This window comes from Microbacterium sp. 2FI (assembly GCF_005502885.1).
Classification (GTDB): domain Bacteria; phylum Actinomycetota; class Actinomycetes; order Actinomycetales; family Microbacteriaceae; genus Microbacterium.
Map to the genome: position 1 here is coordinate 56760 of NZ_SCMR01000007.1, position 55925 is coordinate 112684.

Consider the following 55925-nt stretch of genomic DNA (forward strand, 5'->3'; position numbering starts at 1 on the left):
GAAGGATCGGACGGGTGACCCATGACCTCCGAGCCCTGTGGGACGCGGAAGCGGCGGCCTTCGACGACGCGGCCGACCATGGTCTCCGGGATCCCGAGACCCGTCGTGCATGGGCGGATCTGCTGCTTCCCGTGTTCGGCGGTCGTGGGCGCAGGGTTGCCGACCTCGGGTGCGGCACAGGATCGCTCTCGGTGCTGCTGGCTGCCGAGGGCGGTCACTTCGTCAGCGGTGTCGACTTCTCACCGGAGATGGTGCGCCGGGCCCGGGCGAAGTCTGTCGACACCGTCCCGGAACCCGTCTTCGTGGATGGCGACGCCGCGAACCCGCCGCTTGAGGCGGGGGTCTTCGATGTCGTTCTGTCGCGCCACGTCTTGTGGGCGATGCCCGATCCGGCCGCAGCCCTGCAGAAGTGGATCGAGCTGCTCACCCCGAGCGGCATCCTGATACTCGTCGAGGGTCGATGGCACACCGGAGTCGGCCTCTCTGCCGACGCATGCACAAGACTCGTCCGCGCCCGTGGAAGGACCGTCGAGGTGCGGATGCTGGATGATCCGGCATACTGGGGCGGCCCGATCTCCGACGAGCGGTACCTGATCGTCAGCTCGAGCTGATGCCTCCCCGGCCCACACGCCAGACGACGCAGACTGCTGCGTGACGGCATCCTGAGTGCGATCTGCGTCGTCTCGGCGAGGGGATTCCAGCGCTACCGGTTCTTCACCCTCGAGACCGCGTCGGTGTTCTCGACCCGATTGCTCGCCGCCCGCTTGTCCGCCTTGGCGGTGCGCTTCTCTTTGAGGGTTTTGGCGGGCGCAGTCTTGCCGCCCTCTTTCCGTGTGGACTTCTCACCCATGGTCGTGCTCCTTCGAGAGCCACGGTGACCCCGTGTGCCTGACGGTACACGCAGTGTGCGCGGTCGTCGCACCGCTCCTCACGTGATCGGGTGCGTCCGGCCGGTGGCGCCGGGATCTGCGGCGTCGAGGTGGCTCGTGATCGCGCGGGTCACCGCCCGCATGTTCGGGTAGGGGAACGGGTGCCCGGCGCCCTCCAGCCACAGTCCCCTGGCCTGCGGGATCGCAGCCGCGAGCCGGCGCCCGTGATCGATCGGCACGAACGCGTCGTTCGTCCCGTGGATCACGAGGGTGGGCGCCGTGATCGTGCCGAGCAGCGGATAGCGGGATCGCGTCACGGTGACGGCGACCTGGTGCTGCCGCAGCGCACGGAGATCGAGCCCGCCTCGTTCGCGGAGGTCGTACAGAACGACCTTGGTCCACCCCTCCACGTCGACAGGTTCGTCTCCTCCCTGCGCGACCAGGCCGGCGAGGACCTCCTTCACGAGGTTGGCTTCACCGCCCATCACGCGGTACCGCAGCAGCGGAAGACCCGCCAGTGCGGACCTGAGCATCGGCCACAGCTGCGGGCCGGGCATGGATGCGTCCGTCGGATCGGCCGATGTCGACATCAAGGTGAGCGACTGAACCCGCTCGGGATGTGTGATCGCGATCTCCTGAGCGACGAACCCTCCCAGCGACAACCCGATCACATGAGCGCGGTCGATGTGGAGGGCATCGAGGACGGCGATCGCGTCTCCGGCCATGTCGAGGAGAGAGTATGGATGCTGCCGCCTCCAGTCCGGCATCCGACTCGACGCACCGGTGCCGCGCTGGTCGTACCTGACCAACCGGTATCCCGCCGCCGACAGCGCGCGCAGGAACGAGGGTGGCCAGTACAGCGAGCTGGCACCGAGCGCGATGTTGAGCAGCACGACGCCCTTCTCGACGCCGACGGCGGGGATCGACTCGTACCAGATCCGGACGCCTGCGGACTGCGCGTACCCCGACTCGCCGACGACGACTCCCGTCACGGTGCCGGCGCGGATGCGGGCGATCGTCGCGTCGGTGCCCGGCGGCAGACGCGGGGTCCGCAGCGCAAGCAATGCGATGAGTCCGGCCAGCCCCAGCGCTGCCGTTGACGCCGCCACCCACTTCCTCATCGGCCCACTCTCGCACGCACGAACAGCAGAAGGCCCGCAGATCGCGAGATCTGCGGGCCTTCTCTTTCCGTATCCCACCGCGGACACCGGATCCCCGGTGAGAGACGCTCTCGCCTCTCACCCGGGATCCGGCCTCCGTGGCGGCCGGTGCTACTTCGCCGCCTCGACGACCGCGTGCGAGGTCGCCCACTCGAGCGCGTAGTCGGCGATCTCCTCCCAGCCGTCCTGGCTGACCAGGCGGTGGGTGCGGCCCGGGTAGGTCTTGTAGTCGACGACGGCGGGGCTGCCGGTGGCGTGGTACTTCTTCACGATCGCCTCGCCGATCGCCGGCGGCACGACGTGGTCGATCTCGCCGGTGATGATGAGCAGCGGGGCGCGGTCGGCGCGGGAGTAGTCGACGTGGGTGACGCCGCCCTTCTCGTTGAGCACCGACAGCACGCCCTCGAAGAACACCCGGTTGTACGAGTTCACGGCGAACTCCTCCCACAGCTTGTCGGACTCCTCGCGGGGAAGGTCGTTGCCGAACGTGAAGTGGAAGTGGCGCTTCGACAGCGGCTTGGCGCCGTTGCGGCCGAAGGGATTCGCCAGGATCGGCGTGCCGGTCCACAGGGTCGACAGCGGCAGCGCGGTGACGCCCGCGGTCTGACCCGGCGCGACGCCCACGTAGGCGACGCCGAGGCCGCGGTCGGCGAGCATCTGGGTGAGGACGCCGCCGAACGAGTGGCCGATGATGATCGGCTTCTCGGGGAGCTCGCGGATGATCCGCTCGTAGTTGTCGGCGATCTGCTTGAGGCCGATCCCCTTGAGGGCAGCGGGGTTGTTGCGGATGTCTTCGACCGTGCGGTCGTCGATGCCGGGCCACCCCGGGACGATGACGTGGTGGCCGGCGGCGCGGAAGCGCTCTGCCCACGTGTCCCAGCTCTTCGGGGTCATCCAGAGTCCGTGGATCAGGACGATGGGGGTCTTGGTGGCGGTGTTCTCGTTCATTTCGATCTCCTTGAGGTGTCTTGCGGTGGGGTTCCGGTTCCTGGCGGTTCCGGCTGATGTGACCTACGATAGACCGAACGTTCTATCTACACAAGACTATTCCCAATAAATCTTTCCGACGCCGCAAAGTGGCACGATGGACACCCGAGGAGAACCCCATGAGCCCCACCCCTGCACGCACGACGACGCGCCCCTCCCCTGCCCGCCAGAGACTCCTGGATGCCGCCACCGCACTCTTCTATGCGGAGGGCATCCACGCGGTCGGCGTCGACCGGATCATCGACGAGGCCGGCGTCACACGGGCGACGATGTACAAGCAGTTCGAGGGCAAGGAAGGTCTCGTCCTCGCCTATCTCGAGGGTGAGGATGCCGGACTCCGTGGACTGTTCGCCCAAGCCGCCGACGCCTCGGACGACCCCGAGGTGCTCCTCGACCTCGTCGTGGCGGGGATCGAGCAGGACATCCGCGAGCACCACACCCGCGGCTGCCCCTTCATCAACGCCGCCGCCGAGTATCCGCGCGAGGGGCCGGTGCGCTCGCTGATCTCCGATCACCGCGACTGGTTCCGCGCGACGCTCGAGCAGCTTGCGACGGCGGCGGGGCTCGATCAGCCGGCCGACGTGGCGGCATCCCTCGTCCTCCTCCGCGACGCCGCCCTCGTCGGGGGCTACCTCGACGGCGAGGATCGGGTCGCTCCCGCGTTCGCCCGAACCGCCCGCGGAGTCATCGCCGCGCACCGTCCGTAGGCGGCGTTCGGGGCGCTGAGTGCCGTTCACACCGGCCACAGGAGTCACTTCTGACCCCGACACGCCGTGCGGAACGTCGAGAAAGCCCGGAAATCCGCGGTTCTGTCGGCGATGTCAGGTACATTCGAGGCGGTCGATCCGACCAGCCGGGGGGCGAATGCCATCCGGTCCGAGCAATGAAAAGGCGGCGGTTCCGCCGCCTTTGGAGGACAATCCCCATGGCCGACAAGTCCATCACCAAGACCGAACTCGTCGCGAGCATCGCGAGCGCGACCGGGCAGAGCCAGTCCGCCGTGTCGGGCGTGCTCGACTCCCTCTTCGCCACCGTCTCGGAGGCCGTCGCCAAGGGAAGCAAGGTCGCGATCCCCGGCTGGATCTCGTTCGAGCAGGTCGCCACGTCCGCTCGCACCGGCCGCAACCCGCAGACCGGCGAAGAGATCAAGATCCCCGCCGGCAAGCGCGTCAAGGTCACCGCGGGCTCGAAGCTGAAGGCCGCCGTCAAGTAGACGCGTGACGGATCAATGCCGCGCGAAGCCCGGCGTTGATGCGGCTCGGGTCTAGATCGAGTAGCGCGCCAGCGCGTATCGAGATCTCGAGCAGATTTCAGAGGGGGGTGCCGCCGCGCGGCATCCCCCTCTCTCTTTCCCCACCCCCAGTCGATTACGGACGGAACACGCCGCGCGCCTGACCACCGGCCGCGGCGTGTCTTGTCCGTAAACGGCTGGAGGTGGGGCGGGAACGGCGAGCACAGGGGGGAACGTAGGCTGGAGGGGTGAACCCCCGCGCCCTGCGGGCCGCAGGGCCCGTCATCCTCATCGTGTCCGCGCTCGCGGTGCTGGTGTGGGCGCTCGCGTACGGTGGCGGCGCCGCTCCTCTCGCCATCGGCGACCCGGGGCCGATCGCCCGCTGGGGGCTCCCCACGGCGAAGCTCTTCGTGAACCTGTCGGCCGCGGGCATGGCCGGAGTCCTCGTCACGGCGCTGTTCACACTGCGTGCCGGCGAGCACGAGTTCGATCTTGCACTGGATGCGGCATCCGTCTCCGCCGCGATCTTCACAGTGTCGGCCGCGGCGACGGGCTTCCTCACCTTCATCGACGCGTTCAACCCCGCGATCGACGCGGGACCCCAGTTCGGCGCGCAGCTGGGGCGCTTCCTCGTCGAGACCGAGGTCGGCCGCACGTGGCTCATCACGACCGTCGCCGGTGCCGCCCTCACGGTGCTCACCTTCGCGGTGCGGTCGTGGACGGCGACCCTCTTCGTCGCCGTCCTCGCACTCGCGTCCCTCGTGCCGATGGGAACGCAGGGTCATTCGGGCGAAGAGGCTTTCCACCACGAGGCCATGACGGCCCTGATCCTCCACATCATCGCCGCCGCAGTGTGGCTGGGCGGGCTCCTGCTCATGGTGGTGGTGCGGCCACTGCAGGATCGCGAACGCAACGCGAACACCCTCGCCCGCTACTCGAGCATCGCGCTCGCGGCCTTCGTCGTCGTCGCCGTTTCGGGAACGGTGCGCGCGGCGATCGGGCTGCAGTCGTGGGACGCGCTGCTGTCGCCGTACGGGCTCATCCTCATCGTCAAGATCGTCGCCCTCGTCGCGCTCGGCGCGCTCGGCGCCTGGTATCGCGCGCGGCTCATCGGCAATCTCAGATCGGATGCCGCCTCCCGCGTCTTCTGGACGCTCATCGCGTTCGAACTCGCGCTCATGGGCGCCGCGAGCGGTGCGGCAGCCGCGCTCGCGCGCACGCCCCCGCCCTCGCCCGCGACGCTTCCATCCGAGCTCACGCCGGCCGAGGTGCTCACCGGCGCGCCACTGCCCCCCGAGCTCACCCCGGAGCGCTGGCTCACGTCGTGGAACATCGATCTGCTGTGGGCGGTGATCGCCGGGTTCGCCGTGTTCTTCTACCTCGCGGGCGTCCTGCGCCTGCACCGGCGCGGCGACGCGTGGCCGATCTATCGCACGATCCTGTGGGTTGCCGGCATGGGGCTTCTCGTGTGGGTGACCGGCGGGGTGGTCAACGTCTACCAGGACTACCTGTTCAGCATCCACATGGTGGGGCACATGCTGCTGACCATGGCGATCCCCCTGCTGCTGGTCGCGGGCGCCCCCGTGACCCTCGCGGCGCGCGCGATCCGCAAGCGCGACGACGAGACCCGAGGCGGGCGCGAGTGGATCCTATGGGCCGTGCACTCGCCGGTCGCGCGCGTGCTCACGAACCCGTTCGTCGCGGCAGGCTTGTTCATCGGGTCGCTGTGGGTCTTCTACTACACCGATCTGTTCCGCTGGACGCTGTACGACCACCTCGGTCACGAGTGGATGATCGCGCACTTCCTCATCACCGGGTACCTGTTCGTGCTGACGCTCATCGGCATCGACCCGGTGCCGTACCGGCTGCCCTACGCGGGGCGACTGGTGCTCCTCATCGGCATCATGGCGATGCACGCGTTCTTCGGCATCGCCATCATGATGCAGTCGGGGCTCATGGTCGCCGAGTGGTTCGGGTCGATGGGGCGCACGTGGGGTGCGACCCCGCTCGAGGACCAGTACGCCGGCGGCGGCATCGCGTGGTCGATCGGCGAGATCCCGACGCTGATCCTCGCGATCACCGTCGCGATCCAGTGGAGCCGCACCGATGCCCGCGATCAGAAGCGCCGCGACCGGCACGCCGATCGCACGGGGGACGCCGAACTCGAGGAGTACAACGCGCGGCTCGCGGCGCTGGCCGAACGCGACGCACGGCAGCGCTGAGCATCGCCGCCGGCCTCAGGGACTCGCGCTGGTGTCGGGGCCGCCGACGGTGATCGACACGCTGCCGTCGGGGTTCACGGTGATTCCGCCGGTGAGGATGAACGGCACGTCTTCGCTCACCTCGGTCACGGTCCCGTCGAACAGCGAGAGGACGTCGACGTCGATGCGCGCCGTCGCCTCGGTGGGCGGGATGCGCCAGCCCGCGCCGTCGGGCTCGACGGCGATCACCGGCTGCTCGGCGATCGACCACTGCGGCAGCGAGTCGATGCGGTCCTGCACGACGTAGCCGAAGGGGCATGCGGTGGGCTGCAGCACCTCCTGCACGGCGCACTCGGTCAGGAAGTCCTCGACCCGCTCCTGCACGATCGCGACGAACGCCTCGGTCGGCTGCGCCTGGATCTCGACGGGGATCTCGTGCAGCGGAGCATCGGACAGCACCGCCGCCCCCGGCGTCGCCGAGATCGCGGTGTCGACCGAGACCGAGTACAGGCCGGGCGAGAACATCAGCAGCGGGATCGGGGCGAGGGGATCGGCATCCACCCCATCGGGCGAGACCTGGCGCTTGTCGATCTCGAAGCCGTTCACGATGAACTTCATCGAGCCGTTCACGACGAGATCCATCACGGCGAGGGGACTCGTCGCGAAGCGCCACGTGGGGGCGGGGCCGACCGACCCCTCGCGGGCGACGTCGAAGGTGGTGGTTCCGGGGATGCCGCCGGCCTTGTAGGTGACCGTCACGCGAGTGACGCCGCCGTCCGTCGTCTCGGAGATCACATCGATCTCGGTGAGTGTCGCCAGCGCGGTCGGGCGCAGGAGCGCCTCGGAGGCCTGCGGTGTGAGGCCCGCCGCCTCGAGGTCGACCGAGTCGACGGTCACGCCGGGAACGGCCAGCGCCTCGGCGGCGCGGCCGTCTGCCAGCATCCCGACATAGCGTTCGACGAAGGCGGTCGGGCTGTAGAACTCGCGGTAGATCGTCGCGACCGCCGCCCACACCGCGCCGGCGAGGAGCACCCCCACGATCGCGAGCAGCGTCAGATCGACGGCGAGACGGCGGGCGCGACGCGGGCGGGGTGCGCTCGGCTCCCCCGGGTCGTGCGCCCCTTGGTCCACCAGCCCAGTCTAGGAAGTCGCGGCGACTCTCCACGGATGCGGCGGGCGGGCACGGTGAGCGGGGTTCGCGTGACTACCATGTACCGGTGACCACGCCTCCCCTCTCGGCCGAGCAGGAGGCCCTGTTCCGCCTGATCGAGGACACGCGCGAGCACGTCTTCGTCACCGGACGCGCCGGCACCGGCAAGTCGACGCTCCTGCAGCACCTCGCGTGGCACACGAAGAAGCAGATCGCGGTGTGCGCACCGACGGGGGTCGCGGCGCTCAACGTCGAGGGGCAGACGATCCACTCGCTCTTCCGCCTTCCCATCGGCCTGATCGCGAACGGCGAGATCGATCAATCGGATGCTGCGCGCAAGATCCTGAACGCGATCGACACGCTCGTGATCGACGAGATCTCGATGGTCAACGCCGACCTCATGGACGCGATCGACCGGTCGCTGCGGCAGGCGCGCGGCCGCCGCGCCGAGCCGTTCGGCGGCACCCAGATCGTGATGTTCGGCGATCCGTACCAGTTGGCGCCGGTGCCACCGCGTGGCGACGAGCTGCGCTACATCCGCGACCACTACCGCTCGTTCTGGTTCTTCGACGCGAGGGTGTGGGTGGGCGAGGCCGCCGGCGACGGGATCATCGACATCGGCTCGTACGGCGCCGACCTGCATGTGCGCGAACTCGTCGACATCCACCGGCAGGCCGACCCCGCGTTCAAGGCGATGCTCAACGCGGTGCGGCACGGGCGCGTCACCGCCGACATCGCGAAGATCCTCAATGACACCGGGGCCCGGACGCCCCCCGACCCCGCCGACGGCGAGCACCCGATCATCACGCTCGCGACCCGCAACGACATCGTGAACAACATCAACCGGCGGCACCTCACCGAGCTCATCGGCCGTGAGCAGACCGCGACCGCCGAGATCACGGGCGACTTCGGGCGCGGCGAGGCGTCGTATCCGGCCGACGTCGATCTGAAGCTCAAGGTCGGCGCGCAGGTGATGTTCCTGCGCAACGACACGCAGTCGTTCGGCGAGCCGCCGCGGTGGGTGAACGGCACGATCGGCACCGTCACCCGGATCGCGGGCGGCACGGTGCGCGTCGACGTCGACGGCGACGAGTTCGACGTCGAGCCGGCGGTGTGGGAGAGGTTCCGCTACGCCTACGACGCCGGATCGAAGTCGCTCTCGCGCGAGATCGTGGCCGAGTTCACCCAGTTCCCGCTGCGGCTCGCGTGGGCCGTGACGATCCACAAGTCGCAGGGCAAGACCTATGACAGGGCGGTCATCGACCTGGGCTCGGGCGCCTTCGCGCCGGGGCAGACGTACGTGGCGCTGTCGAGGCTGACATCGCTGGACGGACTGTACCTGTCGCGTCCGCTGCGCCCGAGCGACATCCGCGTCGACCCGGACGTCGCGCGCTGGATGGCGGGCGCTTCGCGCCCGTCCCCCGCGTCCTGAACGCATGCCTCCTCGGCGAGACTGCAGTGGAGCGCCGAGACCGCAACCGCGGGCCGAAGTCTCGGCGCTCGGTTGAAGTCTCGCGAGGGAACGGAGGTCAGGCGACCGCCGACGCGTTCGCCTTCGCCGAAGCGAGGTCGTCGAAGAGCTCGGTGTTGAAGCGATACGCCAGCAGGACCTCGTCGATCACGCGGTCCTGCTCCTCGGCGTCCCACGGCGCCGCGTCGAGCTGCTCGCGGTAGACCTCCTTGAACGCCTTCGGGTCGGCGATGTCGTCGAAGAGGTAGAACCCGATGCCGTTCGTCTCGAAGCCGAAGCGGCGCGCCATCAGCCGACCGATGAACTGCCCGCCCGAGAGATCGCCGAGGTAGCGCGTGTAGTGGTGCGCGACGAAGCCGCCCGCCCATGTCGCGCCGACCTCGTTGATGCGGTCGACGTAGCGACGGGTGGTTTCGAGCGGGGTGACGGTCTCGCGCCAGTCCGGCCCCACGAGGAACTCGAGGTCGGCCTCGAGCGCCGGAAGGCGCGTGAGCTTGTCGGTGATGAAGACGGCGGCGACCGGGTCGTTGCGCATCTGATCGGCGGTGCGCTCGAGTGCCTCGTAGATGAACCAGTGCTGGACGACGAGGGCGACATAGTCCTCGCGCGTTCCCTCGCCCTTCATGAGATCGGCCATGAAGCCGGCGTGCTCACTCGAGGAGTGCGCGCGGCTGGAACGCTCGCGCAGCGCGGTGGAGAACGGGATCGGGTCGCTCATCCCGTCATTGTAGGGGACTTAGGGCGTCCTAACCTAGCGTGCGATCTCGCTGTGGCTCGCCGTCACGCGTGGGGACGGGGAGTGATGCCGAGGCGCCGGCACGCTTCGTCGTACAGCGCCACGATCTCGCGGCGAACCTCAGGACGCTCGGTGATGGCGCCGCCCGGCCACGGGGCGGTCACCTCGATGACGTCGCCGCCTGCGAGGTCTGCCCGCCAGGTGCCCCCCTCGCCGTCGAAGTCGGTCATCGAGGCCGCGGAGATGGCGGCGGAAGTGTCGGCGTCGGGCGCGAAGGCGCGAGCGATGAGCAGGTTGTCGCCGGCGTGGTCGCCGTTCATGTGCCCGAGCACGCCGGCCAGCGCGGCGTCGTCGAATCGATACGTCATGACCACATGCTACGGATGGGTGTGACGAGGACGCGACGCGGTGTGTTTGAATTCATTGCAGATCATCGGGGGGTGAGAATGCGGCACCGGACCAGCCGAAAGCGCGTAGGAGCGCTGCTCGCCGGTGCCCTCACGGCGGCGATCGTCGTGCTCGCCGGCTGCTCCGCTGACACGCACGTCGACATCGACGTTCCCCCGCAGACGGACGTCGCGCTCGCCGAAGAGACGGTGCAGCAGCTCCAGGATGCCGTGACCGCGGCTATGACGGCATCCGGTTCGTCCGGCGCGATCGTCGGCGTGTGGGCACCGTGGAGCGGCAGCTGGGTGGCTGCGCTCGGAACGCAGACGCCGGGCGGCGCGCCCGTCACGACCGACATGACCTTCCCCGCGACGAAGATGACGCGCGCGATGACCTGCGACGTCCTCTACGCCCTGGCAGAGCGCGGCACCGTCGCCCTCGACGACAGCGTCGACGAGTACGTCTCCGGCGTGCCGGCGCTCGCCGACGTGACCCTCGAGCAGCTGTGCGACAGCACGTCGGGACTCGGGTCGTACACTCCCCACCTGTTCGGGACGTGGGTTCAGAACCCCGAGCGGGCGTGGAAGCCGCGTGAGCTCGCGAGCTTCGGCATCGGCAAGGAGCGTGACAGCGAGGCCGGCGCCGCCTACCTCGATTCGGACGCCGGGTATGTGCTCCTGGGGCTCGCGCTCGAGCGCGCCGCCGGCATGACCGCGGCTGAGCTCATCGCCGAGCACGTCGTCGACCCGCTCGACCTCGACGCCACGGCGCTCGAGGCGACGCCCTCCGATGCCGTGCGGCTGACCGGCCTTCACTCGCGGACGCTCGAGGGCGGCGGACGCGACTGCGCCGAGCCGCTGGACGTCACCGAAACCTCGCTGAGCATCGGCTTCACCGATTCGGGGGTCCTCACCGACATCGACGACCTCGGCCGATACGCCCAGGCACTGGCTTCGGGCGCCCTGGTTCCTGATGATGCCGAGAGGTTCGCCGATCCCCTCGCCCCGTCGAGCGGCGCACTGTCGTGGAACATGCGCGCCGGCGGCGCGGTGCTGGCAGGATCGCTGATCGGCCAGGCCGGAGCGCTCCCCGGGTACATCACGGCGGCCTTCTCCGACCCCGACACCGGGCTGACGGTCGCGCTCGTGCTGAACAACTCCGCCGCGTCGGGAAGCGTCGGGACGTATCTGGCGTGGGAACTCGCGGCGATCGCCTCGAAGGCACCCGCGGTGGCCGGAGAGTCCGCGCCGGCTGCAGGCCTCCCGTGGACCGCTGAGCAGCAGCACGCGGCCATCGCAGAGCGGGCGATCTGCGCGGCCCCCGCCGAGTGAACCGGTGATCCGGTGACGCCCCGCACGGGCGTGAACCCTGCGATCCTGCTGGTCATCGCGGGCCTCGCGTGCCAGGAGATCGGGGCCGCGATCGCTGTCCTCCTGTTCCCCGCGGTCGGGCCGCTCGGAATGGTGATGCTGCGCCTGACGTTCTCGGCGCTCATCCTTCTCGCCATCGCGCGGCCGGCGCTGCGCGGACACGCACGCGCGGACTGGATGGCGGTGGTGTGGTTCGGCGTCGTGCTCGTCGCGATGAACAGCCTCTTCTATCTCGCACTCGAACGACTGACGCTCGGCGTCACGGTGACGATCGAGGTGCTGGGGCCTCTCGTGCTGTCGATCGTCGCGAGCAGGCGGGCATCGGCATGGCTCTGGGCAATTCTCGCGCTCGCCGGCGTCGTCGCCCTCGGCGGCGGCGGATGGGATCGCCTGGATCCCCTGGGCGTGGCGTTCGCCCTCGGAGCCGCGGCGAGCTGGGCGTTCTACATCCTCGCCTCGTCGCGGGTCGGGCGCGCGTTCCCCAAGCTCGACGGGCTCGCCCTCGCGATGGCGGTGGGCGCGGTGCTGTCGCTGCCCTTCGGGATCGCGGATGCCGGAGCCTCGCTCCTGCGGATCGAGATCATCGCGCTCGGTGCGGCGGTGGCGATCCTGTCGTCGACGATCCCCTACGCCCTCGAGCTCATCGCACTGCGGCGCCTGCCGGCCGCGGTCTTCGCGATCCTGATGAGCCTCGCACCTGCCACCGCGGCCATAGCGGGGTTCGTATTCCTGGGTCAACATATGTCATGGCTCGAGATCGTGGGCATCGCTCTCGTCATCGCCGCGAGCATCGGCGCGGTGCGCTCCTCGGCGCGTGCCGCGCGTGAGGCGGCTGAGCCGGTCGCCTGACCGCGCCGTCGTCCGGACGCTACGATCTCGAGCATGCTTCCCGATCCCCTCGCGTCCGCGACCGAGCTGGCGGAAGGGCTCCGCACCGGCGGGTATACGTCGACAGAGCTCACCGAGGCCGCCATCGCGCGCATCGAGGAGATGGATGCCGCCGTGAACGCGGTCGTCGTGCGCGACTTCATCCGCGCCCGCCAGGAAGCGGCTGCGGCTGACGCCGCGCTTGCGCGCGGCGAGCAGCGACGGCTTCTCGGCATCCCGATCACGGTGAAGGAGAGCTTCGACCTGCGAGGCCACGCCACGACGTGGGGCGTCGAGGAGTTCCGCGGGCATCGCGCCGACCGCGACGCGCTGCCGGTTCGACGGCTGACGGATGCCGGCGCCGTGTTGCTCGGCAAGACGAACGTTCCGGTGTGGCTCGATGACTGGCAGTCCGACAACCCGGTCTACGGCCGCACCCGCAATCCGTATGACCTCTCGCGCACACCGGGGGGATCGTCCGGCGGCTCCGCGGTCGCGGTCGCGCTCGGGTTCTCGGCGCTCGAACTCGGATCCGACATCGGCGGCTCGGTCAGAGTGCCGGCCGCCTTCTGCGGTGTATTCGGTCACAAACCCACGTGGGGGCTTCTCGCCTCAGACGGACATTCCCCCGCCGGCATGATCGGCGAGCCGCCCCCGCTCGCGGTGATCGGCCCGCTCGCGCGAACGGCTGAAGACCTCGATCTCGCGCTGCGCATCCTCGCCGGCCGCGACGATCTCGCACCCGGGGGTTGGGCGGAACTGCCCGCTCCTCGGCACGCCAGGCTTGCGGACTACCGGGTGCTGGTGCTCGACGCGCATCCGGCGGCGAGGACCCAGCAGATCGTGCGCGACGCGGTACAGGATGCCGCCGCGCGAGCCGCGGCGGCAGGGGCATCGGTGTCGCGCGCATCGGAGCTGCTCCCCGATCTCGCCCGCGCGTACGATGACTACCGCGCGATGCTCGCGGCCGTGGGATCGCGCCGATCGCCGGTGACCGAGGCCTCCATGCCGGTTCAGGAATGGTTCGCGCTCCTCGATCGGCAGCGGATCGTCCGCCGACAGTGGTCTGCGCTGTTCGAGGAGTTCGATGTGGTCTTGGCGCCCGTCTACGGCACCGTCGCCTTTCCGCTTTCGGACGAGCCCGACAATGAGCGCCGTCAGCTTGAGATCGACGGCAGTCTGGAGCCGTACGACACCCAGCTCGCGTGGCCGTCGATCGCGACCTTCGCGAACCTCCCCGCGACCGCGGCGCCGGTCGGTGTGACAGCTGGGGGCCTGCCGCTCTCGGTGCAGGTGATCGGGCCGCACCGGGGCGACCGCACGACGATCGCCTTCGCCGGGCTCATCGCCCGCGAGACCGCCCCGCCGCCCGGGGCGTGATGCCCATCACTGCGAGCGCACGGCTTGCCTGCGAGTGCACGGCTTCCCGACGCGCGCAAGCCGTGCACTCGACGCCAGGCCGTGCACTCGAGGCCGAGCCACGCCGGCGCGCCTGATTGACTGAAAGAGTGACCGAAACCTCGCGTGCTCACGTCGTCGTGTGCGGCCCCGCATCCTGGAATCACCTGATCGTGCTCGACCGACTCCCCGAGCCCGTGCCGCACATGCAGTTCGCGCTGGGCGACCTCGCCACGCTCGGTGGTACGTCCGCCGGAAAGGCGCTGCATCTCACCGCGCTCGGCGTCGACACGACCCTGCACGCCCTGATCGGCTCGGACGACGAGGGGCGCCGCGTCGATGCCGCGCTGGCGGCGGCCGGGGTGCGCGTCGAGAAGCTCGCGTCTGAGCGCACGGAGCGTCACGTCAACCTCATGACCGCGGCGGGGGAGAGGATCAGCCTCTACCTCGCGACGCCGTCGGCGCCGTCTGCCGAGCAGGTCACGGTTGTCGAGGATGCGATCGCGCGAGCGGCGGTCGCCATCGTCGACCTGTCGGAGATCGGCGCGGCGATCATCGAGCGGCGCGGCGGGATGCAGCCAGGAGCGCCGCCGATCTGGACCGATCTGCACGACTACGACGGCAGCGCGGCGTTCCATGACCCGTTCGTCCGCGCGGCCGAGGTCGTCTTCATGAACGACGACGGGACGGACGATCCGTGGGCGCTGATGAGCGGGTGCCTCGATCGGGGTCCGCGGCTCGCGGTGTGCACGCTGGGGGAGCGCGGCGCGATCGCGCTCGACGCCTCGGGCCGGCGATGGTCGGTGGATGCCGAGCAGGTCGCGGTCGTCGACGCGAACGGCGCGGGCGACGCGTTCTTCGCCGGCTTCCTCGCGGCTTCGCTGCGGGGTCAAGGCGTCGACGAGTGTCTCGCCGCCGCCGCCCGGCAGGCGGCTGTCGCGCTGTCGTCGGAGCACCTGCACCCCGCCGTCGCGGCGGCATAGTCTTTGTGTGATGACCTACGACCGCCGGTACCCCGCGGGCGCCGCCCCCCGCACACTGCTGGCCATCGGCGAGACGATGGCGATGGTCGCTCCGGTGACCGCCGAGCCGCTGGCGACGGCCGAGACGTTCCTCGTCGACGCGGGCGGCGCCGAGTCGAACGTCGCGGGGCATGTCGCGGCGCTCGGCCACCGAGGATTGTGGTTCAGCCGGCTCGGCGCCGATGCGCTGGGTCGACGCGTCGCGTCGCAGCTCGCAGGGCGCGGCATCGATGTGTCGCGGGTCGTGTTCGACGACGCGCATCCCACCGGGCTGTACGTGAAGGACCCCGGCACGGGTGTCATCTACTACCGGCGCGGGTCTGCGGCATCGCACCTGTCGGAGTCCGACGCCGAGGCGGTCGATCTCGGAGATGTCGCTGTGCTGCACGTTTCGGGCATCACGGCCGCGATCTCGGCATCCGCTTCGCTGTTCCTCGCCCGTGTGATCGCGCGGGCGAAAGCGCACGGGGTGTCCGTGTCGTTCGACGTGAACCACCGCGAGCCCTTGTGGGCGACAGACGAGGCAGCACCCGTGCTGCTGGACCTTGCTCGACAGGCCGATATCGTCTTCACCGGCCGGGACGAGGCTGAAGGCCTGTGGGCGACGTCGACGACGGCTGAGATCCGCGCGCTGCTGCCCGATGTTCCCGAACTCGTCGTCAAGGATGGCTCGGTCGGCGCCACGGTCTTCACCGGTGGCGACGAGGTGTTCGAGCCCGCGCTCGTCGTCGAGGTCGTGGAAGCGGTCGGGGCCGGCGACGCGTTCGCCGGCGGGTACCTCGCCGGCTTGCTCTCGGGCGCACCGGTCTCGGAGCGGCTGCGGGCGGGGCACGTCCGCGCCGCGAAAGCCCTGCAGACGACCAGAGACTCATGATCACGCGCTCGCGACGACGACCATCGCCGAGGCTAGGGGAAGGGACGAATCGATGCCGGAGGCACACGAGATGACGGATGCCGAGTGGTTCGATGCCGCGTTCGCCGGGGCGCCGCTCATGGCGATCCTCCGTGGCATGGGTGTCGAACGGACGATCCGCCTCGCCGAGACGGCCTGGGACCTCGGCATCGATTCGGTGGAGGTGCCGCTGCAGACCGCACAGGACGAGGATGCCCTCCGCGCCCTGGTCGCACGGGCGCAGGCGCGCGGCAAGAGCGTCGGCGCCGGCACGATCATCACTCCTGCGCAGGTTGCGGTGGCGGCCGGCGCGGGAGCGGCCTACCTCGTCTCGCCGGGGATCGATCCCGAGGTCGTGCGTGCTGCGCAGGATGCCGGCATCCCGATCCTTCCGGGCGTCGCGACGCCCAGCGAGGTTCAGCTGGCGGTCTCGCTCGGGCTCACGTGGCTGAAGGCGTTCCCCGCGACATGGCTGGGAGCGGGATGGTTCCGGCACATCCGCGGTCCGTTCCCGCAGGTGCGCTTCGTCGCGACCGGTGGCCTGGATGCCGCGAACGTCGAGGAGTTCCTCGACGCGGGGGTTCGCGTCGCCGCCGTCGGATCGGCGCTCGAAGACGCAGCGCAGCTCGAGCGTCTCGCCGCGGTGCTCCGCGCCCGCGCGTCTCGATGAGTGCGCCCTGAGGGCATTGGAGGGGATGACGGGAATCGGCCACTCCGCCCCTCCACGCGCCGCTTCGCGTCGCGCGGAGCCTCCGGCGGAGCGGGACCGCCCGCGAGCGGATCGGTTCCTACTGCATCCACGCGAATGCCCTGCCGCACCGACTTCGTCGGCACGTCAGGGCATTGGAGGGGATGACGGGAATCGAACCCGCGCTATCAGCTTGGGAAGCTGAAGTTCTGCCATTGAACTACATCCCCGAGGCCGGGTGACCGGCCTCGGCAAGAATAACAGAGCCGGTGCCGACACCCGTGTTCACAGCGACGCCTCGATGATCCGCGCCGACGCGGCGGCGCCGTCGGCGCCCGCGTATGCCGCGCGCACCTCGTCGGCCGCCGAGCGGATCACAGGGTCCGACAGCACGCGCTGGACCGCAGCCAGGAACTCCGGGGACCCGGCCCGCTTCGGCGAGATCGCGATGGCGTTGCCGCGCGCTTGGCACATGCGCACGTGCCAGGTCTGCTCAGGCTGAAGTCCCATGCCGACGAACGGGATGCCGGTGGCGCACGCGGTCTGGACGGTGCCCTGTCCGCCGTGGATGACCGCGGCATCCACGAGCCCGCCGAGGCGATGCGCAGGCAGCAGGTCGGTGACGTGCACGTTGGCGGGCACCTCGTCGCCGGGCTGCAGGTAGTGGCGGATCGGTGCGACGACGTTGACGGGCAGAGTTCCGAGCGACCGTGCGACGGTCAGCGCGAGCGCGCGGTTCGCCGACGAGCCGAGGCCCAGGTAGACCAGCGGCTCCGGCGCCGCGGCGAGCTCGGTGACGATGTCGGGCAGCGGCGCGTCGATGTGGGCGAACATCGGACCGACGATGCGGAACCCGTCGGGGAGTGTGAAGCCCTCCAGCTCCCACGGCATCTCGGTGACGAGGTTCTCGTCGGCGGTGATGAGCGAGGCGACTGTGCGCAGCGGCGGAGTCCCGTTGGCGACCGCGACCTTCGACAACGCGCGCGGGGCGAGCGGCGCCCGCGTGTAGATCCAGCGGAAAGCGGCCGTCGCCACGCGATCGGCGAACCGAGCCACTCGCCCGTCGCCCCCGACGAGGAACAGGCGCCGCGCCTGCCGCACCTGGGGCCCCGTGAGCGCGAACGGCACCGGATAGAACAGGGTCACGCCTTCGGCGCGCGCCGAGATGAACGATGTGAGGTTCGACCCGGTGACCACGGCGGCCGCGCCATGCTCGCGGATGAGCCGCCGCTCGAGATCGACGCGGGCGCCCACGAGCTGCTCGGTGAGGGGGCTCTTGAACGAGCGCCCCTGGTCGAACGCGATCAACTGCTCGCGCTCCTCGGTGGTGAACGCCGGCGTGCCCGCGATGTATTCGAAGCCGGCATCCCGGATCAGGTCGACGTAGTCGTCCTCGTAACCGAGGAAGAGAGCGCGGTGCGCCGGATCCAGTGCGCGCGCGACTTGGATCATGCGGGTCGTCTCGGCGAGGTTGAAGGTCACCGGGCAGAAGAGGATCGTCGCCACGCGTCGAGCGTACGGCCCGTCACACCCGCGGGCGCAGGATGCCGCGCCGCTAGGCTGAGCGCGTGCTTCTCAGTGACCGCGACATCCGATTCGAGATCGACGCCGGCCGCATCGGCCTCGAGCCGTGGGATGCCGCGATGGTGCAGCCTTCGAGCGTGGATGTGCGGCTCGACCGGTACTTCCGGCTGTTCGACAACCACAAGTACCCCTTCATCGATCCTGCGGAGGACCAGCCCGAGCTCACCCACCTGATCGAGACGGCTCCCGACGAGCCGTTCATCCTGCATCCGGGGGAGTTCGTGCTGGGGTCGACGTTCGAGTTGATCACACTGCCCGACGACGTCGCCGCGCGACTCGAGGGCAAGTCGTCGCTGGGCCGGCTGGGCCTTCTCACCCACTCGACGGCGGGCTTCATCGACCCGGGCTTCTCGGGCCACGTGACCCTCGAGCTCTCCAACGTCGCGACGCTGCCGATCAAGCTGTGGCCGGGCATGAAGATCGGCCAGCTGTGCTTCTTCCGCCTGTCGTCGCCGACCGAGAGCCCCTACGGATCCGGGCCGTACGGCAACCGGTACCAGGGTCAGCGCGGCCCGACCGCGTCGCGGTCGTTCCAGAACTTCCACCGCACGGACGTCGGCTCGAGCGATGCGGGGTCGCTCGGCGGCTGAGATCGGCTTCGAAGCCCCGCGCTGCTAGAGCTCGCTCACGGGCTCGTCCGCGCGCGGCGGACGCCGCCGCTGCCACGCGTCGAGGATGTGCGCGCGCATGGCGCGCTCGGCGGCATCGGGGTCGCCCGCCGCGATCGCGTCGAAGACGGCCTCATGCTCGCCGAGTGTGATCTCCAGCTGGCTGCGCAGTGAGTAGCGGGCGCTGGCGAGGGCCTGCGCGAACAGCGTCTTCACGATCGAGTCGGCCAGGCGGTTGCTCGCCATCTGGCCGACGATCGCGTGGAACACGACGTCGGCCTGACCGAACGCCGTCTGATCGTTGATCGTGTCGCGCATGAGCTCGAGCGCCTCACGCAGACGTTCGATGTCTTCCGGCGACGGGCTCGTGGCGGCATCCCGGGCGATCACGGCCTCCAACGCCGCGCGCACGACGCTCAGGTCGTCGAGGGTGCCGAGGCTGGCATCGTTGGCGACGAGGGCTGCGAGCACCGTCTCGTCGACCATCTTCCACGACGCCATCGGTGCGACCTGCGTTCCGCGACCCTGCGCGACGGTCACGAGCCCCTTCTCCTCGAGGCGCTTGACCGATTCGCGGATGACGGTGCGGCTGACGGCGAACTGCTCGCAGAGCACGGATTCCGGCGGCAGCGTCGTCCCCGACGGCAGTGCGCCGCGCACGATCGCGTCGACGAGCTCGGTGACGACGGTCACCCCGAGACGGGGCGCCTTCTCGCGCGAGGAGATGGTCGGCACGAAGGGCCGATCGGGGATCATGGCGACAGCCTATCCATCGGATTCTCCTTCGAACCGCTTGCTCAATCGATTGCTATTACATCATACGTGTGATGTAATCATTCCGCCCGACATCTGTCGTCAGTGACGCCGACCAGTAAGGATGCGATATGTCACAGCAACCGTCCCCTCTTCGCCCCACCGCCCGGGTGCTCTCGGTGGCGGCCATCGCCGCAACCGGGCTCCTCGTGTTCACCGCATGCGCGGGCGACGCCTCCGGTGAGGGCGGTGACACCAGCGAGTACGGCTTCGAGACCGCCGAGCAGGTCGCCGACAGCCCGATCACCGTGTGGGTCGACGCCGCCCGCGAGCCCGCCGTGACCGCCTTCCAGGAGGCGCACCCCGATGTGCCGATCGAGTTCGAGACCTACGACGGCAACGCCGGCGGAAGCGGCTCGTTCCAGAGCAAGATCACCCTCATGGACCAGGCCGGCGACGGCTGGCCCGACGTCGTCTTCTCGACGCAGCAGAACGACGCGATCTGGGCGTCCAAGGAGACCCCGAACGGCGAGGCCGGCTTCGCCGCTCCGCTGAACAAGGGCTTCCTCGACGACGGATTCCTCGACGGCTTCGCCGCGGGCTCCAACGACATCGCTACGATCGACGGCACGCTCTACGGCCTGCGAAACGACCTCGCCCAGACGGTGTTCTACTACAACCAGGGACTCCTCGACGAGTTCGGCTACGAGATCCCGACCACGTGGGAGGAGTACGGCGAACTCGGCGATAAGCTCGCGGCCGAGCACCCGGGCTACATCCTGGGCAGCATGGGCGACTCGTTCATGACCTACGTCTACTACGGAGGTTCCGAGTCGCCGGTGTTCCAGTCGCCGTCAGCCGGGGTGTTCCACTCCGACACCGAGGACGACAACTCGGTCGCGATCTCGGAGATCATCGACGGGATGCTGGCCAACGGCACCCTGGTTCAGGACAGCTTCTTCAGCGCCGAGTTCACCGCGAACTACGCCGACAAGCTCGTCGGCGTGCCGGGCCCCGTCTGGTACACCGGCGCGATCTTCCAGGGCGGACTCGCTGTGCCCGCCGGTGAGATCGGCGTGAGCGCCCCGCTCAAGTGGGACGGCGGAGAAGTCGCGGCCGGCAACGTCGGCGGCGGTGTCTGGTACGCGTCGCGCCACTCCGAGAACCTCGATGCGGTCGAGACCTTCCTCGAGTTCGTCACGAGCTCCGAGGAGTTCCAGGTCGAGCTCTCCAGCGGCTACCCCGCCTACACGTCGGCCGCCGAAGGCTGGCTCGCCAAGCAGGCCGAGACCGGGTACTTCGTCAACGACGACTTCGAGCAGGTCATGAGCGATGCCGCAGGCTCGGTCTGGAACGGCTGGAACGTCACGAGCTGGAGCCCCGAGACCGCGTGGGCCAAGGTCGTCATCCCGGGCATCGCCAGCGGTGAGAGCGTCGTGTCGCTGCTGCCGGCATGGCAGACCGAGCTCGAGAACGAAGCGACCGTGAACGGCTACACGGTCGAATAGTGTCCGACACGATCACGATCGTCACGGCCTCCGGTGCCGGCCCCCGTGGCCGGCGCCGGGGCGCCGCGGCGCCCCGCCGTGCAGCCGGGCGCCACCAGGCCCGCTACGGGTACATCTTCGTCGCGGGGTACACGCTGTTCCTCCTCGCGTTCGGGATCATCCCGACGCTGTACGCGGTCTATCTCGCGTTCACGAAGGGCGGCCAGTTCGCCGGCATCGACAACTTCGTGAAGATCTTCAACGACTACCGCTTCCTTCCGGCCGTCGGCCACGTCGCGCTGTACGTCGTCTTCTGGCTCATCAGCCTCCTCGTCCTCGTCACCCTCCTCGCCCTCGTCGTCCACGCGGTGCGCGTCCGGTGGCTGAGCTCGGCATCCCGCTTCCTCTTCTACATCCCGGGCGCCATCGCCGGGGCATCCAGTGTGCTTCTCTGGCTCTTCGTGCTCGACCCGACCGTCAGCCCCGTCTCGGGCCTGCTCCAGGCGATGGGCTTCGAGAAGCTCGTCAACGTCGTCGCTGTCGAGAACCTGCCCGTCATCTTCACCGTGATCGCGTTCTGGGCGGGTGCCGGCGGCTGGATCGTCATCATGTTCGGCGCCCTCAACAACGTGCCGGTGGAAGTCATGGAGGCGGCGCGGATCGACGGCGCCGGCGCCGTGAAGACCGCGTGGTACATCCAGCTGCCGATGCTCGCCAAGTGGATCAGCTACATGGGCATCATGTCGCTGGCCGCCGGCACCCAGCTGTTCGTCGAGCCCAAGGTGCTCGCCCAGGCGACGAAGAACGTCGTTCCCGAGGACTACTCGCTCAACCAGCTCGCGTACCTCTACGCGTTCCGACAGGGCGACTTCTCCGGGTCGGCGGCGATCTCGCTGCTGCTGCTCGTGGTCGCCCTCGGCCTGTCCACCGTGTTCATCTTCCGGGGAAGGCTGTTCGAAAGTGACTGACACCGCCACCGCCATCGACGCGGTCACAGACGCACGCACCGCCTCGCGAGGCCCACGCCGGGCCACTACGCCGGGTCAATGGCTCGCCCGCGCCTTCGTGGTCATCCTGCTCGTCGGGTTCGCCGCGTTCTTCATCCTGCCGATCATCTGGTTGCTGCTCGCGCCGACGAAGTCGAACCGCGAGCTGCTGCTGGACGGCCCGTTCTCGTTCGGCTCGTTCGACCAGCTCGCGGCGAACTGGAACGAGCTGTTCGCCTTCGGCAGCGGCGTGTTCCTCACGTGGCTCGGCAACTCGACGTTCTACTCGTTCTCGGCTCTCGCGCTGACGCTGATCATCAGCATCCCGGCGGGGTACGCGCTTGCCCTCACCGAGTTCCGCGGCCGTCGCGTGCTGCTGGTGACGACGCTGATCGTGATGCTGATCCCGAACACCGCGCTCGTGCTGCCGATCTTCCTCGAGCTGAGCGCCGTGCGGCTCATCGGCAACCCGCTCGCGGTGATCCTGCCGTTCTCGTTCTTCCCGTTCGGGGTGTACCTCACCTACATCTACTTCTCGACCGCGGTCTCGCGCGATCTCCTGAACGCCGCGCGCATCGACGGCGCGGGTGAGCTGCGCGTGTTCTGGAACATCGCGATGCCCTTGGCGACGCCGGTGATCGCCCTCGTCGGCTTCTTCAGCTTCGTGAGCAACTGGAACAACTACTTCCTGCCGTTCCTCGTGGTCGGCGGGCAGAAGATCCCGGTGCAGGTGGGCCTGGCCAACCTGCTCTCGAACGTGCCGGCCTTCAACCCGACGACCTCGTCGAGCATCGTGATCGAGCTGCCCACGCTCGCCCTCGCGACGCTGCTGTCGGTGGCGCCGATCCTGCTCATCTTCCTCTTCGCCCAGCGCTTCCTGGTCGAGGGAATGACTGCCGGGGGGACCAAGGAATGAAGATCACCGGTTACCGCACGATCGCCGCCCGCCATCACTGGAAGCGCGCCGTCGGAGACGTCAACGGCCACATCGAGGATGCCGTCACCGAAGTGCCGATCCTCATCATCGAGACCGATGAGGGGGTCGAGGGGGTCGGCATCGGCTCGCACGCCGACCTCGCACGGCTCTTCCCGGCGATCGAGGGGGAGGACCCCCGCTCGGTCTCGGCGCTGTTCGACCGGATGCTGGCCGCGGTGTTCAAGTCGGGTCATTCCGGCGCGACCTACGGCGGCCTCGCGACGATCGACGCCGCGCTGTGGGACATCAAGGCCAAGCTCGCCGGTGAGCCGCTGTGGCGGCTGCTCGGCGGCCGCGACCGCTTCGTGCCGGCGTACGCGTCGGGCCTGGACATCGCCCTGAGCGACGACGAGATCGCCGAGTTCTACGGCGCGTTCGCCGATCGCGGGTATGTCGCCGGCAAGCTCAAAGGCGGACTCGATCCGGATGCGGACCTCCGACGCCTGCGGGTGCTCGAGGGCGTCTTCGCCCGCAACACCTCGCGCCCGGGGCTCATGCTCGATGCGAACGAGTCGTGGCAGGTCAAGCAGGCCGTCCGCTACGTGGGGGCGCTCGAGGAGCACGTCGATCTGCTCTGGGTGGAGGAGCCGCTGCGTCGCTGGGACGCGGTGGGCCACGCGCGGCTCAGCGCCGGCATCCGCTCGGCCGTCGCGACCGGCGAGAACCTCACCGGCGTCGAGCAGTTCCGACCGCTCTTCGACGCCGGCGCCCCCGACATCGTCCAGGCGGGCGCGATCTGGGGCGTGACCCACATGCTGCGACTGGCGACGGTCGCCGCCGCCCGCGATCTGCCGATCAGCCCGGTCGGGTACAACGCGAACCCGGCGGTCGCCGCAGCGATGACCGCCGTGCCCAACCACCTCACCACCGAGGTGCAGGCCCTCGACTTCGCGCCGGGGATCATCGTCGACCACGAGTTCGCCGACGGCGGCATCGTCATCGGCGACGAGCCGGGCAGCGGCATCCGCATCGACGAAGCCGCGATCGAGTCCGCCGCGCACGCCGATGGCTGGCGGAGTCCCGCCGGCCCCCACCATCGCCCGCTGCGAGCGGGGCTGCGCGTGGTGCTCGACGGAGTGGAGCGCTGATGGAGCTGCGCCCCGGCCTCCATCGCATCTCCGCACCGCTCGGTGAGCGCTTCGTCGCGCTCTACCTCTTCGTCGGATCGGATGCCGCGCTGCTCGTCGACACCGGCGTCCGCGAGTCGATCACCGAGACGCTCCTGCCCTATCTCGATGCCGCGGGCATCGACCGGAGACTCGTGCGCTGGGCGGTCAACACCCACTGCGACTTCGACCACACCGGCGGCAACGGCGCGCTGCGCGCGGCGCTCCCCGACGTGAAGATCATGGCCCACCGTCTCGATCAGGGCCTCACCGAAGACATCGAGCGGCTCATCGACGAGCGCTACGGCGAGTTCCGCGCAAGCGACGGCTTCGACGACCCGCCCGAGACGACGGCGTACCTGCGATCGGTCACTGACCTGGTCCCGCTCGACGTCGCGCTCGAGGGCGGCGAGGAGTTCGACCTCGGTGGTCGATCGGTGCGCATCCTGCACGTGCCCGGCCACTCGCCCGGGCACATCGCGGTCTTCGATCCCGGCAACCGTGCCGTCGCCATCGGCGACGCCACGCTCGGCACCACCGTCCCCTTCGCCGACGGGCGCCCGGCGTTCCCGCCGACGTACCGAGACGTCGATCCGTACCTTTCGTCGATCGAGACGTTCCGCGCGCTGGATGCCGACCTCGTGCTCACCGCGCATTACCCCGTGTACGAGGGCGCGGCCGCGGCGGCGTTCCTCGACGAGAGCGCGGAGTACACCCGCACGATCGACGCCGTTCTGCGCCGGGCGCTGATCGGGGCGAGGGGGCCGCGGACAACGCTCGAGCTCGTCCGCGCCGCCGGCGCCGCGCTCGGGCCGTGGGGTCCGGGCGCGCTGGACTACTCGGTCTTCCCGGTGACGGGCAACCTCGAGCGTCTCCGCGATCGAGGTGAGATCGTCCAGGCGACGGATGCCGGGGGACGGCGCCGCTGGGCGGTGGCGACGTGAGCCGCGTGCGCCTGGGCGCGGTCGGCGCCGGATGGTGGGCGACGAGCAACCACTTCCCGATCTTCGCAGCGCGCGATGACGTCGAACTGGTCGGAGTGTGCGGCAAGGGCCCCGACCTCGCCGCGGTGCAGACGCAGTTCGGCTTCGGCATGGCGACCGAGGACTACGACGAGCTCTTGGATCAGGACCTCGATGCCGTCGTCATCACGACCCCTCATGACCTGCACTACGCCAACGCCGTCGCCGCGATCGATCGCGGCCTGCACGTGCTCGTCGAGAAGCCGACGACGCTCGATGCCGCGGCGGCGTGGGATCTCGTAGCGCGGGTCGAGCGGGCGGGCGTGCACTTCGTCGTCCCCTACGGCTGGAACTACAAGGACTTCACCGTCCAGGCGCAGCGGATGCTGGCTGCCGGCCGCATCGGCGAGATCCAGCACGTGCTGTGCCATATGGCATCGCCGACCCGCGGCCTCTTCGCCGGCGACCCGTCCGACATCCTGCAGCTGTGGGATTCCGAGACCGGGGGCCCGGCGGCATCCACGTGGCAATCGCCCGACCGTGGCGGCGGTTATGCGCATGGGCAGATCACGCACTCGAGCGCGTTGCTGTTCTGGCTCACGGGCCTGCGCGCCGCGACCGTCGCCGGGCGGGTGTCGCACGGCGACGCCGCCGTCGACCTGTTCGATGCCGGCGTCATCACGTTCGCGGGGGGCGCGCTCGGCGCGCTCTCGGGTGCGGCGACGCTTCCCGACGACGAGCCGTACCAGGTCGACATCCGCCTGTTCGGCACCGAGGGCGTGCTCATGCTCGACACCGAGCGCGAGCGCATGTGGCTGCACCGGTACGACGGCGCGCGCGAAGAGCTCGCGATCGAACCCGGCGCGGGTGCCTACGAGTGCATCGTGCCGCCGAACCGCTTCATCGACCTGATCACCGGCGCGAGCACCGAGAACAACTCCGATGCGCGCGTCGCCGCGCATTCGGTCGAACTCATCGACGCGCTGCTGCGCTCGTCCGCCCAGGGCGGCGCGACGGTTTCCATCACCCCCGAACCGGAGGACTCCCCGTGACCGATACCCCGGCCGTGCTCAGCGGCTACCGCGTGATCGACTGCTCCATCGCGATGGCGGGCCCGTTCGCCGCGCAACGCCTCGGCGACCTCGGCGCCGACGTCATCAAGGTCGAGCCGACCGCCGGTGAGTGGCAGCGGTTCGCCGCGGCAGGGGGCGCGACCGGGAACGAGATCAACGTCTCGTTCCTCTCGCTCAATCGCAACAAGCGCTCGGTCGCCCTCGACCTGAAGTCCGCCGACGGCAAGGAGGCGCTTCGAGCCCTCGTGGCGACGGCCGACGTTTTCCTGCAGAACTATCGACCGGGTGTCGCCGCGCGCCTCGGCGTCGACTACGAGTCGCTGCGCGAGATCAATCCGTCGATCGTCTACGTCTCGATCTCGGGGTACGGCGAAGACGGCCCGTACCGCGACCGGCCCGGGCAGGACCTCCTCGTCCAGGCGATGTCGGGTGCGATGCTCTCGCACGGTCGCGCCGGCGATGCGCCGGCGCCGGCGGGTCAGTATCTGGCGGATGCCGTGACCGCCTCGACGGCGTTCGAGGGCGTTCTCGCGGCGCTCCTGCACCGCGAGCGCACGGGCGAGGGGCAGCTGGTCACCGTCAACATGCTGGACGCCGTCACGACGCTGCAGATGCAGGAGCTGTCGGTGTTCACCGTCGGCGGCAAGCCCCAGCACCGCAGCGACGAGCCGCACGCGCACGTCTACATCCGGGCTCCGTACGGCGTGTTCCGCACGAGCGACGGATTCATCGCGCTCGCGTTCGCCGATCCCGAACAGCTCGGTCGCCTGATCGACGAGCCCGCGTTCGAAGGATGGACCGGCGAGATCGAAGGGTGGACGAAGCGCGACGAGCTGGCGTCGCTCCTGCAGGTGAAGCTCGTGGGCAACACCACGGCGCACTGGCTCGAGACCCTCGGCGGCGCCGGCATGTGGGTGGGCCCGGTGTACGGCTACGAGGAGCTCGTGGTCGACCCGCAGATCGTGCACAACGGCACGTTCATCGAATACGACCACCCCACCGAGGGCAGGGTGAAGACTCCCGGCTTCCCGTATCGCTTCAGCAAGACGCCCCCGCGCGTCGACCGCGGCGCGCCGCTCGTCGGCGAGCACACGCGCGAGATCCTGGCCGAGGCGGGGTACTCGACCGATGCCGTCGACGCACTACTCGCAGCAGGCACGGCGGCGGCGCCGGCGACAGCGCCGCTGGCGGAGGCGGCCCGATGACCGTCGAAGCGGTGCACTGTGAGATCGACGGCGCCGTCGCGCTCGTCACGATCGATCGCCCGGCCAAGCTCAACGCGGTCACGCAGGAGATGTCGCACCGGCTCGTCGAGGTGATCGAGGCGCTCAACGACGACGACGCCGTGCGCGTCGTGATCCTCACCGGCGCGGGGGAGCGCGCGTTCTCGGCGGGCAGCGACATCCGCACTCTCGATGCGTACGCGACGCCGTGGGACTTCCGCAACCGCACCGACTACTGCGACGCGATCCGCGCGTGCCGCAAGCCCGTGATCGCAGCCGTCAACGGGTACGCGTTCGGCGGCGGCCTCGAGACGGCGCTGAGTTGCGACATCCGCCTCGCCTCGTCGACGGCGACGTTCGCCGCTCCCGAGATCACGCTCGGCTGGATCGGCGGCGGCGGGATGTCGGCCTTCCTCGCGGCATCGGTCGGCCCGAGCAACGCCGCCGTCATGCTCATGACCGGCGAGCCCGTCGATGCCGCGACGGCGCTACGTTGGGGACTCGTGAGCGAGATCGTCGAAGCCGCCGACCTGCTCCCGCGCGCCCGCGCGATCGCCGACGTCATCGCGAAGCGTCCGCCGATCGCCGCCGAGACGGCGAAGGCCAACCTGCACGCGGCGGCCAACATGCCCCAGGATGCCGCGATCCGCTACGAGCGCGACCTGCAGACCGTCACGTTCGCCACCGAAGACGCCCGTGAGGGTCGTGCGGCGTTCGCCGAGAAGCGCGTCGGCATCTTCCACCGCCGCTGACGGCCGCCGCCTCCACCCCGATCTGCTGAGGACCGCATGACCCCCATCACCACGACCGACTCCGCCGCCCTGCTTCCCGAGGACGGCACGACCGGCGTGCTCGCGGGACGGGTGTGGGTTCCCCGCGTCGGCGGCCCGAGCGTCGTCGCCGTCCGCGCCGAAGGCGTCGTCGACCTGAGTGCGACCTTCTCGACGATGCGTGCGGTGACCGAGTCTCCGACCCCGGCGGCGGCGGTGGCTGCGGCATCCGGTCCCGTGCTCTGCTCGCTCGACGACCTCGTGGCCAACACCGCGCCCGACACGCGTGACGCGGGGCGACCCTGGCTGCTCTCGCCCATCGATCTGCAGGTCGTCAAGGCCGCCGGAGTGACCTTTCCCCTGTCGATGCTCGAGCGCATCATCGAAGAGCGAGCGCGAGGCGAGAAGGATGCCGCTCTCGGCATACGCGCCGAGATCACGGCGGCGATCGGGGGCGAGCTCGACACCCTCATTCCCGGATCGCCGGAGGCCGCGCGGGTCAAGGCTGCCCTGATCGAGCGTGGACTGTGGAGCCAGTACCTCGAGGTCGGGATCGGTCCGGATGCCGAGGTCTTCACGAAGGCGCCCGTGCTCGCCTCTGTCGGCACCGGCGTCGATGTCGGCATCCACTCGTCGTCCGAATGGAACAACCCCGAGCCCGAGATCGTGCTCGTGGTGTCGTCGCGTGGCGATGTGGTCGGCGCCACGCTCGGAAACGACGTCAATCTGCGCGACATCGAGGGCCGCTCGGCGTTGCTGCTGCCCAAGGCGAAGGACAACAACGGGTCGGCGGCGATCGGCCCGTTCCTCCGCCTGTTCGATGCCTCGTACGGCATGGACGACGTCCGCGCTGCCGTGGTCACCCTGACCGTCGCGGGGGTGGACGGCTACACGCTCCGGGCGCAGAGCCCGCTCTCGGCGATCGCCCGCGACCCGCTCGACATCGTGTCGCAGGTCGTCGGCGACCATCACCAGTATCCGGATGGCTTCGTGCTGTTCCTCGGCACCCTGTTCGCCCCGGTCGAGGACCGCGACGCGGTGGGTCGGGGATTCACCCATCACCTCGACGACGTCGTGCGCATCGCCGAGCCGCGCCTGGGCTCGATCACGAACCGCGTGCGGCTGAGCGAGGAGATCGAGCCGTGGACGTTCGGGATCGCCGCCCTGTTCGAGAACCTGACCCAGCGAGGACTGCTCCGTTGACCGATGCGCTCACCACGACCGATCCCCGTACGGGCGAGACGCACGACACGGCGCTCGTGGCCACATCCGACGCCGCGGTGGGAGCCGCAGCGGCGGCTGCGGCCAAGTCGTTCGCCGCACTGCGATGGACTGGTCGCGCCTGGCGAGCCGGGCTCCTCGAGGCCCTCGCCGATGCTCTCGAGGCCGCGCGAGACGAGCTGGTCGCCGTCGCCGACCGCGAGACCGGTCTCGGTGCCGCGCGCCTGACGGGCGAAGTCGGCCGCAGCGCCTTCCAGTTCCGCCTGTTCGCCGAGGCGCTCCGTGACGGCGGCTATCTCGAGGCGACGATCGACCACGCCGGCGAGACGCCGATCGGCCCGGGTCCCGATCTCCGGCGCATGCTGATCCCGATCGGGCCGGTGGCGGTGTTCGGGTCGAGCAACTTCCCCTTCGCCTTCTCGGTCGCGGGAGGCGACGTCGCCTCTGCCCTCGCCGCCGGCAACCCCGTGATCATCAAAGCGCACGGCTCACACCTCGAGACCTCCGCAGCGACGTTCGTGACGCTCTCCGCTGCGGCGACCGGGTACGGCGCTCCCTCGGCGACGCTCGGCATCGTCTACGGAACGCAGGCAGGGCGAGCGCTGGTCGCCGATCCGCAGGTCCGGGCCGTCGGCTTCACGGGCTCCCTCGATGGCGGACGGGCGCTCCTGTCGATCATCGAGTCGCGGCCCGACCCCATCCCGTTCTACGGCGAGCTCAGCAGCCTGAATCCGCTCGTGGTCACCCCGGCCGCGGCGCGGGACCGCGGCGATGCCGTCGCCGAGGGGCTGTTCGGATCGTTCACGCTGGGTTCGGGCCAGTTCTGCACCAAGCCCGGTCTCGCCTTCGTGCCCGCAGGGGATGCCGGCGACGCGATCGTGCGGCAGCTGGCCGATCGTGCTCGCGCAGCAGAGCCCGGAGTGCTGCTCAACGAGCGGATCGGCACGTCGTTCGGCGAGATCCGGGAACGGCTCGTCGAGCGCGGACGAGCCCGGGTCGTGGCGATGGGCTCGGGTGAGCGCGCTCAGGGCTTTCACGCGACGCCGACGGTGCTCGAACTCGACGCCGCCGCGGTCACTCCCGACGTGACCGAGGAGGCGTTCGGTCCTCTGATCGTCGTGGCGCGCTACGCGACGACGGCCGACGTCTTCACTGCCCTGGATGCGGTGCCGGACTCCCTGACCGCGACGATCCACGCGCAGCCCGACGAGTCGGCGCTCATCGACGAGCTGGTGCGGGAGCTCGTGCCTCGAGCCGGCCGCGTCGTGTTCAACGGGTACCCCACGGGCGTGCGCGTCGCGTGGGCGCAGCATCACGGCGGCTCGTGGCCGTCGACGAATTCTCAGCACACGTCGGTCGGAGTCTCGGCGATCCGTCGATTCCTGCGGCCCGTCGCCTACCAGGACGCTCCTGCGCACGCGCTGCCGGTTGAGCTCCGCGACGGCGCGAGCGATGTGCCCCGCCGCATCGACGGGGTGCTGACCCTGCCCACGGCGTAGTCCGCACCCTGTACGAGGGTCGCGGCGGATTTCAGCGGACCTCGCCGGCAGGGCGCACCCGCAGGTGCGTGATGCCGCCGTCGACGTCGAGGGCGACTCCGGTCGACGACCCCGACGTCGGGCTCGCGAGATACAGGATCGCCGCGGCGACCTCTTCCGGCGTCACCATGCGGCCGGTGGCCTGGCGGGCGTCGAGGGCGGCGCGTTCGGTGACCGGGTCGGCGAAGCCCTGGAGCATGCGCTCGACGAAGGGCGTGTAGACGGTTCCGGGGCGGACGCAGTTCACCCGGATGCCCTCGTGCACATGATCGGTGGCCATCGCGTAGGTGAGGGCCAGGACAGCCCCCTTCGACGCCGAGTACACGGCTCGCTGCGGGAGTCCGTTCAGCGCTGCGATCGAACAGACGTTGACGATCACGGCAGCGCCGGACCGGCGAAGCCAGGGGAGGGATGACGCACTCACCCGTGCCGTCCCGGTGACGTTGATGTCGAGAACCCGTGCCCAGTCGGCATCCGTCGCGTCCTCGACCGTCCCCACGGAACTGATCCCCGCGCTGTTGATAACGATATCGATGCCGCCGAAGTCCGCAGCCACAGCGGTGATCGCAGCATCCACCGAGCTGCGGTCGGTCACATCCGCCGTGTATCCGGTCAGGCCTTCCGGCAGCTCTCCCGGGTTCAGATCGAGCACGGCGACCCGCGCACCCCGCTCGACGAATGCCAGCGAGGTCGCGAGCCCGATCCCCGAGGCGCCGCCGGTGACGACCGCGACGAGTCCGTCGAACTCCGCGGCGCTCATGCCTGCACCATCTTCTGCCGGGCGCGGCCGAGGCCGTCGATCTCGAGTTCGACGACATCGCCTTCGCGCAGGTACGGCTCGCCGGGGATCCCGAGCGCGACGCCCGCCGGGGTGCCGGTGTTGATGAGGTCGCCCGGACGCAGCACCATGAACTGCGACAGGTACCAGATGACGTGGGCGACCGAGAAGATCTGCGACGCCGTCGAGCCGTTCTGCCGCAGTTCGCCGTTGACCCAGAGCCGCATGCCGAGGTCCTGGGGGTCGGCGACGAGGCCCGCCGGCACGAGGTCGGGGCCCAGAGGGTTGAACGTCTCGCAGCTTTTGCCCTTGTCCCACTGGCCTCCGCGCTCGAGCTGGAACTCGCGCTCGGAGACGTCGTGCGACAGCACGTATCCGGCGACATGCTGCAGCGCATCCTCAGGCGCGGCGACGTACCGCGCCTCGGTGCCGATCACGACGCCGAGTTCGACCTCCCAGTCGGTCTTCACCGACCGGCGGGGGATGAGCACGTCGTCGAAGGGGCCGACCACCGTCGACGGATCCTTCATGAACACGACGGGCTCGGAAGGCACGGCCGCACCGGTCTCCTCGGCGTGGTCGTGGTAGTTCAGGCCGATGCACACGATCTTGCCGGGCCGCGCGATGGGCGGCCCGACGCGGAGGTCGTCCGCTCCGGCGAGCTCGGGCAGCTCGCCCGCGGTCGCGGCGGTGCCAGCGCGGGCGATGCCGTCCGACGCCAGGAACGCGCCGTCGATGTCGGCGGTGAGGGGGCGCAGGTCGAAGACGCGGCCGTCGTGGCGGATCACAGGGATCTCGGAGCCTGTGGCGCCGAGGCGTGCGAGGGTCATGGGTTCTCCTTCAGGGGTGCAGACGGGAATCATCGGGGGTCGCATGCCGAGCGGTCATCGGCCGAGCCACCCGCCGTCGACGGGCAGCACGATGCCCGAGACGTAGTCGGAGGCGCGCGACGCGAGGAAGACGGTGGCGCCGGCGAGGTCGGATGCGTCTCCCCAGCGGCCGGCCGGGATGCGATCGAGGATCGCACTCGATCGGACCGGGTCGTCGCGCAGCGTCGCGGTGTTGTCGGTTGCGATGTAGCCGGGGGCGATCGCGTTGACGTTCACGCCGCGCGGCGCCCATTCGTTGGCGAGGGCCTTGGTGAGCCCGGCGATGCCGGACTTCGCCGCGGTGTAGCCGGGCACGTTGATGCCGCCCTGGAAGCTCAGCAGCGAAGCCGTGAAGATGATCTTGCCGCGCCCGCGGTCGAGCATGGGTCGCGCGAGTGCCTGCGTGAGACGGAACTGGCTCGACAGGTTCACCTGCAGCACGCGGTCCCAGAGGTCGAGCGGGTGGTCGGCGGCGGGGGCGCGCTCGATCGTGCCGGCGTTGTTGACCAGGATGCCGATCTCACGCGCCGCGAGTGTCGCGCCGAGCGCGTCCACCGCGGCCGGGTCGGCGAAGTCGCACGCGAAGCCTTCGAACGAGCGGCCGGCGCCGGTCACGGCGCGCTCGATATCGCTTCCGGATGCCGGGAGCGACGCGCTCACGCCGATGATGTCGGCGCCGGCCTCGGCGAGGGCGACGGCCATCGCGAACCCGATGCCGCGGCTCGCACCGGTGACGACGGCCGTGGTGCCGGTGAGTGCGAAGAGATCGTTCACGCCTGACCCCCGACATCGACGAGGATCTTCATCGCGCGGCCGGCCTCGAGGTCGGCGAAGGCCTCCTGCGTCTGGCTGAGGGGCACGATGCGTGTGATGAGCAGATCGGCCGGGATGACGCCGCCAGCGACGAGGTCGACGGCGGTCTCGAAGTCCTGCCGCTCGTACACGCGTGCGCCCAGGATGCTGAGTTCTCGCCAGAACACGCGCTGCAGATCGATCTCGCGCGGTGTCGGGTGGATCGCGACCACGACGATCTTGCCGCGCACCTTGGCGAGCGCGGTCGCGCCGAGCACCGCGGCGGCGGCGCCCGAGACCTCGAACACCACGTCGGCGCCCGCGCCGTCCGACCAGTCGGTCACCCAGCGGACCTGGTCGACCGCTCGCGGGTCGAGGGTGGCGAATCCGAGGCCGTCGATCTGCGCGCGGCGCTTCTCGTCGACCTCGATCACGACGACGTCTCCGCCGAAGTGCCGCGCGACCGTCGCGATCAGCACGCCGATCGGACCGCCGCCGATCACGACGGCCTTGTCGCCGGGCGCGAGCTGCGCGCGGCGCACATCGTGGACCGCAACGGCGACCGGTTCCACAAGGGCCGCGTGGTCGAGCCGGAGACCCGTCGGCAGGGCGACGAGCGTCTCGGCGGGGACGTTCCACAGACCCTGGAGCGAGCCTGGGGAGTCGATGCCGATGAAGTCGAGGTTCTGGCAGATGTGGGTGTGACCGGCCACGCACGCGGGGCATGTGCCGTCCCACAAGAGGGGCATGACCGTCACCCCATCGTGGACGCTCCACCCGGAGACGCCCTCGCCGAGGGCAGCGATCGTTCCGCTCATCTCGTGACCGAAGACGAGCGGGGTCTTCACGCGCGCATCCATGTTGCCGTGGAGGATGTGCAGGTCCGTGCCGCACAGGCCCGTGAATGCGACGGCGATCTGCACCTGTCCCGGTCCAGGTGGGGCGCCTTCGGCCTCGGAGACCTGGATGGCGTGGTCTCCCACGTAGCTTGCTGTCAGCACCGACAACCCCTAAAGATCAGATGAATTGGGATGAGTCCTATTGTGCACCATTGGCTGCGCGATGTCGCCTTGCGGTCGGCACGTGCCTAAACTAGCATGAGCAAACGATTGATCATCGATGATCACGCTCCTCGAGAAAGTGACGCCCACGCGATGCCAGCAGGGAACATCGGACCCCTCGACGGTCTGCTCGTCCTCGACTTCAGCCAGTTCCTCGCCGGCCCGGTCGCGGCCATGCGATTGGCCGACCTCGGCGCGCGCGTCATCAAGATCGAGCGTCCCGGCACGGGAGACATCGGACGAACCCTCGCGTTCGCCGGTCGCGTCGTCGACGGCGACACGGTGTCCTTCCACGCGATGAACCGCAACAAGGAGTCGATCACCGCCGATCTGAAGGTCGCAGCCGACCTGGCCTACGTCACCCAGCTCGTCGCACAGGCCGACGTCCTCATCCAGAACTTCCGCCCGGGCGTGATGGAGCGCATCGGGCTCGACTACGAGTCCGTCCGGGCGATCAACCCCTCGATCGTCTATGCGAGTGCCACCGGCTACGGAACCGAGGGCCCGTGGCGCGACCGCCCGGGGCAGGACCTGCTCGCGCAGTCGATCTCGGGCCTACCGTGGCTCAGCGGCTCGCACGCCGACGGTCCGGTGCCGGTGGGACTCTCGATCGCCGATCACCTGCTCAGCTGCCACATCGCGCAGGGCGTCACGGCGCTGCTCGTGCGCCGATTCCGCACCGGCGAGGGCGGCCACGTCGAGTCGAGCCTCCTCGAGTCGATGCTCGACCTGCAGTTCGAACTGCTCAGCACGAAGCTCAACGACGATGCGATCCGGGTCGAGCGCCATGGTGAGCACTCGGCCCATGCGTTCCTCGCGGCGCCGTACGGCACCTACCCGACCAGCGACGGCTACATCGCGCTCGCGATGAACCCGATCCCCAAGCTCGGCGCGCTGCTCGAGCTGCCGGTGCTCGAGGCGATGACCGATCCGCAGGAGGCCTGGGACCGGCAGGAAGAGATCGAGGCAGTGCTCGCGGCCCGGTTCGGGACGGGTTCGACCCAGTCCTGGCTCGACATCCTCGACGCCGCCGACGTGTGGTGCGCCCCGGTATTGACCCTCGACGAGCTGCTCGCCTCGGACGGCTTCGCGGCGATCCGCATGACGCAGCAGGTGCAGCGCCGCGGGATGACGATCTCGACGACCCGCAGCCCGCTGCGCATCGACGGAGAAGTGCTCACGAGCGAGAAGGCCGCGCCGACCCTCGGCGAAGACGACGAGCGGGTGCGTGCGGAGTTCCCGCCGGCCGGGCTTGCGGTACCCGAGAAGGAGGCAGCACGGTGACGACGGTTCTGAAGGGCATCACGTGGGAGCACGCGCGCGGCTACGGCAGCGTCGCGGCGGCAGCCGGGGCCTACCGCCGGGTGGCGCCGGACGTCGAGGTGCGCTGGGAGCAGCGGTCGCTGCAGGCCTTCGCCGACCAGCCGCTCGAGTCGCTCGTCGAGCAGTACGACCTCTTGGTGATCGATCACCCGCACATCCCGCTCGCCGCCGAGCACGGTCTCTTCGCGCGACTCGACGGCACCGGTCACGACGACGAGCTCGCGGTGCTCGCCGCACAGTCCGTGGGGCCCTCCCACGAGACGTACGCGCACGCGGGCGGGCAGTGGGGTCTGGCGACGGATGCCGCGGCCCAGGTCGCAGCCTTCCGCCCTGATCTGCTTCCCGAGCCGCCGCGCGATTGGGCAGGCGTGCTCGCGCTCGCCGAAGAGGGTCGCGTGCTGTGGCCGCACAAGCCCGTCGACGCGTTCTCGAGCCTGGTCACGGTGGCATCGGGCAACGGCGAAGAGCCCATGCGCAGCCCCGGGATCTTCCTCAGCGCCGACGGCCTCGGCGAGGCGATGGAGACCCTGCGGCGCCTCGCACGGCTCGTGCCCGCCGACAACAGCACGTGGAACCCGATCCAGACCGCGGACGCGCTCAGCTCGGGCGACCGGTTCGCGTACGTCCCGCTGATGTTCGGGTACACCAACTACAGCCGCGTCGGCTTCCGCGATCATCGCGTGAAGTACATCGACATCCCGTCGTCCCGTGCGGGCGTGCGCGGCGCCCTGCTCGGGGGCGCCGGCATCGCGGTGTCGGCCCGCACGCAGCATCCCGAGCAGGCGATCGCACACGCGTTCTGGCTCGACTCCGCCGAGGTGCAGGAGGGCGTCTACTACGACGCCGGCGGGCAGCCCGGCAATGCCGTGGCGTGGGAGAGCGATCGCACCAACGCCGACGCGCTCGACTTCTTCCGGGGCACGCGCGCGACCCTCGAGGGCGCGTACGTGCGCCCGCGGTTCGTGCACTACATCGAGCTGCAGAACGCGCTGTCGGAGTTCGTCACCGAGGCTCTCGTGGGCAGGCTCACCGACGATCAGCTGCGCGCACGGCTGGACGAGGGCGCCGAGGAATGGCTGGTGCACTCGTGAAGACGATCGATCGCTGGTACGAGGACATCGAGATCGGCGAGCGCCGCGAGAGCGTGGGGCGGACGATCACCGAGGCCGACATCGTGCTGCACGCCGGGCAGACGGGCGACTTCTTCCCCCACCATATGGATGCCGAGTGGATGGCCACGCAGCCGGCGGGGCAGCGCATCGCCCACGGCACGCTCATCCTCTCGGTCGCCGTCGGCATGACCGCGGGAGACATCAACCCGCAGTCGATGAGCTACGGCTACGACCGCATCCGCTTCATCCGCCCCGTCTTCATCGGCGACACCATCCGGGTGACCGCCGAGATCACCGAGAAGTCCGCCCACCCGCGGCGCCCGGACGAGTTCGGCTACGTCCACGAGCTCGTGACGGTGGCCAATCAGCACGGCGAGACGGTGATGGTGCTCACGCACCTGTATCTCGTGAACCGACGTGCGGCGTGATCCGGCGCCGGAGGTGATCCCTACACTGGGCGCATGGCCACGCTGAGCGATGTCGCGGCGCGTGCGGGGGTATCGGTCTCGGCCGTCTCGCGCGTGCTGAGCGACGCCCCGAGCGCCCGTGTCAGCGAACAGACGCGGCAGCGCATCCGTCAGGCGGCGGAAGACCTCGGGTATCGCCCGAACTTCGCCGCCCGCGCACTGAAGTTCGCGCGCACCAACGTCGTGGGGCTGATCGTGCCCGACCTGACGAACGCGATCTTCACCGAGCTCATGCGCGGGGTGGAGGAGGAGGCGAACCGGCGCGGCTACATGGTGCTGCTGGTGCGCGCGGAGGGGATGCCCGAAGGCGAGGAGTCGATTCCGCGACTGATCGGCGAAGGACGAGTCGACGGTGTGCTGGTGCAGGTGGGCGACAACATGCGTCCGGACGACCTGCAGAGCCTCGTCGAGGGGAGCCTGCCGGTCGTCTTCGTGAACTCCATCCCTCCGCACGGCACCGGTTCGGTGGTGCTCGACGACGACCGCGGGATGCGCCTGGGCACGCAGCACCTCATCGATCTCGGCCACGCGCGCATCGGCTTCCTCGGGGGGCACCCGGCGTCGCACACCGCGACGAGTCGCGAGGCGGGATTCCGCGGGGCGATGGCGGGTGCCGGCCTCGCGGTGCCGGACGAATACGTGACGCGCCTCGGCTACGACCCGCGCAGCGGCGGTGCGGCGCTCGCTCGCGTCGCATCGCTGGCCGAGCCGCCGACCGCCGTCGTGGTCGCGAACGTCAACGCCGCACACGGCGCCCTGCTCGAGGCGCGACGCCTGGGTCTGCGGGTGCCCGAGGACCTCTCGATCGTCGCCATGCACGACGCGTGGACAGCCGAGAACGCGTGGCCGCCGCTGACGACGGTGCGGATGCCGCTGTATGAGCTCGGCCGCGCCGGGATGACCGCGATCTTCGACCGGATCACCACGGGCGCGGTGAGCGATGTCGTGGTCGCCGATCCGGCGCCGGTGCTCGTCGAGCGTGAGTCGACGGCGCCGCCGTCGACTCGGCAGACGCAATAGAGCCGACCTTTCCCCCACTTTCACCCCCATCGGATAGTTTTCCCTGCCATCAGGTACCGATTCATCCAATGAATGACTAGGATGAAGGAACACGATGAGGGGACGACCATGCGTACTCGCGCAACGCGGCGCGGCTTGGAGCTGACCGATCTGGGCCTGGGTACGGCGCAGCTCGGGAACCTCTTCCGCGTCACCACCGACGACGAGGTCCACGAGACCGTCGCTGCGGCATGGGACGCTGGCATCCGATACTTCGATACCGCACCCCACTACGGGGTGGGCCTGTCGGAGCGGCGCCTCGGCGCCGAGCTCGCCGGTCGTCCACGCTCCGAGTTCGTCGTCTCCACCAAGGTCGGGCGGCTGCTCGTGCCGAGCCCCGAGACCGCGCACGAGCGCGACGGCCAGGGGTTCGACGTGCCGGCCGACCCCCGGCGCGAGTGGGACTTCAGCCGTGACGGCATCCTCCGCTCGGTCGAGGCCTCGCTCGAGCGGCTGGGCTTGGACCGCATCGACATCCTGTATCTGCACGACCCCGACGACCACTTCACGCAAGCCTCGACCGAGGGCATCGGCGCACTCATCGAACTGCGAGAGCAGGGCGTGGTCACCGAGGTCGGGGCGGGCATGAACCACGCGGCACCGCTCGCCGAACTCATCCGTCGCGCCGATGTCGACATCGTCATGTGCGCCGGTCGGTTCACGCTGCTCGACGACGAGGCGCTCGCCGATCTGCTGCCGCTCGCCGCCGATCGCGGTGTGGGTGTCGTCGCCGCGGCCGTCTACAACTCGGGGCTGCTCAGCACTCCGCGGCCCGCCCCCGACGCGCATTTCGACTACCAGCCGGCGCCTCCCGAGCTGATCGCGCGGGCGAACCGTGTCGCGGACGTCTGCGAGCGGCACGGCGTGACGCTCCCCGAGGCTGCGATCGCCTACGTGCTGCGCCACCCCGCCGTGGTGAGCGTCGTCCTCGGCGCCCGGGGCACCGCACAGGTGCGCTCGAACGCCGAGCGCGCGGCATCCCCCATCCCCGACGCCGTATGGCGCGACCTCGCCGACGTCGAACTCATCCCGGAGGCCCTGGCATGACCACCATCACCGCCGTCACCGCGCACGACGTGCGCTTTCCGACCTCGCTCAGCATGGACGGCTCGGACGCCATGAACAAGGACGGCGACTACTCGGCCGCCTATGTCGTCGTGCACACCGATGACCCGGCGGTCAAGGGATACGGCTTCACGTTCACGATCGGGCGTGGCAACGACCTGTGCGTCGAAGCGGCTCGGCAGCGGGGACTGCCGCTGATCGGGCGCTCGGTCGAGGATGCCGTAGCCGACCTCGGCGGACTCTACCGCGAGCTGGCCTCGGACTCGCAGCTGCGGTGGCTCGGGCCCGAGAAGGGCGTCGTGCACCTCGCGATGGCGGCCGTGATGAATGCGATGTGGGACCTCGCTGCGCGCCAGGCAGGCAAGCCGCTGTGGCGGCTCCTCGCCGACATGACCCCGGAGCAGCTCGTCGACGCCGCCGACATGCGATACCTCTCCGACGCCCTCACGCGCGACGAGGCCGTCGCGATGCTCGCCGAGCGCGCGCCCACGCGCGAGCAGCGCGTCGCCGAACTCGAGGCGCGCGGCGGCTACCCCTGCTACACGACGAGCGCGGGGTGGCTCGGCTACAGCGACGAGAAGCTCCGGCGCCTGCTGCAGGAGGCCGTCGACGAGGGCTACCGCCACGTCAAGCTCAAGGTCGGCGCGAGTCTCCAAGACGACATCCGCCGCCTGCGCATCGCTCGCGAGGTGATCGGCTGGGACGCCGACCTCATGATCGACGCGAACCAGGTGTGGGACGTGCCGGAGGCGATCGAGTGGATGAGCCACCTCGCCGAGTTCAAGCCGCTGTGGATCGAGGAGCCCACGAGCCCCGACGACATCCTCGGCCACGCCGCTGTGCGACGCGCGGTGGCGCCGATCGGCGTCGCCACCGGCGAACACGGGATGAACCGCGTGCTGTTCAAGCAGCTCTTCCAGGCCGAGGCGATCGACTTCTGCCAGCTGGACTCCGCTCGGCTCGCGAGTGTGAACGAGATCCTCGCGGTCTACTTCATGGCCCACAAGTTCGGCGTGCCGGTGTGCCCGCACGCCGGTGGCGTGGGTCTGTGCGAACTGGTCCAGCACCTGTCGATCTTCGACTTCGTCTGCGTCTCGGGCACGCTCGAGAACCGCGTCACCGAGTTCGTCGATCATCTGCACGAGCACTTCGTCGACCCGTGCATCGTCGAGAACGGCGCGTACGTGCTGCCCGTCCAGCCCGGGTACAGCGCACAGATGTTCGACGCGTCGGTCGAGGAGTACTCGTTCCCGGGCGGCAGCTACTGGGCGGCGCGCTAGATCGCCTCGGGGTCTTCGTCGGCGTGCGCCGCACTGAACTCCTCGACGCCCAGCAGGTGCACCGACATGCGGATGCGCGCGCGTTCGGGGTCGCGGCGGACGAGCTCGTCGAGGATCGCGCGGTGCTCGGCCTGGGTCTCTCGCACCGAGCCGCGGTGCGAGATCGCCCGCCACAGCCGTGCGCGGAAGGTGCGGCCGACGAGCGTGTCGATGATCGCGGCGAGGGGCGGGTTGCCGCTCGCACGCGCGATCATGCGGTGGAACTCGGTGTCGGCGTGGATGAAAGCCTCGAGGTCCATGTCGGGCTCGTTCTCGAGGATCTCGTCGACCACTCCGAGCACGTCGTCGAGCTCGGCGAGTTCGTCGTCGCTCAGCCGGGTGGCGGCGAGCGAGACGCTCTCGGTCTCGAGCACCCGCCGCACCGCGAGGAGGTCGGCGGCGTGAGCGGGCTGCTGAAGATCGGCGAGGAAGCCGAGGGGACTCAGCAGTCGGCGGGGGTCGAGCGAGGTGACGTACGTGCCGTCGCCCTGCCGGGTCTCGAGGACTCCGAGAGTGGCGAGGGCGCGCACGCCCTCCCGCAGCGAGCCGCGCGAAACGCCCAGCTGGGCTGCGAGATCCTTCTCGACCGGCAGTCGCGATCCCGGGCGCAGGTCGCCCCGCGTGAGCATGCCCTTGATGCCCTCGATCACGACGTCGGTCTGCGAGCGCGAGCCGATCGCGGCCTCTTCGTCGGTCATGCGTGTCAGTGTACGGTTTGTTCCGGTCATCGGAGGACTAGCGCGTGCTCAATCGATTGCCCTATGGTGGTTTCGAGGAGACATCCGATGATTGACGGGACTTCGATGACGAATCCGATCAGCACGCCGACTGTGACCGACACCTCGCTGACAGTCGTGGCGGTACGCGCCGTCCTGCTGTCGCATCGCTACGCGGCAGGCGACGAGCTGACGTGGGTGGGCGGGGTTATCCGTTCGTGGGACGCGGCCCTCGTCGAGGTCACCCTCGCCGACGGATCGGTCGGCGTCGGCGAGGCGGGCGCCGGCATCATGGCGGCGCCCGCCGTTCCCGGGCTCGTCGAGGCATTCCGCCCCTACGTCGAGGGCGTCTCGTTCGCATCGCCGCTCGAGGTCGGCGACCACCTGCGGGCCTATACGGCGTTCTGGTCCCGGGGCGGGATCGCGTCCGGCGTGGCGGGTGCGATCGAGACGGCGGCGCTGGATGCCGTCGCGACGCGGGCCGGCGTGCCCGCCTATGAGCTCCTGGGCGGCGCGCGCCGCGCGAGCATCGAGGCGTATGCGAGCGGGGGGCTCGGTACGACCTTCGAAGAAGTCTCGGCGTGGGCCGCCGCCCAGGTCTCCGCCGGGTTCGGGACGGTGAAGTTCCGCGCGATGACCGACCCCGATACGACGCTCGCCCTGCTTGATCACGTGGTGTCGCGGCTGCCGGGCGGCGTGCAGTTCATCCTCGACGCCGTGCAGGCGTGCGCAGCACGGCCGTGGTCGCTCGCCGACGCCGTGCGCGTGGGCAGGCGCGCCGCAGAACTCGGCGCGCGCTGGTACGAGGAACCGTGCTCGGCCGACGACGTCGCGGGGTACGCGCAGGTGCGCGCCGAGGCGGGTGTGCCGGTCTCGGGTGTGGAATCCAACGGCACCGAGCGCGAGTTCGCTCAGTTGCTGGACGCCGGCGCCCTCGATATCGCGCAGCCGGATGTGACGTTCGTCGGGGGGCCCCGTGCCTTCTCGCGCGTCTCCCGAAGAGCACGGGATGCGGGGGCTGCGTGCGTGCCGCACGTGTGGGGGAGTGCCGTGACGTTCGCCGCGAATCTGCACACGGTCCTAGCCGATCCCCATGTCGAGCTCTTCGAGTTCTGCACTCTGCCCAACCCCCTTCGCGACGCGATGCGCATCGAGCAGGTGCACTTCGCGGACGGCCGTATCTCGGCCCCCACAGCGCCCGGGCTCGGGATCTCGCTCACGCCCGAGATCGAGCGGGAGTTCGTCTTCCAGAGCGGCGGCGGCCATGTCATCCGGTGAGGCGGGCTTCACGCCCGAGCCGGGCGACGAGCGCCTGACGACCGCGATCCTCAGCGACTCGTGCGACGCCGCAGGACTCCGCGACCAGGTGCTGCAGCTGCGGCTCGCACCCGTCGTCCCCGGTTCACGCGCCATCGGTCGCGCCAGGACCGTGCGCTTCGCGCCGTCGACGATCGACGAGCCCATCGATCCGTACGGCGCGGCCATCGACATGATCGACGGCGTGCGTGCCGGCCAGCTCGTGGTGATCGCGACCGCCGAGAGCAACGACTCCGCCTTCTGGGGCGAGCTGTTCAGTGCCGCCGCTCTCGGCGCGGGGGCTGCGGGCGTGATCACCGACGGCAATCTGCGAGACGCCGACCGCATTGCGGCGCTCGGCTTTCCGGCGTTCTCGCGCTCGCGCCGGCCGATCGACTATCGGGCACGCATGCGCATCGAGAGCGTCGACGAGCCGGTCGTGGTGGGCGGGGTCGCGATCAGCACCGGCGACCTCGTGATGGCGGACGACGACGGCGTCGTGGTGGTGCCCCGTGCGCACGAGCACGCCGTCCTCGGGCTCGCCCGAGCGCGCGCCGCGCGGGAGTCGACGGTGCTCGCTGAGCTGCTCGCGGGCGAATCGCTCCGCGCGGTCTGGGACCGCCACCGCGTGCTCTGAGAACCTGGAATCGAACGACGGAGACACCACATGACCTTCCCCGTGATCGACGCGCACCAGCACGTGTGGGACCCGGCCGAGGCCGAGTACGACTGGCTGGGACCCGCCCTCGCCCCGATCGACGGCGCGATGACCTTCGACGACGTCGCCCCCGAGCTGAAGGCCGCCGGCGTCGACTTCACCGTCCAGGTACAGTCGGCCGACAACCCCGAAGACACCGCGATCATGCGGGCGTCGGCCGCCGCGCACGCCGAGGTCGTGGGGATCGTCGGCTTCGCACCCCTGGACGACGCCGCGGCGACCGCGGCCACGCTCGACGCGTGGGCGGGCGACTCTCTCATGGTGGGGGTGCGCAACCTCATCCACACGAAGCCCGATCCGGACTGGCTGCTGCGTCCCGAGGTCGCTGCAGCGCTCGATGTGCTCGCCGCCCGCGGCGTCGCCCTCGACGTGGTGGCCGTGCTGCCACGCCACCTCGAGATCGTGCCGCTGCTGTCGGAGCGGCATCCGGGACTTCGCATGGTGATCGACCATCTGGCCAAGCCGCCGATCGGGCTCGACGACGTGGAGCCGTGGGACTCGCTCATCGCCGCCGCCGCCGAGAACCCGCTGGTGTACGGCAAGGTGAGCGGACTGTACTCGGCCACGGCCGACATGGGGGCCTGGTCGACCGAGGCGATCCGGCCGTCCTTCGAGCGTGCGCTCGAGCTGTTCGGCCCCGAGCGCCTCATGTACGGCGGTGACTGGCCGATCTCGGTGCTCGCCGGCGGATACACGCGCGTGTGGGGCGGACTTCTGCCCCTGTTCGACCTGCTCGATGCTCGGGATCGCGAGCAGGTCCTCGGACGCACGGCGGCCGAGTTCTACCGCCTCGATCCGCAACGCCTGGCGGCTGAATGATCCAATCACTTGCCCGTGAATGAGTCCCATTTTGTTATGGAACGGGATACCCACCGAGATTCATCCGATGTATGGTCGGATATCAACGCGAAGCGTTCCGAGCCGAGCAATGTGAGCAAACGTTTGACTTCCCCGAATGACAGGGATAACGTTTGAGCACGTCCGGCAGGACGACCGCAGCACCACAGGCAGATCACAACGGCGTGCGATCAGCAGCGCCACTCACACAAGGAGTGTCAATGAAGACCCAGAGGATCCTCGCGGCGGGCGCAGGCTTCGTCGTGGCGGCTCTCGCCCTGGCTGGCTGCTCCGGCGGCACCGGCGGCGAAGCGACGGCCGACGCGCAGACCGATTCCGGCGGCAAGATCACGGTGTGGGTCGACCCGCCCCGCGTGCCGGCCGCCGAGGCCTTCCAGGAGGCCTATCCCGACATCGAGATCGATGTGGTGCAGATCGACGGCACCGTCGGCGGCAAGACCGTCAAGCAGTCGTTCGCCAACTTCGACTCGGCGGGCTCCGGCTGGCCCGACGCGATCTTCTTCCCGTCCAACGACGACATCGGGTGGGCGACGAACTCGACGAGCGACTACGCCGCCGACCTCACCGACCTCCTCCCCGAGGTCATCGAGGGTTACGATCCCGCCGTGCTGTCGTTCTGCGACATCGACGGCAAGATCCGGTGCCTGCGCAACGACGCCGCGCCGGACGTGTTCTGGTACAACAAGGCCTTCTTCGATGCGAACGGCTACACGCTGCCGACGACGTGGGAGGAGTACGGCGAACTCGCCGTCACGATCGCGGCCGAGCACCCCGGCAAGATCAGCGGCTTCCTCGGCGACGCGTACGCGGTGAACCGCTACCTGCAGGGGTCCGGCTGCCCGACCAACGACCGTGTCTCCGAGACCGAGGCCCACATCGACATGAGCGACCCGACGTGCGTGCGCGCGACCGAGCTGCTCGACCAGATGTACGTGGGCGATGCGCTCAGCACCCAGGGCATCTTCGACGGCGACGCCGCCGAAGCGGGCGCGAACCTCGTGATGAGCCCCGGAGCCGTGTGGTGGGGCAACTACCTCTTCCGCGACACCTGGAAGATCCCTGCCGGTGAGATGAGTGCCGTCGCACCGCTGGTGTGGGAGGGCGAGTCGGAGCCGTCTACCGGAAACGAGGGCGGTGGACTGTGGGGCGTCTCGTCGCACATCACCGGCAAGCAGCTCGAGAACGCGCTGACGTTCGCGACGTTCGTCGCGACCGATCCCCGCTGGCAGGTCGACCTCAGCACGGGCCTTCCCGGCTACGGTCCGGTGCAGGATGCCTGGCTCGCGAAGATCGAATCCGACGCGTACTTCGCCGAGATCCCGGCGGTTCAGCAGGCGTTCAAGGATGCCGCTTCGGCGGTCAACCCGTACTCGTACATGCTGTACGACACCGGCTCGGTGTGGACCGAGACCGTGAGCCCGACACTCATCAGCGGCGGGACGGTCGAAGAGGCCATCGCCGCCTTCGGCGAGGAGCTGGTCAACCAGGCCAAGTCGGTCGGCTACACGGTTCAGTAAGGCACTCTGGCGCAGGGGCGTCGGTCCACGACCGGCGCCCCTGCCTGCACCGCACATCTTCGAGGAAGAAGCCATGACGACAACCGTCACCGAGACGCTCACCACGGCGCAGCGACGCGGCGCGGGCGCAGCGCCGAGAAGATCACGGCGCCGAGCCCTGCATCGCGTCGAAGCTCGCGGCGCGTGGGTGCTGATGGCGCCCTACATGCTGCTGTTCCTGGTCGCGGCAGCCATCCCGATCGGGTACGCCTTCTACATCTCGCTGCAGAAGCCGGCGACTCTCGTGAATCCGCAGACCGGATTCGGCGGGCTTGAAGCCTTCGTCACGGTCGTCACGGACTACCGGTTCGTCGACACGTTCGTGAACATCTTCACGGTGATGGCGATCTGGCTGCCGCTGATGATCCTCGGCGTCGTCGGCCTCGCGCTCCTCGTCCACGCGAGCCCCGGCCGCTTCGGCGGTTCGATGCGTTTCATCTACTTCGTTCCCGGTGCGCTCGCCGGCATCGCCAACTTCGTGCTGTGGGTGTATCTCCTCAACCCGACCGAATCGCCCATCGCGTTCCTGTGGCAGGGCATGGGGCTGGACACGCTGAAGGAGATCACGACCACCGAGAACCTGCCGTGGATCCTCACGGCGATGCTCTTCTTCCAGGGCGTGGGGACCTGGATCATCATCGTCAACGGCGGTCTCAACGGCATCCCCGACGAGATCTTCGAGGCGGCCTCACTCGACGGCGCCAACGCCTGGCAGCTCGCGTGGCGGATCAAGCTCCCCCTCATCCGTCCGTGGATCGGATACGCCGCGCTGATGAACCTCGCCTACGGGTTCCAGCTCTTCCTCGAGCCCTACCTCATGCGGCAGATCTCGGCGGGCTCGATCGACGCGGAATGGGCGCCGACGCAGCTCGGCTACGCGTTCGCGTTCACGAACCGCAACTTCCCGGCGGCGGCGGCGATGTCGATCATCCTGCTCGTCATCACCCTCGCCATCGGCATCTTCATCGTCTTCAAGAGCGGACTCTTCGGCGATGAGAAGGAGAAGGCACGTTGAGCGCCCCCGCACAGACCGAAGTGCACCGCCCCGTCGGCTCGCGCCGCTGGAACGCGGGGCGCGTCTCCCGGGTGACGGTGATGCTCGTCGTCGCGGCGATGTTCGTGATCCCGATCGTCGGCTTCATCGCGATGGCCTTCCGAAGCCAGGAGGGCGTTGCCGCGGGAACCGACGGCTGGCTCGGCCTGCAGGGGATGTCGTGGGACAACGTCGTGTTCAGCTGGAGCCAGCTCACCGGCTTCGGCCCGGGCGGCGGCGGACTCTTCCAGCGCTGGATCATGAACTCCCTCATCCTCGCGATCGCCGGGGGGCTCCTCGCCCTGATAGCGGCGATCCCGGCCGGCTACGCGATGGCGCGGCTGCGCTTCCGTTCGCGCAAGTTCTGGCTGTTCGCGACGCTGCTCGCGATGGTCATGCCCAACACGGTGCTGGTCATCCCGCTCTTCCTCGAGGTGAACGCGATCGGCGCCGTCGGACAGCTCTGGCCCGTCGCGGTGATCATGGGCTTCTTCCCGTTCGGCGTGTACCTCAGCTACATCCACTTCATGACGACGATGCCTCCCGAGCTCGTCGAGGCGGCGCGCATCGACGGTCTCGGCGAGATCGCCATCTTCTTCCGCGTCGGACTGCCGATCTCGAAGCAGGCCGTCGCGCTCGTGGCGTTCTTCTCGTTCGTGGCCAACTGGACGAACTTCTTCCTCCCGCTGGCGCTGCTGACGAGCAATCAGCAGAACAAGACGATCTCGATCGGCATCCAGGAGCTCATCGGGGCGAGCCCGCTCTTCAACGCGACGGTCGCCGCGGGCCTCGACGTCAAGCTCTACATGCCGCAGCTGGCGCTCGCGACGGTGATCTCGATGCTTCCGCTGCTCCTCGTCTTCCTCGGGGCGCAGCGCTTCCTCATCCGCGGCCAGACGGTCGGCGCAGTGAAGGGATGACCCCGTGAGCGACCACCCCGAGCGGAATCCCGAGGCCGCCTACCGCCTCGAGCTGCCCGCGCACCCGCGGCCGATCGTGATCATCGGCACCGGCGGGATCGTGAAGGACGCGCACCTGCCGGCCTACCGCAAGGCGGGGTACCCCGTGTGGGGCCTCGTCAACCGCACGGTAGCGCGCGCCCAGGGGCTCGCCGACGAGTACGGCATCGAGCACGTCTTCGGCACGGTCGCAGAGGCCGTGGCGGCAGCCCCAGCCGGTGCCGTGTACGATATCGCCCTCATGCCCGAGCAGTACGCCGCCGCGCTCGAGGCGCTTCCCGACGGTGCGGCGGTGCTGATCCAGAAGCCGCTCGGCCATACGCTCGCCGAGGGCATCGCGCTGCGCGACCTCTGTCATAGCAAGGGCCTCGTGGCCGCCGTGAACACGCAGCTGCGCTTCGCGCCCTACGTCGCCGAGGCTCGTCGCCTCATCGCCGAGGGCGTGATCGGCGAGCTGTACGACCTCGAGATCCGCGTGCAGGTCGACACCCCGTGGCACCTCTTCCCGCACGTGTTCGGCCTCGAGCGCCTCGAGATCAACATGCACAGCGTGCACTACCTCGACCTCGTGCGTTCGTTCCTCGGCGACCCCGACGGTGTCAGTGCCGTCACGCTCCCGCATCCTGAGAAGCACGAGGTCGCCAATACCCGCTCCACGATCCTGCTCCGCTACCGCGACCGGCCGCTCCGCGTCACGATCAGCACCAACCACGACCACGCCTTCGGGCCGGCGCACGAAGAGAGCTACATCAAGTGGGAGGGCACGAAGGGCGCGATCCGCGCCCAGATGGGCCTGCTGCTCGACTATCCGACCGGGGGGCCGGATGCGCTCGAGATCGTGCTGCTCGACGAGAAGGAGCGGGGCTGGCGCGACGTGCCGTTCGAGGGATCGTGGTTCCCCGACGCCTTCATCGGATCGATGGGGGCGGTGCAGCGGTTCGTCGAGGGCAGCGTGCCGACGCTGCCGACATCGGTGGACGACGTGCTGCACACCATGGCGGTCGTCGAGGCGGCTTACGAATCCCAGGAGCGCGAGGGGATTCCGGTGACCGTGGAGGTGAACGCGTGAAGCGCGTCGCGTCGGTCATCGGACTCCCGGCCGAACACCGCGAGGAGTACGAGCGGTACCACGCCGCGGTGTGGCCTGGCGTCCTCGCGCGGCTGACGGCGAGCCACATCCAGAACTACTCGATCTACCGGCACGGCGACCTGCTGTTCGCGTACTTCGAGTACACCGGCGACGACTACGACGCCGACATGGCCGCGATCGCCGCCGATCCCGAGACGCAGCGGTGGTGGGCCGTGCAGGAGCCGCTGCAGCAGCCGCTCGCGGACCGCGCCGACGGCGAGTGGTGGAAAGAGCTCCCCGAGATCTTCCACCACGACTGAGTCGGCACCAGGCCGCTGTCGACTTCAGGCCTTGCGCTTGATGAATCCCAGTAGCCAGGCGATGACGCCGACGATGAGGATGACGAGTCCGACCCAGAGCAGGAACTTGACCACCTCGACGAAGAGGCCGAGCAGCAGCAGGACGATTCCGACGACGATGAGGACGATGACGAGTGCGGGCATGACGCCATTGTGCCCCGATCGCTCGCCGCACGGCGGGGTCTTGACAACGACGCCGCGCAGTCTCTAGAGCCCGACGACCAGCGCGAGGGACGTGTCGCCGCACACGAGCACCGAAGTGCCGTCGGCGAGGGTGACGGCATCCGGCCCCGCTCCGCGCACCGCCTCGACGATGCCGGGCCCGCGCAGGATCGACCCCGGCTCGCGCCGCGCATCGGTCGAGGTGACCACGCGCCCCGAGGCGTTGACGACGGTCGCGGGGGTGCGTCCGGTGCGCAGCACCGGCAGGAGTTCCCGCTCGAGCCGGTCGACCAGCGCGTCGGCGCCGACGACGCCGACCATCTCGCCGTGCACCATGACCGGTGTCGTGATCGTCACGGTGTAGTCGTCGGTGCAGACGTAGTCGACATAGGGCCCGGTGAGGTGGCGCGCGCGCGTCTGCGCCGGCACCCGCCACCACTCGAGCGCCGTGTAATCGCGGAACTGCTCGTGGCCCGGGTCGTCGATCGTCGCGAGGCGGCGCAGGTGCCGTCCGGCACCGGATCCGCCCAGCCACCAGGCGAGGTGCCATTCGGCATCCGTCAGCACGCCCGGGGTCGCGACGAAGCCGGCGCCCGTGAGGAGCGTCTGCCCGCTGACCGCGGGGACGGCGAACGCCTCGACGAGGGGATCGACGGATGCCGCCGCCAGCGCGTCAGCGGCGCCGAGCCGGTCCTGGAGCAGGTCTCGCCAGCCGTCGATCATCGCGAAGATGTCGTCGATCGTCGCGGCGATGTGCGCGGCGACGTCGGCCGGGGATCGTGTCGCGATGGTGGTCATGGGGTGTCCTTCGAAGACGGAGAGACGGATGCCGGTTCCTCGGCGAGCGCGTCGACCCGTGCGCGCTCATCGATGAGCCAGTGGAAGGCGTCGTCGATATGGGTGATCGTCGCGGTGCGCGCGGCCAGCGGCGAGTAGTTGCGGATGGCGTCGATGATGCGGGTGCGCGCGAGGGTGCTGCGGTCACGGTACTCCTGTTCCCGCAGGCACAGCCAGAGCAGCGCCCCCGCCTCGCTCTGCAGCCGCATCTCCTCATGCACGAGTCGCGGCGACTGGCTGATCGCGGCGACCTCGAGCTGGAACCGGCTCACGGCGCGGCGCGCGCCGCCCGCGGTGGTGGAATCGGCATCGGCGGCGATGCGGACGAGGTTCTCGATGTCGTCGTCGCTCGCACGCTCGGCGGCGGTCTCGGCGGCCGTGCCGGCGATCGCCGCGACATGCAGGGCGAGGTCGCGCAGCTGGATGCGGCTGTGCTCGCGGAGTCTCCGGTCGAACAGCCGTGCGGCCGACTCGCGGTCGAAGGTGACGAAGCTGCCGCCGTCGCGCCCGCGGCGCGTGCGCACCAGGCCCTTGTCGCGCATGCCCTCGAGGGCTTCGCGCGCCGTGACGACGGCGACGCCGAGGCTGCGGGCGAGGTCGGATTCGCTCGGGAGCCGCTCGCCGTCGCGCAGCACGCCGCTGACGATGGCGTCGGTGAGCCGCTGTTCGACCAGCTCGGCGCGTCCGCTGCCGTCGAGGGGAGCGAAGACGACGGCACGCGCGGCGTCGACTCGTCCGGTCGCGTGCGGCATGAAGCTCCTGGGGGGCGAGGCCGAGGAGCTCGTCCTCCTCAACCGTGACAAGACCGTAACACGGGTGGTGTTCTTTTGACATCTGGATCCATATGATTTAGTTGCATCGACATCGAAGGAGATCGTCCATGACCGATCAGCAGCCCGCCATCCGGCTGACCGGACTCGCCAAGGAGTTCGGCGCCGTCACCGCCGTCGACCACGTCGATCTCGAGATCGCCGCGGGCGAGTTCTTCTCGATGCTCGGGCCGTCGGGCTCGGGGAAGACGACGGTGCTCCGCCTCATCGCCGGATTCGAGCAGCCCACGGCAGGCACGATCGAGCTGTTCGGGCAGGACGTCACCAAGAAGGCGCCGTTCGACCGCGACGTCAACACGGTCTTCCAGGACTACGCGCTGTTCCCGCACATGAGCGTGCTCGACAACGTCGCCTACGGCCTGCGGGTACGCGGCATCAAGCGCACCGAGCGCCGCGACCGCGCCATGGCAGCGCTCGCCGCGGTCAAGCTCGAGCAGATGGCGGCCCGCAAGCCGTCGCAGCTCTCGGGCGGCCAGCGCCAGCGCGTCGCCCTCGCCCGCGCGACCGTCGTCCAGCCCAAGGTGCTGCTGCTCGACGAGCCGCTCGGCGCCCTCGACCTCAAGCTCCGCGAGCAGATGCAGGTCGAGCTCAAGCAGATCCAGCGCGACCTCGGCATCACCTTCATCTTCGTCACGCACGACCAGGAGGAGGCGCTGACTCTCTCCGACCGCGTCGCGGTGTTCAACAACGGCCGCATCGAGCAGCTCGGCACTCCGCGCGACCTGTACGAGCGCCCGGCATCCCGCTTCGTCGCCGACTTCGTGGGCACCTCGAACCTCTTCGACCACGAGCGCTCCGACGCGCTCATGGGGCGTGCGGGCGAGCACTCGATCCGCCCCGAGAAGCTAACGCTGAGCTCGGCCGCTGCGAGCGGGGCGGGAGAGCGGTCGGCACCGGGGACCCTCGTCGAGTCGATCTACGTGGGCAGCGGCATCCGTCGTGTCGTCGATCTCGACGCGGGGGTGCGCGTCACCGTCCTCGAACCCAATGACCGCTCGCGCGCCGGCGACGACGACCGCGGCGACCGCGTTCACGTCGTATGGCACGACGGCGACGTCGTCGCCCTCCTTCCCCCCGGCGCGTAGCCGGAACAAGACCTGGGCGCGAGCCCCGGATCACACACAGCAAGCACCACAGCACCCGAGAGGAACACACCCATGTTGCACAAGACACGCGGGGCGCGCATCGCCGCGACCGCGCTGGCGATCGGCTCGATCGCCGTCCTGGCCGGCTGCGGCACGTCAGGCGGCGGCAGCGCCGCGCCGTCCGAAGAGGCCGAGGAGCTCGGCGACTACGAAGGCTCGGTCTCGCTCCTGGCGTGGCCCGGCTACGTCGAAGACGGCAGCAACGACCCCGCCGTCGACTGGGTCAGCGCGTTCGAAGAGGAGACCGGCTGCGAGGTCGTCTCGAAGACCTACGGCACGTCTGACGAGGCCGTCAACCTCATGAAGACCGGCGACTACGACGTCGTGGCCGCCTCGGGCGACGCGACCCTGCGGCTCATCGCCGCAGGCGACGTGGCTCCCGTGAACACCGACCTCATCCCGAACTACGAGGGCATCTACCCCTTCCTCAAGGACCAGGAGTGGAACTCCGTCGACGGCCAGGCCTATGGTGTGCCCCACGGCTACGGCGCCAACCTGCTGCTGTACAGCACGGACGTCTTCGCCGAGGCCCCCACCTCGTGGGATGTCGTGTTCGACAACGCGGGTGACAACTCGGGCAAGATCACGGCCTACGACTCGCCGATCTACATCGCCGACGCCGCGGTCTACCTCATGACCCACCAGCCCGAGCTCGGCATCGAGAACCCGTACGCCCTCGACGAGGAGCAGTTCGCTGCCGCCGTCGACCTGCTGAAGGCTCAGCGCGCACACATCGGCGAGTACTGGTCGGACTACCTCAAGGAGATCCAGGCCTTCGAGACCGGTGACTCGGTCGCAGGCACCACGTGGCAGGTCATCGAGAACGTCCTCGAAGGATCGGGAGCCGCGACCGACGTCGTGCTGCCTGAAGAGGGCGCGACCGGCTGGTCGGACACGTGGATGATCGCATCCGACGCCGCGAGCCCGAACTGCGCGTACGCGTGGCTGAACTACATCGCCAGCCCTGAGGCCAACGCCCAGGCCACCGAGTACTTCGGCGAGGCGCCGTCGAACCAGGCCGCGTGCGAGTTCCGCAGCGAGGGCTCGTGCGAGGCGTACCACGCCGGTGACGAGGAGTACGCGTCGCAGATCTGGTACTGGACCACCCCGATCGCCGACTGCGTCGACGGCCGCACCGACGTCGAGTGCGTCGACTACTCCGCCTGGACCCAGGCGTGGGCAGAGATCAAGGGCTGACGCCCTGAACGACGCCGGGGGCGGCGCGGCTGAACACGCGCCGTCCCCGGTCTTCTCCTGAGGAAGAGATGACCACCGAGATCACCCCCGCCGTACGCGCGGTGCCCGCCCCGAAGCGGACGCCCCAGCGTCGACTGTCGGCGTTCCTGACCACCCACCCGCGGGTGCGGCTCACGCTGCTGCTGACCGCGCCGCTGTTCTGGCTCGGCGTCGTCTACATCGTCGCGCTCGTGCTGCTGCTGGTGACGGCGTTCTGGCAGGTCGACACCTTCACCGGCGAGATCATCACCGACTGGACCTTCGACAACATCGTCACGGTCCTCACCGGTTCGCTGTACCAGACGGTGACGCTGCGCACCCTCGGGGTCGCGGTCCTCGTCACGATCGTCGACGTCGCGATCGCGCTGCCGATCGCGTTCTACATGGCCAAGGTCGCCTCGCCCCGTGCGCAGCGCATCCTCGTCATCGCGATCCTCATGCCGCTGTGGGCGAGCTATCTCGTCAAGGCCTACGCGTGGCGTTCGGTGCTCTCGCAGGAGGGCATCCTCGAGTGGCTCCTCGCACCGTTCGGCCTCCACACCCCGGGCTACGGCCTGCCTGCGACCGTCATCACGCTGTCGTACCTGTGGCTGCCGTACGTGATCCTGCCGATCTACGCCGGCCTCGAGCGTGTCCCCGACTCGCTCCTCGAGGCCTCGGCCGACCTCGGCGGGAAGACGTGGCGCACGCTCGGGAGCATCGTGCTGCCGCTCGCGTTCCCGGCGATCATCGCGGGCACGATCTTCAGCTTCGCCCTCTCGCTCGGCGACTACATCACCGTCAACATCGTCGGCGGCGCGAACCAGATGCTCGGAAACCTCGTCTACACGAACGTCGGCGCGGCCAACAACCTGCCGCTCGCGGCCGCGATCGCGCTCATCCCGATCGTCATCATCTTCGGCTACCTCGCTCTCGTGCGCCGCACGGGTGCGCTGAACAACCTATAGGACCGCTCATGCGACTCGGAACCTCGGCACGTGTCGTGCTGGCGATCGTCACGGGCATCATCCTGCTCGCGGTGTACCTCCCGCTCTTCGTCGTGCTCGTGAACTCGTTCTCGACCTCGACCTCGCTCACCTGGCCGCCGCCCGGATTCACCCTCGAGTGGTGGGGGAAGGCGTTCCAGAGCGCCGGTGCGCTCGAAGCCGTCGGCACGAGCGTCATGGTCGCGCTGGTCTCCACCGTGGTGGCGCTGGTGCTCGGCACCCTGATCTCGATCGCGCTGCAGCGCTTCGACTTCTTCGGCCGCGAGGCGATCTCGCTGCTGATCATCCTGCCGATCGCCCTCCCCGGCATCATCACCGGTATCGCGCTGAACAACTTCTTCCGCACGATCATGGGGGTGCCGTTGTCGATCTGGACGGTGGTGATCGCCCACGCGACCTTCTGCATCGTGACGGTGTTCAACAACGTGATCGCGCGACTCCGGCGCACCGGCACGAACCTCGAAGAGGCCTCGGCCGACCTCGGCGCGGGCGTGTGGACGACGTTCCGGCTGGTGACTTTCCCGCAGTTGCGCTCGGCGCTCCTCGCCGGGGCGCTGCTCGCCTTCGCGCTGAGCTTCGACGAGATCATCGTGACGACGTTCACAGCCGGGTCAGGTGTGACGACGCTGCCGATCTACATCCTGAACAACATGTTCCGGCCGAGTCAGGCGCCCGTGGTGTCGGTGATCGCGGTCGTGCTGGTGGTCGTCTCGATCGTGCCGATCTACCTTGCCCAGCGGCTGTCGGGCTCGGAGCAGACGCGGCGCTGACGGGGTAGGTCGGGTCTCGACCGCCGCCCTCTGTGGCGCTTCGCGCCCGCGAGAAGACGCAGAATGCTGTTGCCGGCGGGTGCAGACGACAATCCGCGTCGTCTCGGCGGGCCGTCCGCCGAGACGACGGCCCGACCAGGTCAGTGCGCGGTGCGCACCCCGACGAGGTCGTGCACGATGACGGCGGCCGAGCGAGCGCCCTGACCCGCGGCGACGATGAGCTGCTGCGGGCCCGGGGCGGCGGCATCCCCGGCGGCATAGAGCCCGGCGACGGACGTGCGTCCCGACCCGTCGACGGCGAGGTGCCCCTCGTCATCGCGCTCGGCGTCGATGCCGGTGAGGAAGTCGAGCGTCGGATTCCATACCGGCCGCACGAACCCGCCGTCGATCTCGACGCGCTCGCCGTCTGTGAGGCGCACGGCTTCCACCGTGCCGCGGTCGCCCTCGAGGTCGGCGATCCTGCGCCGCTCGACGCGGATTCCGGATGCCGTGAGCTCGGCCTCTTCGACGGTGTCGACGACCTCGGTGCCGTTCGTGAAGACCGTGAGGCGGTCGGTCCAGCGGGCGATGAGGCGCGCCCGGGCGGCGAGGTCGCCGGTCTCGCCGATGAGGGCGAGGCGCCGGTCCTGCAGCTCCCATGCGTCGCACGCCGCGCAGCTGAAGATCGTCATGCCGTAGTAGGCGCGCAGGCTCGGGATCGCCGGAAGGGTCTCGCGGAGCCCTGTGGCGACGAGCACCGAACGCGCCGCGACGACGGTGGGGGTTCCGGGCTTGCGGCCGTTCACGGCGACGAGGAACCGCGTGCCGTTCTCACCGTCCCGCCGGAGGATGCCG

The 55925-nt window shown here is 69.6% G+C and carries 57 protein-coding genes and 1 tRNA gene (1 of these 58 only partly in view); 40 read left to right on the plus strand and 18 right to left on the minus strand.

Features of this window, described 5'->3' with window-relative positions; translation table 11 throughout:
* Window positions 1-14 precede the first annotated feature (14 nt).
* Window positions 15-611, plus strand: a complete 597-nt coding sequence (locus FFS15_RS07945; protein WP_137844482.1) for a class I SAM-dependent methyltransferase — start codon at window positions 15-17, stop codon at window positions 609-611.
* A 92-nt stretch (window positions 612-703) separates the two neighbouring features.
* Here the strand turns inward: FFS15_RS07945 and FFS15_RS18605 are convergent, their stop codons facing one another.
* From FFS15_RS18605 to FFS15_RS07955, 3 genes are all read right to left on the minus strand, one after another.
* A complete protein-coding gene (locus FFS15_RS18605; protein ID WP_171013125.1) occupies window positions 704-850 on the minus strand; it encodes a hypothetical protein in 147 nt (48 codons plus the stop codon).
* Window positions 851-928: 78 nt separating this feature from the next.
* Entirely contained in the window at window positions 929-1990 is a 1062-nt protein-coding gene (locus tag FFS15_RS07950; RefSeq protein ID WP_137844483.1) for an alpha/beta hydrolase, read from the minus strand.
* A 150-nt stretch (window positions 1991-2140) separates the two neighbouring features.
* Window positions 2141-2977 (minus strand): alpha/beta hydrolase, encoded by an 837-nt coding sequence (locus FFS15_RS07955; RefSeq protein ID WP_137844484.1) that lies wholly within the window; start codon window positions 2975-2977, stop codon window positions 2141-2143.
* Between the two features lie 158 nt (window positions 2978-3135).
* Between FFS15_RS07955 and FFS15_RS07960 the strand changes: the two genes are divergently transcribed.
* The 3 genes from FFS15_RS07960 to FFS15_RS07970 all read left to right on the plus strand — a co-directional run bounded on the left by FFS15_RS07960 (window position 3136) and on the right by FFS15_RS07970 (window position 6469).
* Window positions 3136-3723 (plus strand): TetR/AcrR family transcriptional regulator, encoded by a 588-nt coding sequence (locus FFS15_RS07960; protein ID WP_137844485.1) that lies wholly within the window; start codon window positions 3136-3138, stop codon window positions 3721-3723.
* A 218-nt stretch (window positions 3724-3941) separates the two neighbouring features.
* The gene (locus FFS15_RS07965) at window positions 3942-4229 is read left to right on the plus strand and encodes an HU family DNA-binding protein (RefSeq protein WP_137844486.1); all 288 of its coding nucleotides are present in this window, start codon (window positions 3942-3944) and stop codon (window positions 4227-4229) included.
* 266 nt (window positions 4230-4495) lie between these two features.
* The gene (locus tag FFS15_RS07970) at window positions 4496-6469 is read left to right on the plus strand and encodes a cytochrome c oxidase assembly protein (protein ID WP_137844487.1); all 1974 of its coding nucleotides are present in this window, start codon (window positions 4496-4498) and stop codon (window positions 6467-6469) included.
* A gap of 15 nt (window positions 6470-6484) precedes the next feature.
* On the opposite strand, the gene FFS15_RS07975 is transcribed toward FFS15_RS07970, so the two are convergent.
* Window positions 6485-7579, minus strand: a complete 1095-nt coding sequence (locus FFS15_RS07975; RefSeq protein WP_137844488.1) for a hypothetical protein — start codon at window positions 7577-7579, stop codon at window positions 6485-6487.
* An 86-nt stretch (window positions 7580-7665) separates the two neighbouring features.
* On the opposite strand from FFS15_RS07975, the gene FFS15_RS07980 reads away from it, so the two are divergent.
* Entirely contained in the window at window positions 7666-9030 is a 1365-nt protein-coding gene (locus tag FFS15_RS07980) for an AAA family ATPase (RefSeq protein ID WP_137844489.1), read from the plus strand.
* Between the two features lie 97 nt (window positions 9031-9127).
* On the opposite strand, the gene FFS15_RS07985 is transcribed toward FFS15_RS07980, so the two are convergent.
* Window positions 9128-9787 carry a biliverdin-producing heme oxygenase gene (locus FFS15_RS07985; RefSeq protein ID WP_137844490.1) on the minus strand — a complete coding sequence of 220 codons (660 nt, stop codon included), beginning with the start codon at window positions 9785-9787 and terminating at the stop codon, window positions 9128-9130.
* Window positions 9788-9849: 62 nt separating this feature from the next.
* Window positions 9850-10173, minus strand: a complete 324-nt coding sequence (locus FFS15_RS07990; RefSeq protein ID WP_137844491.1) for a DUF2470 domain-containing protein — start codon at window positions 10171-10173, stop codon at window positions 9850-9852.
* A 78-nt stretch (window positions 10174-10251) separates the two neighbouring features.
* Here FFS15_RS07990 and FFS15_RS07995 point away from each other — a divergent pair, with 78 nt between their 5' ends.
* The 6 genes from FFS15_RS07995 (at window position 10252) to FFS15_RS08020 (ending at window position 16411) form a co-directional block, all read left to right on the plus strand.
* Window positions 10252-11523: a serine hydrolase domain-containing protein gene (locus tag FFS15_RS07995; protein WP_137844571.1), complete on the plus strand. Its 1272-nt coding sequence runs from the start codon at window positions 10252-10254 to the stop codon at window positions 11521-11523.
* A gap of 12 nt (window positions 11524-11535) precedes the next feature.
* Window positions 11536-12411 (plus strand): EamA family transporter, encoded by an 876-nt coding sequence (locus FFS15_RS08000; protein WP_249353843.1) that lies wholly within the window; start codon window positions 11536-11538, stop codon window positions 12409-12411.
* A 33-nt stretch (window positions 12412-12444) separates the two neighbouring features.
* Entirely contained in the window at window positions 12445-13809 is a 1365-nt protein-coding gene (locus FFS15_RS08005) for an amidase family protein (protein WP_137844492.1), read from the plus strand.
* Window positions 13810-13937: 128 nt separating this feature from the next.
* The gene (locus FFS15_RS08010; protein ID WP_249353845.1) at window positions 13938-14810 is read left to right on the plus strand and encodes a PfkB family carbohydrate kinase; all 873 of its coding nucleotides are present in this window, start codon (window positions 13938-13940) and stop codon (window positions 14808-14810) included.
* A gap of 10 nt (window positions 14811-14820) precedes the next feature.
* Window positions 14821-15723, plus strand: coding sequence for a sugar kinase (locus FFS15_RS08015; RefSeq protein WP_137844493.1), 903 nt, complete (start codon window positions 14821-14823; stop codon window positions 15721-15723).
* Between the two features lie 52 nt (window positions 15724-15775).
* A complete protein-coding gene (locus FFS15_RS08020) occupies window positions 15776-16411 on the plus strand; it encodes a bifunctional 4-hydroxy-2-oxoglutarate aldolase/2-dehydro-3-deoxy-phosphogluconate aldolase (protein ID WP_249353847.1) in 636 nt (211 codons plus the stop codon).
* A gap of 174 nt (window positions 16412-16585) precedes the next feature.
* Here the strand turns inward: FFS15_RS08020 and FFS15_RS08025 are convergent.
* Both FFS15_RS08025 and FFS15_RS08030 read right to left on the minus strand, forming a co-directional pair.
* Window positions 16586-16659: transfer RNA gene (locus tag FFS15_RS08025), tRNA-Gly, on the minus strand.
* A 55-nt stretch (window positions 16660-16714) separates the two neighbouring features.
* Window positions 16715-17935, minus strand: a complete 1221-nt coding sequence (locus tag FFS15_RS08030; RefSeq protein ID WP_137844494.1) for a nucleotide disphospho-sugar-binding domain-containing protein — start codon at window positions 17933-17935, stop codon at window positions 16715-16717.
* 62 nt (window positions 17936-17997) lie between these two features.
* Here FFS15_RS08030 and dcd point away from each other — a divergent pair, with 62 nt between their 5' ends.
* Window positions 17998-18603, plus strand: a complete 606-nt coding sequence (gene dcd / locus FFS15_RS08035) for a dCTP deaminase (RefSeq protein ID WP_137844495.1) — start codon at window positions 17998-18000, stop codon at window positions 18601-18603.
* A 24-nt stretch (window positions 18604-18627) separates the two neighbouring features.
* Here dcd and FFS15_RS08040 read toward each other — a convergent pair whose 3' ends face one another.
* Window positions 18628-19377, minus strand: a complete 750-nt coding sequence (locus tag FFS15_RS08040; protein WP_137844496.1) for a FadR/GntR family transcriptional regulator — start codon at window positions 19375-19377, stop codon at window positions 18628-18630.
* Window positions 19378-19505: 128 nt separating this feature from the next.
* On the opposite strand from FFS15_RS08040, the gene FFS15_RS08045 reads away from it, so the two are divergent.
* The 10 genes from FFS15_RS08045 to FFS15_RS08090 are packed head-to-tail and all read left to right on the plus strand — an operon-like array spanning window position 19506 to window position 30677.
* Entirely contained in the window at window positions 19506-20882 is a 1377-nt protein-coding gene (locus FFS15_RS08045) for an extracellular solute-binding protein (RefSeq protein ID WP_137844497.1), read from the plus strand.
* A complete protein-coding gene (locus FFS15_RS08050; RefSeq protein WP_249353848.1) occupies window positions 20882-21829 on the plus strand; it encodes a sugar ABC transporter permease in 948 nt (315 codons plus the stop codon). The genes FFS15_RS08045 and FFS15_RS08050 overlap by 1 nt, the downstream gene beginning before the upstream one ends.
* The gene (locus FFS15_RS08055) at window positions 21822-22763 is read left to right on the plus strand and encodes a carbohydrate ABC transporter permease (protein WP_249353850.1); all 942 of its coding nucleotides are present in this window, start codon (window positions 21822-21824) and stop codon (window positions 22761-22763) included. Before FFS15_RS08050 ends, FFS15_RS08055 begins: the two co-directional genes overlap by 8 nt.
* A complete protein-coding gene (locus FFS15_RS08060; RefSeq protein ID WP_137844498.1) occupies window positions 22760-23911 on the plus strand; it encodes a mandelate racemase/muconate lactonizing enzyme family protein in 1152 nt (383 codons plus the stop codon). The genes FFS15_RS08055 and FFS15_RS08060 overlap by 4 nt, the downstream gene beginning before the upstream one ends.
* Window positions 23911-24873, plus strand: coding sequence for an MBL fold metallo-hydrolase (locus FFS15_RS08065; protein WP_137844499.1), 963 nt, complete (start codon window positions 23911-23913; stop codon window positions 24871-24873). Before FFS15_RS08060 ends, FFS15_RS08065 begins: the two co-directional genes overlap by 1 nt.
* Entirely contained in the window at window positions 24870-25943 is a 1074-nt protein-coding gene (locus tag FFS15_RS08070; protein ID WP_171013126.1) for a Gfo/Idh/MocA family oxidoreductase, read from the plus strand. The genes FFS15_RS08065 and FFS15_RS08070 overlap by 4 nt, the downstream gene beginning before the upstream one ends.
* A complete protein-coding gene (locus FFS15_RS08075; protein WP_212743126.1) occupies window positions 25940-27169 on the plus strand; it encodes a CoA transferase in 1230 nt (409 codons plus the stop codon). Before FFS15_RS08070 ends, FFS15_RS08075 begins: the two co-directional genes overlap by 4 nt.
* On the plus strand, window positions 27166-27939 hold the full coding sequence (locus tag FFS15_RS08080) for an enoyl-CoA hydratase/isomerase family protein (RefSeq protein ID WP_137844501.1): 774 nt from the start codon (window positions 27166-27168) through the stop codon (window positions 27937-27939). Before FFS15_RS08075 ends, FFS15_RS08080 begins: the two co-directional genes overlap by 4 nt.
* A 36-nt stretch (window positions 27940-27975) precedes the next feature.
* The gene (locus FFS15_RS08085; RefSeq protein ID WP_137844502.1) at window positions 27976-29160 is read left to right on the plus strand and encodes a fumarylacetoacetate hydrolase family protein; all 1185 of its coding nucleotides are present in this window, start codon (window positions 27976-27978) and stop codon (window positions 29158-29160) included.
* Window positions 29157-30677: an aldehyde dehydrogenase (NADP(+)) gene (locus tag FFS15_RS08090; protein ID WP_137844503.1), complete on the plus strand. Its 1521-nt coding sequence runs from the start codon at window positions 29157-29159 to the stop codon at window positions 30675-30677. The genes FFS15_RS08085 and FFS15_RS08090 overlap by 4 nt, the downstream gene beginning before the upstream one ends.
* 31 nt (window positions 30678-30708) lie before the next feature.
* Here the strand turns inward: FFS15_RS08090 and FFS15_RS08095 are convergent, their stop codons facing one another.
* The 4 genes from FFS15_RS08095 to FFS15_RS08110 are packed head-to-tail and all read right to left on the minus strand — an operon-like array spanning window position 30709 to window position 34156.
* On the minus strand, window positions 30709-31476 hold the full coding sequence (locus FFS15_RS08095; RefSeq protein ID WP_137844504.1) for an SDR family oxidoreductase: 768 nt from the start codon (window positions 31474-31476) through the stop codon (window positions 30709-30711).
* Complete coding sequence (locus tag FFS15_RS08100) at window positions 31473-32324, minus strand: fumarylacetoacetate hydrolase family protein (protein ID WP_137844505.1); 852 nt, start codon at window positions 32322-32324, stop codon at window positions 31473-31475. The genes FFS15_RS08095 and FFS15_RS08100 overlap by 4 nt, the downstream gene beginning before the upstream one ends.
* A gap of 54 nt (window positions 32325-32378) precedes the next feature.
* A complete protein-coding gene (locus FFS15_RS08105; protein WP_137844506.1) occupies window positions 32379-33137 on the minus strand; it encodes an SDR family oxidoreductase in 759 nt (252 codons plus the stop codon).
* The gene (locus FFS15_RS08110) at window positions 33134-34156 is read right to left on the minus strand and encodes an alcohol dehydrogenase catalytic domain-containing protein (protein ID WP_137844507.1); all 1023 of its coding nucleotides are present in this window, start codon (window positions 34154-34156) and stop codon (window positions 33134-33136) included. Before FFS15_RS08110 ends, FFS15_RS08105 begins: the two co-directional genes overlap by 4 nt.
* Window positions 34157-34309: 153 nt before the next feature.
* On the opposite strand from FFS15_RS08110, the gene FFS15_RS08115 reads away from it, so the two are divergent.
* The 6 genes from FFS15_RS08115 to FFS15_RS08140 all read left to right on the plus strand — a co-directional run bounded on the left by FFS15_RS08115 (window position 34310) and on the right by FFS15_RS08140 (window position 40522).
* Window positions 34310-35500 (plus strand): CaiB/BaiF CoA-transferase family protein, encoded by a 1191-nt coding sequence (locus FFS15_RS08115; protein ID WP_137844508.1) that lies wholly within the window; start codon window positions 34310-34312, stop codon window positions 35498-35500.
* The gene (locus FFS15_RS08120; protein WP_137844509.1) at window positions 35497-36630 is read left to right on the plus strand and encodes an extracellular solute-binding protein; all 1134 of its coding nucleotides are present in this window, start codon (window positions 35497-35499) and stop codon (window positions 36628-36630) included. Before FFS15_RS08115 ends, FFS15_RS08120 begins: the two co-directional genes overlap by 4 nt.
* Entirely contained in the window at window positions 36612-37079 is a 468-nt protein-coding gene (locus FFS15_RS08125) for a MaoC/PaaZ C-terminal domain-containing protein (protein WP_137844510.1), read from the plus strand. Before FFS15_RS08120 ends, FFS15_RS08125 begins: the two co-directional genes overlap by 19 nt.
* A gap of 33 nt (window positions 37080-37112) precedes the next feature.
* Window positions 37113-38138, plus strand: a complete 1026-nt coding sequence (locus FFS15_RS08130; protein WP_137844511.1) for a LacI family DNA-binding transcriptional regulator — start codon at window positions 37113-37115, stop codon at window positions 38136-38138.
* A 108-nt stretch (window positions 38139-38246) separates the two neighbouring features.
* Entirely contained in the window at window positions 38247-39224 is a 978-nt protein-coding gene (locus tag FFS15_RS08135; RefSeq protein WP_137844512.1) for an aldo/keto reductase, read from the plus strand.
* The gene (locus tag FFS15_RS08140) at window positions 39221-40522 is read left to right on the plus strand and encodes an L-fuconate dehydratase (protein ID WP_137844513.1); all 1302 of its coding nucleotides are present in this window, start codon (window positions 39221-39223) and stop codon (window positions 40520-40522) included. Before FFS15_RS08135 ends, FFS15_RS08140 begins: the two co-directional genes overlap by 4 nt.
* On the opposite strand, the gene FFS15_RS08145 is transcribed toward FFS15_RS08140, so the two are convergent.
* Window positions 40519-41259 (minus strand): FadR/GntR family transcriptional regulator, encoded by a 741-nt coding sequence (locus FFS15_RS08145; protein WP_137844514.1) that lies wholly within the window; start codon window positions 41257-41259, stop codon window positions 40519-40521. The genes FFS15_RS08140 and FFS15_RS08145 overlap by 4 nt on opposite strands.
* A gap of 87 nt (window positions 41260-41346) precedes the next feature.
* Here FFS15_RS08145 and FFS15_RS08150 point away from each other — a divergent pair, with 87 nt between their 5' ends.
* The 8 genes from FFS15_RS08150 (at window position 41347) to FFS15_RS08185 (ending at window position 49086) form a co-directional block, all read left to right on the plus strand.
* Window positions 41347-42555: a mandelate racemase/muconate lactonizing enzyme family protein gene (locus FFS15_RS08150; RefSeq protein WP_249353852.1), complete on the plus strand. Its 1209-nt coding sequence runs from the start codon at window positions 41347-41349 to the stop codon at window positions 42553-42555.
* The gene (locus FFS15_RS08155; protein ID WP_137844515.1) at window positions 42542-43210 is read left to right on the plus strand and encodes an RraA family protein; all 669 of its coding nucleotides are present in this window, start codon (window positions 42542-42544) and stop codon (window positions 43208-43210) included. The genes FFS15_RS08150 and FFS15_RS08155 overlap by 14 nt, the downstream gene beginning before the upstream one ends.
* A gap of 30 nt (window positions 43211-43240) precedes the next feature.
* A complete protein-coding gene (locus FFS15_RS08160) occupies window positions 43241-44110 on the plus strand; it encodes an amidohydrolase family protein (RefSeq protein ID WP_137844516.1) in 870 nt (289 codons plus the stop codon).
* Window positions 44111-44349: 239 nt separating this feature from the next.
* The gene (locus FFS15_RS08165; protein WP_137844517.1) at window positions 44350-45666 is read left to right on the plus strand and encodes an ABC transporter substrate-binding protein; all 1317 of its coding nucleotides are present in this window, start codon (window positions 44350-44352) and stop codon (window positions 45664-45666) included.
* Window positions 45667-45739: 73 nt separating this feature from the next.
* Entirely contained in the window at window positions 45740-46720 is a 981-nt protein-coding gene (locus tag FFS15_RS08170; protein WP_137844518.1) for a sugar ABC transporter permease, read from the plus strand.
* Window positions 46717-47658 carry a carbohydrate ABC transporter permease gene (locus FFS15_RS08175; RefSeq protein WP_249353854.1) on the plus strand — a complete coding sequence of 314 codons (942 nt, stop codon included), beginning with the start codon at window positions 46717-46719 and terminating at the stop codon, window positions 47656-47658. Before FFS15_RS08170 ends, FFS15_RS08175 begins: the two co-directional genes overlap by 4 nt.
* 4 nt (window positions 47659-47662) lie before the next feature.
* The gene (locus tag FFS15_RS08180; RefSeq protein WP_137844519.1) at window positions 47663-48766 is read left to right on the plus strand and encodes a Gfo/Idh/MocA family oxidoreductase; all 1104 of its coding nucleotides are present in this window, start codon (window positions 47663-47665) and stop codon (window positions 48764-48766) included.
* The gene (locus FFS15_RS08185) at window positions 48763-49086 is read left to right on the plus strand and encodes an L-rhamnose mutarotase (protein WP_137844520.1); all 324 of its coding nucleotides are present in this window, start codon (window positions 48763-48765) and stop codon (window positions 49084-49086) included. The genes FFS15_RS08180 and FFS15_RS08185 overlap by 4 nt, the downstream gene beginning before the upstream one ends.
* Window positions 49087-49110: 24 nt before the next feature.
* On the opposite strand, the gene FFS15_RS18610 is transcribed toward FFS15_RS08185, so the two are convergent.
* The 3 genes from FFS15_RS18610 to FFS15_RS08195 form a co-directional block, all read right to left on the minus strand.
* Window positions 49111-49269: a hypothetical protein gene (locus FFS15_RS18610; RefSeq protein ID WP_171013127.1), complete on the minus strand. Its 159-nt coding sequence runs from the start codon at window positions 49267-49269 to the stop codon at window positions 49111-49113.
* A gap of 63 nt (window positions 49270-49332) precedes the next feature.
* Entirely contained in the window at window positions 49333-50085 is a 753-nt protein-coding gene (locus FFS15_RS08190) for a cache domain-containing protein (RefSeq protein WP_137844521.1), read from the minus strand.
* On the minus strand, window positions 50082-50876 hold the full coding sequence (locus FFS15_RS08195; protein WP_137844522.1) for a GntR family transcriptional regulator: 795 nt from the start codon (window positions 50874-50876) through the stop codon (window positions 50082-50084). Before FFS15_RS08195 ends, FFS15_RS08190 begins: the two co-directional genes overlap by 4 nt.
* Before the next feature lie 128 nt (window positions 50877-51004).
* Between FFS15_RS08195 and FFS15_RS08200 the strand changes: the two genes are divergently transcribed.
* The 4 genes from FFS15_RS08200 (at window position 51005) to FFS15_RS08215 (ending at window position 55091) form a co-directional block, all read left to right on the plus strand.
* On the plus strand, window positions 51005-52039 hold the full coding sequence (locus FFS15_RS08200) for an ABC transporter ATP-binding protein (RefSeq protein WP_137844523.1): 1035 nt from the start codon (window positions 51005-51007) through the stop codon (window positions 52037-52039).
* Between the two features lie 72 nt (window positions 52040-52111).
* Window positions 52112-53296, plus strand: a complete 1185-nt coding sequence (locus tag FFS15_RS08205; RefSeq protein ID WP_137844524.1) for an ABC transporter substrate-binding protein — start codon at window positions 52112-52114, stop codon at window positions 53294-53296.
* Window positions 53297-53364: 68 nt separating this feature from the next.
* On the plus strand, window positions 53365-54282 hold the full coding sequence (locus tag FFS15_RS08210) for an ABC transporter permease (protein WP_137844525.1): 918 nt from the start codon (window positions 53365-53367) through the stop codon (window positions 54280-54282).
* 8 nt (window positions 54283-54290) lie between these two features.
* Window positions 54291-55091, plus strand: a complete 801-nt coding sequence (locus FFS15_RS08215; RefSeq protein WP_137844526.1) for an ABC transporter permease — start codon at window positions 54291-54293, stop codon at window positions 55089-55091.
* A 140-nt stretch (window positions 55092-55231) separates the two neighbouring features.
* Here the strand turns inward: FFS15_RS08215 and FFS15_RS08220 are convergent, their stop codons facing one another.
* Window positions 55232-55925, minus strand: the 3' portion of a protein-coding gene (locus FFS15_RS08220; protein ID WP_137844527.1) for an NAD(P)/FAD-dependent oxidoreductase. It continues 287 nt past the right edge of the window; the window shows 694 of its 981 coding nt (coding positions 288-981); its start codon lies beyond the right edge, outside the window; its stop codon occupies window positions 55232-55234.

Bases quoted from the DNA above. Each gene is read 5' to 3' on its own strand.
- FFS15_RS18605 (WP_171013125.1), bottom strand. From the start codon at position 850: ATGGGTGAGAAGTCCACACGGAAAGAGGGCGGCAAGACTGCGCCCGCC.
- FFS15_RS07950 (WP_137844483.1), bottom strand. From the start codon at position 1,990: ATGAGGAAGTGGGTGGCGGCGTCAACGGCAGCGCTGGGGCTGGCCGGA.
- FFS15_RS07955 (WP_137844484.1), bottom strand. From the start codon at position 2,977: ATGAACGAGAACACCGCCACCAAGACCCCCATCGTCCTGATCCACGGA.
- FFS15_RS07960 (WP_137844485.1), top strand. From the start codon at position 3,136: ATGAGCCCCACCCCTGCACGCACGACGACGCGCCCCTCCCCTGCCCGC.
- FFS15_RS07965 (WP_137844486.1), top strand. From the start codon at position 3,942: ATGGCCGACAAGTCCATCACCAAGACCGAACTCGTCGCGAGCATCGCG.
- FFS15_RS07985 (WP_137844490.1), bottom strand. From the start codon at position 9,787: ATGAGCGACCCGATCCCGTTCTCCACCGCGCTGCGCGAGCGTTCCAGC.
- FFS15_RS07990 (WP_137844491.1), bottom strand. From the start codon at position 10,173: ATGACGTATCGATTCGACGACGCCGCGCTGGCCGGCGTGCTCGGGCAC.
- FFS15_RS07995 (WP_137844571.1), top strand. From the start codon at position 10,252: ATGCGGCACCGGACCAGCCGAAAGCGCGTAGGAGCGCTGCTCGCCGGT.
- FFS15_RS08005 (WP_137844492.1), top strand. From the start codon at position 12,445: ATGCTTCCCGATCCCCTCGCGTCCGCGACCGAGCTGGCGGAAGGGCTC.
- FFS15_RS08015 (WP_137844493.1), top strand. From the start codon at position 14,821: ATGACCTACGACCGCCGGTACCCCGCGGGCGCCGCCCCCCGCACACTG.
- FFS15_RS08020 (WP_249353847.1), top strand. From the start codon at position 15,776: ATGCCGGAGGCACACGAGATGACGGATGCCGAGTGGTTCGATGCCGCG.
- FFS15_RS08040 (WP_137844496.1), bottom strand. From the start codon at position 19,377: ATGATCCCCGATCGGCCCTTCGTGCCGACCATCTCCTCGCGCGAGAAG.
- FFS15_RS08045 (WP_137844497.1), top strand. From the start codon at position 19,506: ATGTCACAGCAACCGTCCCCTCTTCGCCCCACCGCCCGGGTGCTCTCG.
- FFS15_RS08060 (WP_137844498.1), top strand. From the start codon at position 22,760: ATGAAGATCACCGGTTACCGCACGATCGCCGCCCGCCATCACTGGAAG.
- FFS15_RS08065 (WP_137844499.1), top strand. From the start codon at position 23,911: ATGGAGCTGCGCCCCGGCCTCCATCGCATCTCCGCACCGCTCGGTGAG.
- FFS15_RS08080 (WP_137844501.1), top strand. From the start codon at position 27,166: ATGACCGTCGAAGCGGTGCACTGTGAGATCGACGGCGCCGTCGCGCTC.
- FFS15_RS08085 (WP_137844502.1), top strand. From the start codon at position 27,976: ATGACCCCCATCACCACGACCGACTCCGCCGCCCTGCTTCCCGAGGAC.
- FFS15_RS08095 (WP_137844504.1), bottom strand. From the start codon at position 31,476: ATGAGCGCCGCGGAGTTCGACGGACTCGTCGCGGTCGTCACCGGCGGC.
- FFS15_RS08100 (WP_137844505.1), bottom strand. From the start codon at position 32,324: ATGACCCTCGCACGCCTCGGCGCCACAGGCTCCGAGATCCCTGTGATC.
- FFS15_RS08115 (WP_137844508.1), top strand. From the start codon at position 34,310: ATGCCAGCAGGGAACATCGGACCCCTCGACGGTCTGCTCGTCCTCGAC.
- FFS15_RS08125 (WP_137844510.1), top strand. From the start codon at position 36,612: ATGGCTGGTGCACTCGTGAAGACGATCGATCGCTGGTACGAGGACATC.
- FFS15_RS08130 (WP_137844511.1), top strand. From the start codon at position 37,113: ATGGCCACGCTGAGCGATGTCGCGGCGCGTGCGGGGGTATCGGTCTCG.
- FFS15_RS08135 (WP_137844512.1), top strand. From the start codon at position 38,247: ATGCGTACTCGCGCAACGCGGCGCGGCTTGGAGCTGACCGATCTGGGC.
- FFS15_RS08140 (WP_137844513.1), top strand. From the start codon at position 39,221: ATGACCACCATCACCGCCGTCACCGCGCACGACGTGCGCTTTCCGACC.
- FFS15_RS08145 (WP_137844514.1), bottom strand. From the start codon at position 41,259: ATGACCGACGAAGAGGCCGCGATCGGCTCGCGCTCGCAGACCGACGTC.
- FFS15_RS08150 (WP_249353852.1), top strand. From the start codon at position 41,347: ATGATTGACGGGACTTCGATGACGAATCCGATCAGCACGCCGACTGTG.
- FFS15_RS08155 (WP_137844515.1), top strand. From the start codon at position 42,542: ATGTCATCCGGTGAGGCGGGCTTCACGCCCGAGCCGGGCGACGAGCGC.
- FFS15_RS08160 (WP_137844516.1), top strand. From the start codon at position 43,241: ATGACCTTCCCCGTGATCGACGCGCACCAGCACGTGTGGGACCCGGCC.
- FFS15_RS08165 (WP_137844517.1), top strand. From the start codon at position 44,350: ATGAAGACCCAGAGGATCCTCGCGGCGGGCGCAGGCTTCGTCGTGGCG.
- FFS15_RS08170 (WP_137844518.1), top strand. From the start codon at position 45,740: ATGACGACAACCGTCACCGAGACGCTCACCACGGCGCAGCGACGCGGC.
- FFS15_RS18610 (WP_171013127.1), bottom strand. From the start codon at position 49,269: ATGCCCGCACTCGTCATCGTCCTCATCGTCGTCGGAATCGTCCTGCTG.
- FFS15_RS08190 (WP_137844521.1), bottom strand. From the start codon at position 50,085: ATGACCACCATCGCGACACGATCCCCGGCCGACGTCGCCGCGCACATC.
- FFS15_RS08195 (WP_137844522.1), bottom strand. From the start codon at position 50,876: ATGCCGCACGCGACCGGACGAGTCGACGCCGCGCGTGCCGTCGTCTTC.
- FFS15_RS08200 (WP_137844523.1), top strand. From the start codon at position 51,005: ATGACCGATCAGCAGCCCGCCATCCGGCTGACCGGACTCGCCAAGGAG.
- FFS15_RS08205 (WP_137844524.1), top strand. From the start codon at position 52,112: ATGTTGCACAAGACACGCGGGGCGCGCATCGCCGCGACCGCGCTGGCG.
- FFS15_RS08210 (WP_137844525.1), top strand. From the start codon at position 53,365: ATGACCACCGAGATCACCCCCGCCGTACGCGCGGTGCCCGCCCCGAAG.
- FFS15_RS08215 (WP_137844526.1), top strand. From the start codon at position 54,291: ATGCGACTCGGAACCTCGGCACGTGTCGTGCTGGCGATCGTCACGGGC.